Origin of the sequence: Rhizobium sp. BK008 (assembly GCF_014197345.1) — a bacterium.
Taxonomy (GTDB): Bacteria; Pseudomonadota; Alphaproteobacteria; order Rhizobiales; family Rhizobiaceae; genus Rhizobium; species Rhizobium anhuiense.
This window is the reverse complement of the sequence record NZ_JACIFK010000005.1, coordinates 1-57,284: the sequence shown is the minus strand read 5'-3', so window position 1 is coordinate 57,284 and position 57,284 is coordinate 1. Positions and strand designations below refer to the sequence as shown.

Below are 57,284 nucleotides of genomic sequence, written 5' to 3'. Positions count from 1 at the left end.
GCAAAGTCGTAACGCTGCCGCGGCGCGATGCGACGACCGAGGATGAGGATCGCTTCGCCGCCATCGATGCTTTTGCGGCGCCTGGAACGCCGCTCAACGAATCGCTGCGTGCGCTGAACAAGGCCGATCCCGCTTTCAGCCCGAAGGAGTTTCTGAACGGCGCCCGCATGGCTTACGAGATGATCGTCATGGCCTATGCCGATGGCGACCGGAAAACACTCAAGAACTTGCTGTCCCGTGAAGTCTATGACGGTTTCGATGCGGCAATCGGCGAACGCGAAGCCCGCGGTGAGAAGGTGAAGTCCACCTTCGTCGGCATCGACAAGGCCGAAATCACCCATGCGGAGACGAAGGGCAGCGAAGCGCAGATCACCGTGCGCATCATCAGCCAGCTCATTTCGGCCACCTACGACAAGGCGGATGTGCTGATCGAAGGCGACGCCGAAAACGTCGCCGAGGTCAACGACCTCTGGACCTTTGCCCGCGACACCCGCTCGCGCGACCCGAACTGGAAACTCGTGGCGACCGAATCGGAACATGAGTGACCACGCAGCGGACTTCGTCCTGCAGGCCATAAGCTTCGACACTCTGGAAGGCTGGAAGGATGATGATCCTTCCGGCCTTTTTGAAGTCATGCGACGCTGCCGGCGGCAAATCAGCGATGTCAAACCGTACCGCACCGGATCGCTTGGCCTGAGTTCGGAAGACCTGCTCCCGCTTCTGGTCGCCGCCGAAGATGTCAGTCCGTCATCTCCGGCATCGGCGCGCGCCTTTTTCGAGACGCACTGTCGACCCTTTCTGATCCGCCGCAAGGACGGCAATTCCGGCTTCGTCACCGCCTTCTACGAGCCTGACATCGAGGTGTCGGAGCGGCCGGACGAAATATTCCGTTTCCCTTTCTACAGGCGCCCGGATGATCTGATCGATCTCGACGACGCCAATCGCCCCGCCGAGCTCGACAGCGCCTATGCTTTCGGCCGTCTGCATGACGGCCGCATCGGTGCCTATCCGGACCGCCGCGCCATCGATCAGGGTTTTCTCGAAGGCCGAGGCCTCGAAATCGCCTGGGCGAAGTCGAAGGTCGATGTCTTCTTCGTGCATGTGCAGGGCGCTGCCCGCCTGCGTTATCGGGATGGCCATATCGGCCGCATCACCTATGCCGCGAAGGCCGGCCATGCTTTTTCGGCGATCGGCAAGTTGCTGATCGAGAGGGGCGAGATCGATCGGGCGGAGATTTCGATGCAGGCGATCCGCGCCTGGCTGGCGCGCAATCCCGAGCGCGTCGACGAGGTGCTGTGGCATAACCACTCTTATATTTTCTTCCGGGAAGCGCCCTCGCAGGCTTTCAGCCTGCGAACCGCCGATCCTGGGGCCGGTCCGATCGCCGCCGCCAAGGTGCCGCTTCTCGCCGGGCGCTCGCTTGCGGTCGACCGGATGATCCATACGTTCGGTTTTCCCTTTTTCATTCGCGCCGAAAGCCTCACCCATCTCGATCACGGTCGACCGTTCCGCCGGCTGATGCTGGCGCTCGACACCGGCTCGGCGATCGTCGGGCCGGCGCGCGGTGACATCTTCACCGGCTCGGGGGATATGGCTGGGGAAAGTGCCGGCACGGTCCGCAACGATGCCGATTTTGCCATCCTCATCCCCAATGCCGCCGCCGGAAGATTCGACTGATGGCCAGGGATCGCAAGCTCAGCGCAGATGAGAGGATCCTCTGGGGCAAGGTCGCCCGCAGCACGCGGCCGATGCCCGGCAAGGCGGGCGCGCTGACCGAACTCGACGCCTTTCTTGCCGAAGCCGAAGCGGCGGCCGAACGGGAACAGGAAAAACAGACACCCGCCGCGCCCATGCCGCTGCAGCCGACGCTACCATCGGCGGCGAAACCGTCGGCGGGGGTGCATCATCCGCTGGAAAAGCCGGTCAAACGCAAGATCGCCAAGGGCCGGCTGGCGCTCGAAGCGCGGATCGACCTGCATGGGCTGGTGCAGAGCGAGGCCCATTCCATCCTTCTCGACTTCCTGATCCGGGCGCATGAGCGCGGCATGCGCCATGTGCTTGTCATCACCGGCAAGGGCAGCTCGATGGGCAGCGAAGGCGCGCTGAAGCGGGCCGTGCCGCTCTGGTTCTCCAAGCCCGAATTCCGCTACCTGATCTCGTCATATGAACCTGCCGCGCAGCATCATGGCGGCGAGGGCGCGCTCTATATTCGCCTGTCGCGGCGGCATGGGGAAAGACCATGACACCCTTCGGAGAGGCGGTTCGCCGGCTGAGAGCGCGCAAGGGCGTCTCGCAGAAGGAGATGGCGCAAGCGCTGAACGTCTCTCCCGCCTATCTCTCGGCGCTCGAACATGGAAAGCGTGGCCTGCCGACATTCGACCTGCTGCAGCGCATCGCCGGCTATTTCAACATCATCTGGGATGAGGCCGAGGAACTGTTCCTGCTCGCCCGCTCATCCGACCCGCGTGTCGTCATCGACACGTCAGGCCTGCCTCCCGAATATACCGAATTTGCCAACCGGCTGGCGCGGCGGATTCGCAGCCTTGACAGTGCGGAGATAGGCCGGCTATCGGCTCTTCTCGAAAATGGCGGCAAAGGCGACGGAAAAGCGTCATAATCCCCTGTTTTATGCCCTGTTTTAGGGGCGTGCCATGGGAACTGAGTTCAAAAAACCTATATACAAGAGGGAAGAAAGCCGGTGATTCGCAAGGCGCGCCGCAGCTTTACGACAACAGGGAAAATCTCAACAGAATGAGCGATACATCCGCGACGGAAAACGGCGTAAGCACCGAATATGGCGCAGATTCCATCAAGGTTCTGAAGGGCCTCGATGCCGTGCGCAAGCGCCCCGGCATGTATATCGGCGATACCGACGATGGCTCCGGCCTTCATCACATGGTCTATGAAGTCGTCGACAACGCAATCGACGAAGCGCTTGCCGGTCATGCCGACATCGTCACCGTCACGCTCAATCCGGATGGCTCGGTGACGGTCACCGATAACGGCCGCGGCATCCCGACGGATATCCATACCGGCGAAGGCGTCTCGGCCGCCGAAGTCATCATGACGCAGCTCCATGCCGGCGGTAAGTTCGACCAGAATTCCTACAAGGTCTCCGGCGGCCTGCACGGCGTCGGCGTCTCCGTCGTCAATGCGCTTTCCGTCTGGCTGAAACTGAAGATCCGCCGCCAGGGCAAGATCCATGAAATGAGCTTCAGCCATGGCGTGGCCGATGCGCCGCTGAAGGTCACGGGCGAAGCACCGAATGAGACCGGCACCGAAGTGAGCTTCATGCCGAGCACCGACACCTTCACGATGACGGAGTTCGATTACGGCACGCTAGAGCATCGCCTTCGCGAACTCGCCTTCCTGAACTCAGGCGTGCGCATCCTGCTGACCGACAAGCGCCATTCCGATATCAAGCAGGAAGAACTGCGTTACGATGGCGGCCTCGAGGCCTTCGTCGCCTATCTCGACCGTGCCAAGAAGTCGCTCGTCGACAAACCGGTTGCCATCCGCGGCGAAAAGGACGGCATCACCGTCGAAGTGGCGATGTGGTGGAACGACAGCTATCACGAGAACGTGCTCTGCTTCACCAACAACATTCCCCAGCGCGATGGCGGCACGCATATGGCCGGTTTCCGCGCCGCGCTGACGCGCCAGGTGGTTTCCTATGCCGACAGTTCCGGCATCACCAAAAAGGAAAAGGTAACGCTGCAGGGCGAAGACTGCCGCGAAGGCCTGACGGCGGTTCTGTCGGTCAAGGTGCCCGATCCGAAATTCTCCTCGCAGACCAAGGATAAGCTCGTTTCCTCGGAAGTCCGTCCTGTTGTCGAAAGTCTGGTCAACGAGGCGCTGAGCACCTGGTTCGAAGAACATCCAAGCGAAGCCAAGATCCTCGTTGGCAAGGTCGTCGAGGCCGCCGCCGCCCGCGAAGCGGCCCGCAAGGCGCGCGAGTTGACCCGCCGCAAGGGCGCACTCGATATCGCTTCGCTGCCGGGCAAGCTCGCCGACTGCTCCGAGCGCGATCCGACAAAATCCGAAGTCTTCCTCGTCGAGGGCGATTCTGCCGGCGGTTCGGCCAAGCAGGGCCGTTCGCGCGAAAACCAGGCAATCCTGCCGCTGCGCGGCAAGATCCTGAATGTTGAACGTGCTCGTTTCGACAAGATGCTGTCGAGCCAGGAAATCGGCACGTTGATCACAGCACTTGGCACCGGCATCGGCAAGGACGAGTTCAATGTCGAAAAGCTGCGCTACCACAAGATCATCATCATGACGGATGCCGATGTCGACGGCGCCCATATCCGCACCCTGCTGCTGACCTTCTTCTTCCGCCAGATGCCGGAACTGATCGAACGCGGCCATCTCTACATCGCCCAGCCACCGCTCTATAAGGTCGCGCGCGGCAAATCGGTGCAGTATCTGAAGGATGAGAAGGCGCTCGAAGAATATTTGATCGGCCAGGGTCTGGAAGATGCCGCACTGCGGCTCGGCAGCGGCGAGGTCCGCACCGGTCAAGACCTGCGCGAGGTCATCCTGGATGCGCTGCGCATGCGCGCTTTGCTCGACAATCTCCACTCGCGCTACAATCGTTCCGTCGTCGAACAGGCTGCCATCGCCGGCGCGCTCAACGCCGACCTCGTCAGCGACCAGGCAAGGGCGCTGGCGCTGGCAAACGAAGTGGCAGGCCGCCTCGATATCATTGCCGAGGAAACCGAGCGCGGCTGGCAGGGCGATCTGACCAGCGATGGCGGCCTGCGCCTCGAACGCATGGTCCGCGGCGTCAAGGAAATCGTCGTGCTCGACATGGCGTTGATCGGCTCTTCGGATGCCCGTCACATCGACCAGCTGACCGCACGTCTCAAGGAAATCTATCAGACGCCGCCGTCGTTGCATCGGCGCGAAGGCGATGTCGAGATCTCAGGCCCGCGTGCCTTGCTCGACGCGGTCTTCGCCAGCGGCCGCAAGGGCCTGACCATGCAGCGCTACAAGGGCCTCGGCGAGATGAATGCCGAGCAGCTCTGGGAAACGACTCTCGATCCGAATGTCCGCTCGTTGCTGCAGGTCAAGGTCAACGACGCCACCGATGCCGACGGCCTCTTCGCCCGTCTGATGGGCGACGAAGTCGAGCCGCGGCGCGAATTCATCCAGGACAATGCGCTGAGCGTCGCTAACCTCGATATCTGATTGATATTTCAGGAATTAGAAGCCCCGCTATCCCTGGATGGCGGGGCTTTCGTTTATCCGGATATCTGCTTGGTCCCTGGCTTCGCCTCAGTTCGCAGCGAAGCGGCCGTTGAAGGCGACGTCGGAGAGCGGCTTGCGCTGGCTGGGGAATTCGCGCGCCTGATTGCGTTCGGAAAGAACGCTCTTGTCGGCGAGCTTGCCGACGGCGACGCCTGCCTCGACCCGGTACCCCTCGGGAATGGCGAAAGCCTGCCTGATCTCCTCGTGTTTGATGCCGCCCATGCCATGGGCGTAGAAACCGGAGAGCCGCGCCTGGATCGCCAGATGCCCCCAGGCCGCACCGGCATCGAAGGAATGGGTGTAGCTCGGCTTCTCCTCGCCGGAGCCGGCAACGCCGGTGAAGGCGCGCGACACGACGAAGATCAGGGCCGACGCATTCCTCGCCCATTCCTGGTTGGCGTCGACGAGCAATGCGACGAATTTCTCCCAATGCTCCGAACCTTTGAGCGCATAGATGAAGCGCCAGGGCTGATGGTTGGCTGAGGACGGAGCCCAATGGGCGGCTTCGAGCAGGCTGAGCAGCTGCGCTTCCTCGATGATTTCGCCGGTGAAGGCGCGGGGCGACCAGCGATCGAGAAACATCGGATCGATCGGATATTCGGATTCGCGGTGATTGCTCTTCGTCATGCTTGTTCCATGGTTCGGGGCAGAAAATTTGGATCGGGGGCCGGGCTCAGTTGGTCCAGACGATGTCGAGCTCCTCGCGGAAGGCGAAGCGCTTCAGGTGATCGTCGATGACATCATGCATTCTTTGCTGTTGCGCGGGATCGGCGACGGAAAGTGTCATGGTCAGCGCCGCATCGTCGGCAGAAAACGTCACCTCGGCCGTATCGCTGAACGGCACCCGGCCCTTCACGGGATCGAAATCGACGCTGAACTTGTGGCTCCAGTGTTTGCAAAGCTGCTGCAGGTAGCGGCTCGCATGTTCGGTCCGCACGACGGCCTTGGAGAGATGCATGTCGAACTCCACTTCATCTTGTATCGCGGAGTCATATTTCCTGCGTCCTCGGCTTGGCAAGCGCAGCATCGTCGCAGTTTGGGTGTACAGACTGTCTCCAGAAAAGCGCCCTCACGCCGGCGTCGAAGCAGGATAATGAACGGTCTCGTCAATCGATTGGAGAGTTGCGCATGCTGGTGAACGGAAAATGGACGGAAGACTGGCAGCCCGTCCAGGCCAAGGACGAGAAGGGCGGTTTCATCAGGCAGACCTCGAGTTTCCGCAATTGGGTGACCCCGGATGGCACCGCCGGGCCGACGGGCGAAGGCGGCTTTGAAGCCTGCGCCGGCCGTTATCATCTCTATGTCGCCTATATCTGCCCCTGGGCCTCGCGCACATTGATCGGCCGCAAACTCAAGGGCCTGGAAGACGTCATCTCCGTTTCCGTCGTCGAACCGCTGCTGAGCAAGCAGGGCTGGCGTTTCGGTGATTATCCCGGCGCGACACAGGATCACGTCAATGGCGTAACCTATATGCATGAAATCTATACCAGGGCAGCACCCGATTTCACCGGCCGGGCCACCGTGCCGGTTCTCTGGGACAAGCGGAAAAAGACCATCGTCAACAATGAATCCGCAGATATCCTGCGCATGCTGAACGGCGGCTTCGGCAACTTGGCAAAAAATCCGATCGATCTTTACCCGGCGGAGAGGCGCGCCGAGATCGATGCTTTCAACGATCGCATCTATCCGACCCTCAACAACGGCGTCTACCGCGCCGGCTTCGCCACCACCCAGATCGCCTACGAAGAAGCCTTCGCCGATGTCTTTTCCTGCCTCGACTGGGTCGATCCGCAATTCGAAGGCCGGCCTTTTCTTTTCGCCGAGCATCCGACGGAAAGCGATATTCGGCTTTTCGTGACGCTGGTGCGCTTCGACGTCGCCTATCACGGCATCTTCAAATGCAATCTGCGCCGTCTTTCCGACTATCCGAACCTGCGCGCCTTCTGCCGTCGCATGCTGGATTGGCCGGGCATCGCAGAAACGGTGAATCTCGATCACATCAAGCGCGGCTACTATTCGGTCGAAAGCCTCAATCCGACGAAAATCGTCCCTGCCGGCCCTGATCTGGCGGAAATTTTTTAAAGCGTCATGCCGAAAGAATGGGGCAATTTCGGCAGAAAATCATCCGAATCGCAGGAAAGCCGTACCGCTTCCTGGCAAAGCCGTAATGACACCGATGAATAATTCGTTCATAGGTGGTTGCAAATCCGTTTTCGATGAGGAGGAATTTCCATGAAGCTGATGCGTGTTGGCGAAGCAGGCAGTGAAAAACCCGCGCTTCTCGATGCCGATGGCAAGATCCGCGATCTCTCCGGTCATGTCGCCGATATCGGCGGAGAGGCGATCACGCCCTCAGGCCTTGCCAGGATTGGGGCGATCGATCCGAAGAGCCTTCCGGAGCTTTCCCCCGGCCGCATCGGCGCCTGCGTCGCCGGCACTGGCAAGTTCATCTGCATCGGCTTGAATTATTCGGATCACGCTGCCGAAACCGGTGCGACCGTGCCGCCCGAGCCGATCATCTTCATGAAAGCAACATCGGCGATCGTCGGGCCGAACGACGATGTCATCATTCCGCGCGGTTCGGAAAAGACCGATTGGGAAGTCGAGCTCGGCGTTGTCATCGGCAAAACTGCCAAATATGTAACGGAAGCCGAAGCGCTGGATTATGTCGCCGGCTATTGCGTCTCCAATGACGTTTCCGAGCGCGCTTTCCAGACCGAGCGGTCCGGTCAATGGACCAAGGGCAAATCCTGCGACACCTTTGGCCCGATCGGCCCCTGGCTCGTCACCAAGGATGAAATTCCGCAACCGCAGAACCTCGGCATGTGGCTGACGGTCAACGGCCAGAAGATGCAGAACGGCTCGTCGAAGACGATGGTTTACGGCGTTGCTTTCCTCGTCTCCTACCTCAGCCAGTTCATGTCGCTGCATCCCGGTGACGTGATCTCGACCGGCACGCCTCCGGGCGTCGGCATGGGCCTCAAGCCGCCGCGTTATCTCAAGGCCGGCGACGTGGTCGAACTCGGCATCGAAGGTCTCGGCACGCAGAAGCAGACCTTCGTAGCGGATCGTTAACGACGCTTCCTGCTGAGAAACTTAAGTTTTCAGGCTGATGATGATGCCGGAGATCAATTCTGCGGCATTTCTTGTGTGGGTCTGGCTCGTCCATGTTGCTGTGCAACAAAAAACTGTTAGTCTGCGTTACGTGCCCGCATGGCGAAAAGACTCGATGCCTTTCAATCGGCGTCATCTTTTCGATAGAGAAAGGTGGCGCCTTCCATGTTTTATCAGCTTTATGAATTGAACCATGCCGCCATGGCGCCGTTTCGCGCCGCGGCCGATATCATGCGGTTTGCTTATGCCAATCCGCTGAACCCGTTCGCCCACACGCCGTTCGGCCGGACGATGGCGGCAAGCCTCGAAATGTTCGAACGCACGACGCGGCGCTACGGCAAACCGGAATTCGGACTGAAGCAGACCACGATCGGTGATCAGACAGTCTCCGTCCGCGAAGAGATCATCTGGTCGCGACCTTTCTGCAATCTCCTGCATTTCGCCCGCAATGTTCCGCCGGCCCGCGGCAATGACCCGCGCATCCTGATCGTCGCGCCGATGTCCGGCCACTATGCCACGCTGCTACGCGGCACGGTCGAAGCGCTGCTGCCGAGTGCGGATGTCTACATCACCGACTGGATCGACGCCCGCATGGTGCCGATGACGGAAGGCACGTTCGATTTCGACGATTACGTCGATTATGTCATCGAGATGCTGCATTTCCTCGGCCATGACACGCATGTTATCGCCGTCTGTCAGCCTTCCGTCCCTGTGTTGGCAGCCGCTGCCGTGATGGAGGAAGCCAATGATCCGCTGTCGCCCTCGTCCATGACGCTGATGGGCGGCCCGATCGACACGCGCATCAACCCGACGGCGGTCAACAAGCTCGCGCAGGAGCGGTCGCTGCAGTGGTTCTCCGACAATGTCATCATGAACGTGCCCTGGCCGCAGCCGGGTTTCATGCGCCCGGTCTATCCAGGATTCCTGCAGCTTTCGGGCTTCATGTCGATGAACCTCGATCGACATCTCGTCGCGCACAAGGAATTCTTCATGCATCTCGTGAAGAACGACGGCGAGCCGGAAAAACATCGCGATTTCTACGACGAATATCTCGCCGTCATGGATCTGACCGCCGAATTCTATCTGCAGACGGTGGAGGAGGTCTTCATCAAGCATTCACTGCCGAAGGGTGAGTTGATGCATCGCGGCAAACGCGTCGACCCGGCGGCAATTCGCAAGGTGGCGCTTCTGACCGTCGAAGGTGAAAATGACGATATCTCGGGGGTCGGTCAGACAAAGGCGGCGCAGACCATCTGCGTGAACATTCCCGAAGATATGCGCATGCATTATCTCCAGCCGGATGTCGGTCATTATGGCGTTTTCAACGGTTCGCGTTTCCGCCGCGAGATTGCGCCGCGCATCATCAATTTCGTCCGCCAGCATTCCCGCTCTGCCGTTAAGCCTCCGGTCCCGCGTGTCATCAAGGGCGGTCGGACGGGCTGATTCAGCGATAGCTGAATTAGCAAAACGGATTCAAGGCCTTGTTCGATTTCGCGGGCAATCGTCTTGAAGGCACCTATTGCGGTAACCACATCGATTTCAGCGTTCGGTATCCTGCCGGGCGCGGAAAGCGAGGGATACCCGCACGATGAACCAGTCAGCATTGCTTCGACCGGATTGGACTCCGGCTACCATTGCCCTGATGATTCTCGGCTTCATGGTTTTCTGGCCTCTGGGTCTTGCCATGCTTGCCTACATCATCTTCGGCGACCGTCTGCGCGGCTTCAAGCGCGACGTCAACCAGGCGACCGATGGCTTCTTTGCCTCCTGCCGCCGCCCGCATGGACGGCACCGCCCGCACTTCTCGACCGGCAACGTCGCCTTCGACGACTGGCGCAAGGCCGAGATCGACCGGATCGAGGAAGAGCGCCGCAAGCTCGACGAAATGCGCGAGGAATTTGACGCTTACATGCGTGAACTCCGCCGCGCCAAGGATCAGGAAGAGTTCGACCGCTTCATGCGCGACCGCAAGAACGCCAAGCGCGATGACAACGGCCCGGTCGCTGAATATCAGACGCCGTGAACGCCTGAACCATCAATTGATGACCGGCATCTTCTGATGCCGGTTTTTCCATGTCTGCCTGCCTGGCAAATCGTTTAGATTCCGCGGCGAATCGGATAGAAAACAGCCATGTTTCCGCTTCTGAAGACAAGGCCGAAAGCGCGAAAGCCGGTTGCGCCCGAAACGCGGACGCTCGACGTCGCCGGCAGGCTGATGCCGTTGACCATCAAGCAGCATGACCGGGCGACGCGCATCACGCTACGTATCGAACCGGGTGGCCGGGCCTTGAAGATGACGGTGCCGAGGGGCCTCGCGACGCGTGAGGTCAATGCCTTCCTCGATCGCCACCAGGGCTGGTTGCTCACCAAGCTTGCCAAGTTTTCGACCGATACCGGCCTGCGCGACGGCGGCCAAATTCTGTTTCGCGGCGTTTCCCATCACATCCAGCATACCGGCGGCTTGCGCGGGCTGACGGAGGCGGTTTTGATAGACGGCAGGCCGGTGCTGCGCGTCAGCGGCATGCCGGAACATGTCGGACGGCGCATCGCGGCCTTTCTCAAGAAGGAAGCGCGCGCCGATCTCGCCAGACTGGCCACCATGCATGCCGGAGCGATCCGGGCGCCGATCCGCTCGATCTCGATGAAGGATACCCGCAGCCGCTGGGGCTCGTGCTCGTCGGAGGGAAATCTGAGCTTTTCCTGGCGCATCGTCATGGCGCCGCCCGCAGTGATCGATTATCTCGCCGCCCATGAGGTCGCCCATCTCAAGGAAATGAATCATGGGCCGCGGTTCTGGGCGCTTTGCAAGAAGCTTTGCCCAGGTATGGAGGAAGCGAAATCCTGGCTGAAGCGGCATGGTAGCCAGTTGCACGCCATCGATTTCGATTAGCCCAAAGCCGCGCTAAATACAGCTTTCCATGCAAATTGGCTCGACTCTTGCCGCATTTCGTGTCACTTCGCTGCCATGAAACCGGATATCAAGATCTGTGGCTTGAAGACGCCCGACGCTGTCGATCGCGCACTGAAACGCGGCGCGACCCATATCGGTTTTATCTTCTTCGAAAAAAGCCCGCGCTATATCGAGCCGGACCTGGCGGCAAAACTTGCCGAACCTGCACGTGGCAAGGCGAAAATCGTCGCCGTCGTCGTTGATCCGACCAATGACGAACTGGATGAGATCGTATCGCTGTTGAAGCCGGACATGCTGCAGCTCCACGGCAACGAGAGCCCCGAACATGTGCTGACCATAAAGGCGGTCTATGGTCTGCCTGTGATGAAGGCACTTCCGGTGCGCACGGCCGACGATCTGAAGCGCGTCGAGGCCTATATTGGCATCGCCGATCGTTTCCTCTTCGATGCCAAGCCGCCGAAGGGTTCCGAATTGCCGGGCGGCAATGGTGTTTCCTTTGATTGGAGCCTTCTCGCTTGGCTTGACGGCAGTGTCGACTACATGCTTTCCGGCGGGCTGAACAAGGACAACGTCGCGGATGCGCTATTCATCACCAAAGCACCGGGCATTGACGCTTCCTCAGGCGTCGAAACTGCGCCTGGCGTGAAGAGCGTCGCGAAGATCGATGAATTTTTTGACGCGGTCGAGAAGGCGAATGCGCCTGTCATGGCCTCAGGGAGTTGAGAGTGAACGAGACGCCTAAACCGAATTCCTTCCGTTCCGGCCCCGACGAAGACGGCCGTTTTGGTATTTATGGCGGTCGTTTCGTTGCCGAAACGTTGATGCCTTTGATCCTCGATCTGCAGGACGAGTGGAACAAGGCGAAGAATGATCCGGCATTCCAGGCCGAATTGAAGCATCTCGGCGCACATTATATCGGTCGCCCGAGCCCGCTCTATTTCGCCGAGCGGCTGACGGCCGAACTCGGCGGCGCAAAGATCTATTTCAAGCGCGAGGAGCTGAACCACACCGGCTCGCACAAGATCAACAACTGCATCGGCCAGATCCTGCTTGCCAAGCGCATGGGCAAGACCCGTATCATCGCCGAAACCGGTGCCGGCCAGCATGGCGTCGCCTCTGCGACCGTTGCCGCCCGCTTTGGCCTTCCCTGCGTCGTCTACATGGGCGCCACCGACGTCGAGCGTCAGGCGCCGAACGTATTCCGCATGAAGCTGCTCGGCGCGGAAGTCAAACCGGTGACGGCAGGCAGCGGGACGCTGAAGGACGCCATGAACGAGGCGCTCCGCGACTGGGTCACCAATGTCGAGGATACTTATTACCTGATCGGAACGGCAGCCGGTCCGCATCCCTATCCGGAGATGGTCCGCGATTTCCAGTCGGTGATCGGCACTGAAGCGAAAGAGCAGATCCTGGCGGCCGAAGGCCGTCTTCCGGATCTGGTCGTCGCTGCCGTCGGCGGCGGTTCGAATGCGATCGGCATCTTCCATCCCTTCCTCGACGATCCCTCCGTTAAGATCGTCGGCGTCGAAGCCGGCGGCAAGGGCCTGCAGGGCGACGAACATTGCGCGTCGATCACCGCCGGTTCACCGGGCGTGCTGCACGGCAACCGCACCTATCTGCTGCAGGATGGCGACGGCCAGATCAAGGAAGGCCACTCGATTTCGGCCGGGCTCGATTATCCCGGCATCGGCCCCGAACATTCCTGGCTGAACGACACCGGCCGCGTCGACTATGTGCCGATCATGGATCACGAAGCGCTCGAGGCTTTCCAGACGCTGACCCGCCTCGAAGGCATCATCCCGGCGCTCGAGCCCTCGCATGCGATTGCCGAGGTCATCAAGCGCGCACCGACGATGGGCAAGGACGAGATCATCCTGATGAACCTCTCCGGCCGTGGCGACAAGGACATCTTCACCGTCGGCAAGATTCTGGGAATGGGACTGTAAGACATGACCGCACGCATGGATAAACGCTTTGCCGAGCTGAAGGCCGAGGGCCGTCCGGCGCTTGTCACCTATTTCATGGGCGGCGATCCCGATTATGACACCTCGCTTGGCATCATGAAGGCGCTGCCGGAGGCCGGCTCCGACATCATCGAGCTCGGCATGCCCTTTTCCGATCCGATGGCTGACGGCCCGGCGATCCAGCTGGCCGGCCAGCGCGCCCTGAAAGGCGGCCAGACGCTGAAGAAGACGCTGCAGTTGGCGGCCGATTTCCGCAAAACCAACGATGCGACGCCGATCGTGATGATGGGTTACTACAACCCGATCTATATTTACGGCGTCGAGAAATTCCTCGACGACGCGCTCGCCGCCGGCATCGATGGCCTGATCGTCGTCGACCTGCCGCCCGAGATGGATGACGAGCTCTGCATTCCGGCGATCCGCAAGGGCATCAATTTCATTCGCCTGGCGACGCCGACGACGGATGAGAAGCGCCTGCCGAAGGTGCTGAAGAATACCTCCGGCTTCGTCTATTACGTCTCGATGAACGGCATCACCGGTTCGGCGCTGCCCGATCCGTCGCTGGTTTCGGGCGCTGTCGAGCGCATCAAGCAGCACACCAAGCTGCCCGTCTGCGTCGGCTTCGGCGTCAAGACGGCGGAACATGCAAAGGTTATCGGCGGTTCGGCCGACGGCGTTGTTGTCGGCACCGCGATCGTCAATCAGGTCGCGACCAGCTTGACGAATGACGGAAAGGCAACGGCGGACACGGTTCAGGCCGTTGCCACGCTGGTGCGCGGCCTTTCCACGGGAACACGTTCGGCGCGCCTTGTTGCTGCCGAATAGTTTGCCCACATTGGCACTCAGGCATGTCGCGCAAAACTGTGCAGCGGTTTTCCGTCGGGAATTGCGTACAAAAGGATAGAGCGGTTCGCCGCTTCCGTTAAAAGCTGAACCGCTCTGGTCAATCAGGAGTATTCGAGTTGAACTGGATCACCAACTATGTTCGCCCGCGGATCAATTCCATGCTGGGCCGTCGCGAAGTGCCGGAGAATCTCTGGATCAAGTGCCCGGAAACGGGCGAGATGGTCTTCCACAAGGATCTGGAAGGCAACAAATGGGTCATTCCGGCGTCCGGTTATCACATGAAGATGCCGGCCAAGGCCCGTCTGATTGATCTTTTCGACAATGGTGAGTTCGAATCGCTGCCGCAGCCGAAGGTCGTGCAAGACCCGCTGAAGTTCCGCGATTCGAAGAAATACAGCGATCGCTTGCGCGATAGCCGCCTCAAGACCGAGCAGGAAGATACGATTCTCGCCGGTGTCGGGAAGGTGCGGGGATTGAAGCTCGTGGCTGTCGTGCACGAATTCAATTTTATCGGCGGTTCGCTCGGCATTGCCGCCGGCGAGGCGATCGTTAAGGCTTTCGAGCGTGCGACGGCTGAAAAATGCCCACTGGTTATGTTCCCCGCTTCCGGCGGCGCGCGCATGCAGGAAGGCATCCTGTCGCTGATGCAGCTGCCGCGCACGACGGTTGCCGTCGACATGCTCAAGGAATCCGGCCAGCCCTATATCGTTGTGCTGACCAATCCGACCACAGGCGGCGTTACCGCCTCCTATGCCATGCTTGGCGATATTCATCTGGCCGAACCCGGCGCTGAAATCGGCTTTGCCGGCAAGCGCGTGATCGAGCAGACCCTGCGTGAAAAACTACCCGAAGGCTTCCAGACCTCCGAATACCTGCTGGAGCATGGTATGGTCGATATGGTCGTCAAACGTCACGATATTCCGGAAACGCTGGCGCGTCTCCTGAAGATCCTGACGAAGAAGCCGGTTTCGGCGGCGAACAACATGAATAGCGGCGCAATCGCTCTGGCGGCGAGCGCCTGATAACCGATAAGCAGGCGGGGTGCCGAATTGATACCCAGAGGCCAAACCGCGGTGAGTGAGGCAGCACAGGAGATCGACAAACTCATGGGATTGCATCCCAAGGGGTTCGATCTGTCTCTCGATCGCATCACCCGTCTTCTCGATGTGCTCGGCAATCCGCACAGGAAACTGCCGCCGGTGATCCATGTCGCCGGCACCAACGGCAAGGGGTCGGTTACCGCCTTCTCCCGCGCCCTGCTCGAAGCCGGCGGCTACAGCGCCCATGTCCACACCTCGCCGCATCTCGTCAATTGGCACGAGCGTTATCGCATCGGCGTCAAAGGCGGACGCGGACAGCTCGTGGATGATGCCGTCTTCGCCGAGGCCGTGCGTCGTGTGGCAGATGCCAATGCAGGACAGCACATCACCGTCTTCGAAATCCTGACGGCGGTCACCTTCATCCTGTTTTCCGAACATCCGGCCGATGCCGCGATCATCGAAGTCGGTCTCGGCGGCCGGTTCGACGCGACGAATGTCATTTCCGATCCGGCCGTCTCGGTGATCATGCCGATCTCGCTGGATCACCAGCCCTATCTTGGCGACAGAGTGGAGCTGATCGCGGTCGAAAAGGCCGGCATCATGAAGCCGGGATTTCCCGTTGTCATCGGTCATCAGGAATATGACGCAGCGCTCGACGTCCTGATGTCGACGGCCGAACGGCTGCATTGCCCGAGCGCCGTCTTCGGGCAGGATTTCATGGCGCATGAGGAATATGGCCGGCTCGTCTACCAGGACGAGTTCGGTCTTGCCGACCTGCCGCTGCCGCGCCTTCCCGGTCGCCACCAATATGCCAATGCCGCCGCCGCCATTCGTGCCGTCAAGGCGGCCGGTTTCACCGTCACCGAGACGATGATGGAAAAGGCGATGAGTTCGGTCGAATGGCCGGGCCGGCTCCAGCGTTTGAGCGAGGGCCGGCTGCTCTCGCATGCGCCTGTCGGCGCCGAAATCTGGATCGATGGCGGGCACAATCCCGGTGCCGGTGAAGTGATCGCCGAAGCCATGGCCAATTTCGAGGAGCGCCAGCCTCGGCCGCTTTTCCTGATCATCGGCATGATCAACACCAAGGATCCGGTCGGTTATTTCAGGGCCTTTGCCGGCTTGGTCGAGAAGGTTTTCTGCGTGCCGATCCGCGGCAGCGAAGCGATGATCGATCCGGTGATATTGTCGAATGCCGCCTATGATGCGGGCTTGGTTGCCGAACCGATGTCGACGGTCGGCGATGCGCTGGAAACCATCAAAGCCGTGCTTGATCCGGAAGCCTTGCCGCCGCGCATTCTGGTCGGCGGCTCGCTCTATCTCGTTGGCGATGTGCTTTCCGACAACGGCACGCCGCCGAAGTGAACCCTGCAAATTGAAAAAGCCCGGTCGAAACCGGGCTTTTCGTCAATGCGATATCATCAGGGCGATATCAATCAGGCAGCGTTCGAAATCCAGTTCGAAAGGGCGGTCTTCGGCTTGGCGCCGACAGAGATATCGGCAACTTCGCCGCCCTTGAAGATCGCAAGGGTCGGAATGGAGCGCACGCCGAACTGTGCGGCGAGTTCCGGGTTCTCATCGATATTGAGCTTGGCGACCTTGACCTTGCCTTCCAGCTCGACGGCGATTTCTTCGAGGCTCGGTGCAATCATCTTGCACGGGCCGCACCATTCAGCCCAGAAATCGACGACGACGGGTTCTGCGGATTCCAGAACTTCCGACTGGAAGTTATTGATATCGACTTTCACGGTAGCCATGGGCTGCTCCTTTACCGGATTGGATGTTGAACCACATGTGATGGTGCGGCGCCGAATTTTCAATGTCCGGTATTTCACTTTGTCTTGACTCCTGCAAGCGCCAAACCGAGCGCCTTTTCGCTCAGCGTGTAGAGCGAGGCGTTCTCGGTATAGACAAGCATGCAGTCGATCCGCTTATCAGGATAGAGCGGCGCCAGGATCTCGCGATAGATCGCGAGCTGCGCCTTGTGCGCGAAGGGGATGGCCTCTTCCGTTGCCGGCGGCACCCGGTTGGTCTTGTAGTCGAGAATGACGACGCGATCGGTAAGGACGGCAAGCCGGTCGATGCGGCCGGAGACGGCATAGCGCCGGCCTTCGAGCGTCAGCGTTCCCATGATCGAGACCTCGGGCTGGGCTTGCGCACCGAGGACGTCCTGCAGGCCCTGCTCGTCCAATATTTTCAGAACCGAATCGACAAGCTTGCGCCGTTCGCCTTCCGGCCAGAACCGAGCCGCCCGTTCGGCATAACGGCTCGCCGCATCGGGCTGTTCGGCAGGTGGAATGTCGGGAAGCGCCTGCAGCATGCGATGGATCAGTCTGCCCTTCTCCAGTGAACGATCGCTGCGCGGCTTCTCGGTAAACAGCGGCGAAACGACCAGCAACCCGCCCTCGTCTTCATCGATGATCGTGCCGGCGCCGGAGGGGCTGAGCGGCCGGGGCAGCGCAGCCTGCGGTGGCAAGGGCCGTAACAGGCCGTCCGGCAAACTCTCCTCGTTGTCACGCTCCTCGCTGCGGTTGACACGCTCGAAGCTTCGTTCCACCCGCGGCACGCGCCATTTGATGCCCGGCCATTCCCCATCGGGACCGGAGAATGTGGTCGCTTCCACAAGTGGATGATCGTCGCTCAGTGCCGTCGAGATCATCATATGCCAGGTGTCGTTGTTTACGCGCACGCCGCGATAGCCGCAGACGACCAGCCGGTCGGCGGCACGCGTCATGGCGACATAAAGCAACCGGCGATATTCTTCTTCCGCCAGCATCTGGATCCGCGCCGCATCGTCCTGCGTCAGCGAATTGGAAAGATCGGAGACAGGAACCCAGACCGGCATCGGCGGCTCGTCGGCGTCCGTCTCGATCAGGCGAAGCTTGGGCAGATGAGTATGGGTGAAGGCCTTCGAACCGCCGTCGACCAGGAAAACGATCGGTGCTTCAAGACCCTTGGACGCATGCACCGTCATGATTCGCACTTCGTTGCGCCCCTTGTCCTGCTCACGCTTCATTACGGGTGCTTCGAGTTCCAGCGTCGAGATGAAGGATTGCAGACCGGGAAGGCCGGAGCTCTCGTGGTCGAGCGTGAAGGTCAGGAATTCGTCGAGAATATCGCTGACCTCGGTGCCGAGACGGGCAAGGAATTGTCGTCGCCCGCCATGGCTGCCCAGCACACGGGCATAGAAATCATGAACCGACAGGCTTCTGGACTGCCGGAGGAACAATTCCAGCCTTTCGACGGCAACGCGGAAGCGTTCGGTGCCGTCGGCGGCGAAGCTTTTGAGATGGCTCCAGGCGCTCTCATTATCGCCGCGCAGGCCGGCAATCGCAAAGATGTCGTCCTCGGAAAGATCGAAAAGTGGGCTCTTGAGCACCGCGGCGAGCGAAAGATCGTCTTCCGGCAGAAGCAGGAAACGGCCGAGCGCCAGCAGATCCTGCACGGCGATATGGCTGGTCAGCACCAGTCTGTCGGCGCCGGCGACGGGAATGTCGCCGCGGCGCTTCAAGGCGCGCGTCAATGCATTGACGAAGGCGTCGCGCTTGCGCACCAGCACCAGGATGTCGCCGGCTTCGATCAGGCGCTCTTTGCCTTTGTCGACGATCGTCTCGCGGCCGACGAGCGTGCCGATCGAGTAGGCGATCCGCCGCGCGAGGATTGCGGCCGGCGCGCTTTCCGGCGTCGCGTCGAAGGGCGCCGTCCAGTCTTCCTCCTTCACCACCGCTTCCGGCGCGACCATCTCCCAGAGGTCGACGGCGCCGGGATGTCCGATGCGGCTGGAGCGGTGCACGACCGGCTCGCCGAGCGCGCTGAGGCCGCGCGCGTTCTCGGGTGTCTTGAAAATATGGTCGACGGCCTCGAGCACGTCGGCGGTCGAGCGGAACGACAGCGGCAGCCGGACAGAGGAAAAGCTCTGCCCGCTATCGGACACGCGCCGCCGCGTCCGGTCGCTCTCCTCGGAAAAACGCTCGGGCCGCGCCCCTTGGAAGGAATAGATCGACTGCTTTTCGTCGCCGACGGCAAACAGCGTGCGCACGATCGGCCGGGCGCTTTCGCCGGAGAAGAAATCTTCGGCGAGCGACTGGATGACGCTCCACTGGATCGGGCTGGTATCCTGCGCCTCGTCGACGAGGATATGATCGATACCCCGATCGAGCTTGTAGTGGACCCAGGGACCGACGCCGCTTTTCGTCAAAAGGTCGGCGGTGCGGGTGATCAGGTCCTCGAAATCAAGCTGGCTGCGCTGCTTCTTCAGCTCCTCGTAGTCGTGGTTCAGCCGGTCGGCGAGCACGAGTGCTGCATGCGTGGCGCCGTACATCCGCATCAGTTTCAGCCGGTCGCGGCTTGCTGCGACATGCGCGCGGGCAATGGCGATGGCGTCCGCCAACTGTGGTGCCTCGGCAAGCATGGCCTTTACGAAGAATTGCGAGTCCGCCTTGGGCTCGCCCTTCACGGTCAGAAAGATTTTTTCGAGAAACTCAGCGCGCCTTGCGTCGTCGCGCTCCCGCCCGGCGAGCCTGAGGCCGTAGGCAACCTCCTGCGCCTTCGCACCACCCTTCTGGTCGGCAAGCGAGAGATAGAGTTCCAGCGTTCGGCCCGAAAGCTCCGGCAAAGGCCAATATTGCGCCGCGATCCGGCTTTCCGTGTCGTCGGCGGCGAGGCCGAGCTTTTGGTGCAGGACCATCTCCATACCGCCCTGCTGTTCGGCCGTCGCGGTGAAACGACGAATGGCGTTGCGGTTGGCGACGATATCGCCGAGCAGGTTCTCCAGCCCGGATTCGTCGCCGAGATTGAGCACGTAGGCGAATGCGTCGGCAAGGGCGCTGTCTTTCTCCGGCGCCGTCGCCGTCAGCAGCGCCCGGCGCGCATCGGAAAGCAGGGACGCCGCCGCGCGATCGTCGAGAACCGAGAAATGCCCGGCAACGTTGGCCTCCAGCGGGAACTGATGCAGCAGCGCCTCGCAAAAGGCGTGGATCGTCTGGATCTTCAGCCCGCCGGGCGTCTCCAGCGCCTTTGCAAACAGCCGGCGCGCCTCGGCAAGCTTTAATCCATCAGGAGCCGTACCCTCGATCTGCATGATCCGCCGGCTAAGGTCGTCATCATCGAGCACCACCCAATCCGCCAGCCGCTCGAAGACCCGGTTCGACATTTCGGAGGCTGCAGCCTTGGTATAGGTGAGACATAAGATGGCCGAAGGCCGCGCACCGGCCAGCAGCAGCCGGATGACGCGCTGTGTCAGCACATGCGTCTTGCCGGAGCCGGCATTGGCCGAAACCCACGCCGAACGCAGCGGATCGGAGGCAATCGCCTGCTGGATGGTCGTCCAGCCGATCCAGGCGCCGGGATCGTCGTCGGTGGGAAGCGCGGTCACATCACTCATCGCCGCCGCCCTCTTCGGTTTCGGCCGTCGACCACTCGGAGACGCGGGCCAAATGATCGTAGTCGCCGCCGAAATCGAATTGCTGGGCCGGGATCAGCCGCGCGGTAAAACCTCTTTCGCTGGATTGCAGCAAACCCACGAATTTGACCAGCTGATCGATCGATTCGGCGGCGAGATCCATCGCGGATTTCGCCTTGTCGCTGCGGGTAGAGTTTTCGTTGTTGACCGTATCGACCTGGAAGCGGCTTCCGGGTCGCAGACGCACATAGAGCAGGTCTTGCGGCACGAGGCTGCCGGCATCGCGGAAGGCGCCGGCGCTCAAGGCCGCCGCTTCAAGCGCAAGCTGCGGATCGAGAAGCACGCGCGCCTGCGCCGGCGAGGGATTGTAGCCGGTCTTGTAGTCGATGATGTCGGCCGAGTGTGGTCCGGTTATGTCGATCCGGTCCGCGACGCCAGTGAGCCGGATATTGATCGGCTCCAGCTCCATGCCGCCCCGCACCTCCGTCAACGTTTTCAGGATGCCATGCCGCCGTCCGGCCTCCCATTCGAGGAAGGCGCGGGCCACCTCGCGAAAGCGCGGCCGCCACACGGCATCGATATGCGGCGGTAGCCGCTCCATGTCGAAAAGTTCGGAAAGGATGCGCTCCATGGCTGCTGCCGCATCCGGTGTCCCGGCAATATTAGCCTCGCGGATGAACCGGTCGACGATCTTGTGATAGAGCGTTCCGCGTTCGGCCGCACCCGGATCGCGGTTGAACGCGTCGACGGGGTCGAGACGCAGGATGCGGCGGGCATAGATGGCATAGGGGTCGCGGCGCAGCCGGCCGACTTCGCTGAAGGAATAGGATTTCGGCTGCAATGCCAGCGGCGGTTTCGGCGAGGGTCGCTGCGCCGGCGTCTGGCTATCTCCCCGATCGATGAGGCCGGCCCATTGCAGGAACCGGTTGCCCCGCCCTTTCAATTCCGCTTCGAACGCCTCTCCGCCGAGCGCCAGCAGCCGCTGCAGCCAGCGCGAGGCGACGGTCGGCGTCGAGCCCTGGCGCAGCGCGCGCGAATAGATCAGATGGCGCGTGCCGTTTGCCATCTCGAAATCATGCGCCAGCTGGCCGATGCGTCGTTCCGGCGGTTCGAGGCCGATCTCCGTCTTCATCATCCGTGGAATAAAGGGGTTATTGGCGGTCTGCCCCGGCCAGGTGCCCTCGTTCAGGCCGCCGAGGATCAGCGTATCGACGCTCTGCAGGCGGGCTTCCAACGTGCCGAAGATGAAGAGGCGGGGATGGCTGAGCGCCCGCGGCTTCACGGCATGACCGGCGGCAAGGGCGGCCATGATGTCGATCCATTGCGGTCCGTCGGCCTCCATCTGGCCGTCCGTGTCGATCACCTCGCTGAGCAGGGCGGCGAGTGCATCTCCCGCTTCACCAGACCAGAGATCGGCGAGATTGCCTTGCGGATCGACCGCGACCGCTTCGAGCGAACGGCCGGTGCGCTCCGCCCATTCGGACAATGTGAAGCTCAGAGTTCTCCCGCGATCTTCCGGCCGGTGTCGCATCAGTGCCGACGCCAGTGGCTCGGTCGCCTGCGTGACCCGCCGGGCAAGGTCGTTTGCGGCGTCGGCTGCATCAGGCGAAAGCGCTTTGCGCCATTGCGGCGCGTGCCTGTCCAGCGCCTGTTCGGCAAGTTGGTGGGTGAGCAACGGCTCGAGCGTGCTGATATCCACCTCGGCCACGCCGCCGCGCAGCGCCAGCAGCTCGAGCGCCTCAGTAGCGGAAATCAATGCGTCACGTTCCAGGCCGAAGCGGGCAAGCGGATGTTTGAGCAAAGAGACGATCGCCACCGGATCGCCCGGTCGCAGCGCTGCCTCGAGCAGCAATTGCAGCAAGGTGCCCTGCGGCATGGCCGCAAGCGGTGTACCCGCCGAATCGTCGGCGAGGATGCCGAAGCGGGAAAGCTCGGCCATGACCCGCCGCGCGAGATTGCGGTCCGGCGTGATGAGTGCTGCCCGGCTCTCGCCGTCCTGTCCCGGCCTCTCCAGTGCAAGCCGGAGCGCGATGGCAATCGCGGTTGCTTCTTCGCGTTCGTTGGCGGCTTCGATCAGCGAAACATCGGCGAAGGCTGAAGACAGGGCGCCCTCGGGCAGGCCGCTCTTCCACGCCCCCCAATCACTGGTCGCCTCCGATGGGGCGAGGGCCCGAGACAGGATTTCGGCGCGCCGGTCAAGATCGCCCTCCGGTCCGTCGAGGGGCGTTACGTCGGCACGCGCCAGCTTCAGCCGCTTGAGCAGCGACGACAGGCCATACTGCGGATGGCTGCGACTTGCCGGATTGGCATGTTGGCCGGGCGCCGGTTCCGGCGCGACCATCTGCCAGTGGTTCTCGGGCATGACGAGATCGAGGCCCGGGAGCACGATGACGCCTTCGGGCAGATTGGCGACGGCGGCGATGAGATCGGCGGTGGCGGGAACGGAACCCGTCGAACCGGCGATGATGATCGGCCCAGCGGGTTTCGTCGCCGAAAGCCGGCTTGCTTCGGCCCGGAGAATGGCGTTTCTGTGCCGCGCCGGCGAGGATTTGCCGAGTTCCGAAAGCCGCTCCGGCCAGAAAGCACTGGCGATCTGCAGGAATTCTGCCGTCAGCTGCCACCAGGCGGCATAGTCGCCGGTGTCGAGTTTCGACAACTCCGACCAGTCGAGATCCTCGGTTTCGATCGAATCGATCAGTTCCGCCAGGTTGCGGGCGAGCCAGATCGCATCCGCCGGGCTTGCGGGTGCGACGAGCGGCGAGTCCGAATGAATGTGGCGGACGATCTCAGGCAGCTTGTTTCGCCAGGCGAGGATCAGGCGCGCCAGTTCCAGAAGACGGGCGGTATTCGACAGTGGTTGGGTGAGATCGATCGTAGCCGGCAGTGCCTCGTCGAAATAACCGCTGTCGTCATCGGTTTCGCCGAGCGGACGGATGACCGGCAGAATCGCCGAGCGGCCGCCGAGCAGATCGACGAATTCAGAGCGCAGAACACGCACGGCGCGCCGTGTCGGCAGGTAGATCGTTACCTTGGCCAGCGATAGCGGATCATCGGCCTCGTGCCGGAAGAGTGGCGTCAGCCGGCCGTCGCAAAGCGTCGTCGCCAGCGTTTTCAGGAAGGAGAGACCCGCCGGGATCGTCAGGATGCGTGGCTGGTGCCGCTCCGCCATGGCTTAAGCGAACGCCCGCAATCGTCGGATCGTTTGCTCCGCCTCGCCGATCGCCTCCGGCGTTCCCACAGTCAGCCAATGGCCTTCGAGCACCATGCCGAAAAGTCGTCCGCGCGCGATCGCCTTGTCGAAATAGATATTGAGGTTGAAGGCATCCTTCGGCGCATCGTCGAACAGCGATGGGTTCATGGCGATGGCGCCGGCATAGACGACGGGATTGGATGGATCGTCGCGATAACGCGCCAGCCGGCCATCGGCCGCCAGACTGAAGTCGTTCTTGCCGTTGTGACCCGTCGTATCTTCAATCCCAACGCAAAGCAGCGCCATATCCATGCGGTCGGCATCGAAGAATCCGGCTAAGCGTTGCAGGTTCGTCGGCCGCCCCGGCTGTTCGCCGATCCAGAAGAGATCGGCATTCATGACGAAAATATTGTCGCGGGTAAGCAGGTTGAGCCCCTTCGCCAGCCCGCCGCCGGAATTCATCAGCGCGTCACGCTCGTCGGAAATGACGATGTCGAGGCCGCGATAATTCCCGAGATGATCGAGCATCTGTTCGGCGTGGTGGTGAACATTGACGACGGCGCGTTCGACGCCGGCCGCCACCAGCGAATCCAGCGCGTAGTCGATCATCGGCTTGCCGTCGATCTTCACCAGCGGCTTCGGGATCGTGTCGGTGATCGGGCGCATGCGGGTTCCGAGACCCGCGGCCAGTACCATGGCTTGTCTGATGGTCATCCTGATCCGGAACTTATGATTCGCTCTGGCCTATTCCAGCCCTTGCGCACCAATCGCGCAAGGGGGCAAGCGTTTCATGCTCGAGCGCGACATTCAGATAGGCGAGCGTGCGCGGCATGTGTTTCAGATAACCCGGCTTGCCGTCGCGCTGCAACAGCCGCACCCAGAGGCCGGCAAGCTTGCAATTGCGTTGCGCCGACATGATCGCCCAGGCCTTCATGAATCCGGTTTCGTCGAAACCGCCCTGTGCGTGGCGAAGCGTCAGATAATCAGCCATCAATTGCCGGAAGAGATCCGGCTCGATCGTCACACGCGCATCCTGGACGATCGAGGCGAGATCATAGGCCGTGGGGCCGATCATGGCGTCCTGGAAATCGATGAGGCCGATCCGTTGGATGCCCTTCGCCTGCGGTCGCCAGATGATATTCGGCGAGTGGAAGTCGCGCAGTAGCAGATTGTTCTCGGCCGATGCAAGCTCATCGATGAGCCTATCCCAGATCGCCAGATAATCCGCCCGCTCTTCTTCCGTTGCCGGTGCTCCCTGACGCTTCCAGGGCAGGTGCCAGTCGAGCACCAGCCGCACCTCCATCTTCATCGCCGTGCGGTCGAAATCAGGGATATGATGGACATGCGCCTTTCCAACAGGGATGTCCTGCGGAAATTTCAGGGCGTGCAGTTTGGCAAGGCAGGCAACGCTTTCGCGATAGCGTTCGACAATAGGCTGGCCCCGGGCATCCAGAACGCCGTCGCTGCCGAGATCTTCGATCAGCAGGATACCCTTGTTATAATCCACCTTGTAGATCTCGGGCGCCGCAAAGCCGTCCTTGCGCAGCACATCGGCGATCGCCACGAAGGGATAGGCGTTTTCGGCGAGATGCGCGACTTTGGGATAGGGTTTGCCGTCGAGAACCGGCGGTCCTTCGGCAAGCGGCGGCCAGTCCATCAGGATGACGCGCTGGTTTTCGGCCTTCGGATAGATCGCCTCATAGGCACGTAGCGAGGCATCGCCGGTCAGGAAGCGACGCCTCGCTTCGGGATAACCAGCATCGTCAAGGAAATCGCGAATCGACAGGACACGACGGATGCGTGAATTTTGTGCACCGGTAGCTCTGATTGTCGCCCGGCGGCCATTACCTTCATGTTCCAGCGTCAGCGCGATGCGCTCCGCAGGCAGTTCGCTCTCGGCCATCTCAGGCCATTCGACGAGACAGATGCCGTTTTGCAGAGCCTCGTCGAAGCCCAGTTCCATCAGTTCGGCCGGATCGCCAAGCCGGTAGAGATCGAAGTGAGAAACGGGGATGCGCAGGTCGTAGGATTGCACCAGCGTGAAGGTCGGGCTCGGGACTTCGAGCTCCTCGTCATCGGCGATGGCGCGCAGGATCGCGCGGGCGAGCGAGGATTTCCCCGCGCCGAGATCGCCGGAAAGAGCAAGGCAGTCACCGGCTTTCAGGGCCAGCGCCAAATCTTCGCCGAGGCGGAGGGTGGCCGCCTCGTCTTCCAGAAAAAGCGAGATTGCATCGCCGGTCGTCATTCGGCGGCGGCGGAATGCGGTACATCGACCGAGGGAATACGGCAGACGACGGTCGTACCATTGCCGGGTTCGCTGTCGATCGTCACGTCGCCATGATGCAGGCTGACGAAGCTGTCGACGATCGAAAGGCCGAGGCCGGCGCCGCCGCGTTTGCCGCTTTTCGCTCCCGTCGCGAAACGGTCGAAGACGGTGGCGATCATGTCAGGCGAGATGCCCGGGCCGCGATCGCTGACGGAGAAGACGAAATCCGTGCCGTCGCGATGGCATTCCAGCGAGATCGAGCTGCCTTCGGGCGAGAAATTCGCCGCATTGGAAAGCAGCTTCAGCAGGATCTGTTTCAGCCGCTGCGGATCGGCAACGATCGAGCCGAGATAGGCGGGTGCGGTGATTTCGAGTGCGACGCCGCTTTCCTGGAGACGATCGGCGATCTGCATCGACACGTCGTCGAGCAGATCGTTGAGATCAATATCCGCATAGTTGAGGCGCATGATGCCGGCATCGACGGTCGCAAGGTCAAGAATATCGTTGACCAGCGTCAAGAGAACGGAGGACGAGGTCGAGATGTGGTCGATATATTCGGCCTGCCGTTCGGTCAGCGGGCCGACGCCCGGCGTGCGCAGGAGATCGGTGAAGCCGATGATGTTGGTCAACGGCGAACGCAGCTCGTAGGACACGTGCTGGACGAAGTCGTTCTTCAACTCGTCGGCCTTGCGCAATGCTTCGTTCTTCTCGGTCAGCGCGCGCTCGGCTCGCACGCTGTCGGTCATGTTGACGAAGGTCAGCATGGTCTGGGCGTTCGGCAGCGGGATGACGGCGTAGTCGAGCACGAGGCCGGAGAAGAGCTCCAGCGTCCCCTGGCCCGAGCGGCGTTCGTCGTCGAAGCTGGTGATCAGTTCGGCGAAGGCCTTCCAGCCATCCGGCCGGTCATAAGACGGCGCGCAGGCCTCGCCGAGCGCACGGATATGGGTGCCGGGCTTGGCTTCGGTTTCCGTGATCCCCCAGAGCGCGCGGAAGGCAGGGTTCGAAAGGCGGATGCGTCCGTCAGGGCCAAACACCGCCACACCTTCGGAAAGATGGTCGATCGTTTCGCCCTGCACCTTGACCAGCGTGTTGTAGCGCGTTTCGAGATCGACCTGTTCGGTCAGGTTTTCGAACACCCAGGTGGCGCCGCCCTGCGGATGGGCGGTCGCGAAGACGCGCAGCGTCTGCCCGTTCGGCAGGTGCCAGAGATCGGATTGCGTGTCGAGCGCGCGATAGACGGAAAGCGCGGTTTCCTTCCAGCTTTTCCAGTTGAGCTGGTCCGGCAGTTTCTTCGCTGCCCGCAGCCGCTCGAGCAACTCGCTGTTGTCAGGCCGGCCTTCGAGGAAGGCGATATCGAGCTGCCAGAGCGCCACGAAGGCCTGGTTGTAGAATTGCAGGCGGCGGTCGCCGTCGAAAATGGCAACGGGAGTGGCAAGATGATCGAGCGTCTCGGCATGGCTTTTCAGCGTCCGCTCCAATTCGGCGCGCACGGCCTCTATGTCGGACACATCGATCGCGATGCCGGCCGAGCCGCCGGGAACCCTGACGTCGACGACGTCGAAGAATGTGCGGTTGCCGCGCACGACCGTCGAGATCGTGTCGTGGAAGGGCGATTCCGGCGTCGTCGTCGCGCGAATGCGTTCGCGCGCCACGGTCGTCAGCATCTCGCGGCCTTCATTGATCGCCTGCTGCGGCGAGCGCGCTTCGACCGCCTCGCCATAAGCCTGGTTGACCCAGGTGAGGCGCCCCACCGGGTCGCGCTGCCAAGCCGGCATGTCGATCGCGTCGAGCATGGTCTGGAAGGCCGAGATCGAGGTCATCAGCCGGTCGCGCTCGATCCTGAGCTCTGCGAGTTCGGCGCGCAAATTGTTAAGCGCCACGAAACGGACGAAGGCACGCCCGCCGGAAACCCGGCCCTGCGCCTCGAGGATTTCGTCGCGGATGGTTTCGACCACCATGTCGAAGCTCTGTGCCTCGTCGCGCAGCCGATCGATCGCCTTTTCCAGTTCGGAGGCCGAACGTGACTTCAGCCACAGGCCGAAGGCCAGGAATTCGCCGTCCTGCGGCGCGCCGGTCTCGGGCGGAAGCTGGCCGAGCAGTTCAGGGCGGGCATTGCCGTCCCAGATGACGATCCGCCGATTCTTGTCGGCGATCAGAGCCTGGTATTGGGAAATGCGCTGCTGGGCGTCAGAGAGTGCCGAGCGGATTTCCCGGCTCTCGTTTTCCAGATTGCCGCGCTGGCGCACGAGCCACAGCGTCGAAAGCAGTGCCGCCGATATGACGCCGATGACGACGGAAACGCCGACGACTTGCGAGGATGTGAAGAGGTGGGCCGAGGCCGCCGCCTGCTGCTCCGTCTGTGCCAGAACCGGCCGCGCCAACGCGGCAAGCGCGGTACCGGCCGCGCAGGTTTTCAGGAAGCGCGCCAATGGTCCATGCTCTTGCTTTGCGGCCTCGTGTGCCGTTGCAGATTTATATCCTTGGCCTGCCATGAGCGGGCGGCGACCGGCGCAAGCGCCATCATCCGCCTGACCGGGCAGGCTGCTTTTCATTTCCGACATCCGCGGTATGTCTCCGTCCTTCAATGTGCCGCATTACGACAAGACATCCCATTTTCGCAGCGGTCGGACGGGGTCCGGCGCCACGAATCAAGTCTTAAAACAATACTTCGGAAGGGAATCGGCGGGAAGGGAGCGTCCAAAAAATAAGCCGCGACATTTGTCAATGCCGCGGCTTCTACATCTTGTGGATATTAACGGTCGGATCAATATCTGTAGTGGTCGGACTTGAACGGGCCCTTCGGCGAGACGCCGATATAGGCAGCCTGTTCCTCGGAAAGCTCGGTCAGCTTCACGCCGAGCTTGTCGAGATGCAGGCGCGCGACCTTTTCATCGAGATGCTTAGGCAGGATATAGACCTTGTTGGAATACTGGTCGGGCTTGGTGAAGAGCTCGATCTGCGCCAGCGTCTGGTTGGTGAAGGAAGCCGACATCACGAAGGACGGATGGCCGGTGGCGTTGCCGAGATTGAGCAGGCGGCCTTCGGAAAGAAGGATGATCCGGTTGCCCTTGGGGAATTCGATCAGGTCGACCTGCGGCTTGACGTTGGTCCACTTGAGATTGCGCAGCGCAGCGACTTCGATTTCGTTGTCGAAGTGACCGATGTTGCCGACGATCGCCATATCCTTCATCTGACGCATATGGTCGATGCGGATGACATCCTTATTGCCCGTGGTGGTGATGAAGATATCGGCCGAGGAAACGACGTCCTCGAGCAGGACGACTTCATAACCATCCATGGCGGCCTGCAGGGCGCAGATCGGATCGGCTTCGGTCACCTTGACGCGGGCGCCGGCACCGGAAAGCGATGCGGCAGAACCCTTGCCGACGTCGCCGTAACCGCAGACGACGGCAACCTTGCCGGCCATCATCACGTCGGTGCCGCGGCGGATACCATCGACCAGCGATTCCTTGCAGCCATACTTGTTGTCGAACTTCGACTTGGTGACGGAGTCGTTGACGTTGATGGCCGGGAAGGGCAGCAGGCCCTTCTGGCTGAGCTGGTAAAGGCGATTGACGCCCGTCGTGGTTTCTTCGGTAACGCCCTTGATGGCATCACGCTGCTTGGTGAACCAGCCCGGCGAAGCGGCAAGGCGCTTCTTGATCTGCGCGAAGAGGATTTCCTCTTCTTCGGAATGCGGATGGGACAGCACGTCCTCGCCGGCTTCGGCGCGGGCGCCGAGCAGGATATACATAGTGGCGTCGCCGCCGTCATCGAGGATCATGTTGGAAAGGCCGCCATCGGCCCACTGGAAGATCTTGTCGGTATACACCCAGTAGTCTTCGAGCGACTCGCCCTTGATGGCGAAGACCGGAACACCGGCAGCGGCGATCGCGGCAGCGGCATGATCCTGCGTCGAGAAGATGTTGCACGAGGCCCAGCGGACTTCGGCGCCGAGCGCGACCAGCGTTTCGATGAGCACGGCCGTCTGGATGGTCATATGCAGCGAGCCGGTGATGCGCGCGCCCTTCAGCGGCTTTGCCTGGCCGAATTCGGTGCGGCAGGACATCAGCCCCGGCATTTCGGTTTCGGCGATCGTAATTTCCTTGCGGCCGAAGTCCGCAAGCCCGATATCGGCGACGACATAATCTTTTTCAGTGCTCATAGAGGTCTCCAGGCTGAAAAACGTCTCAAAATTGGCGCAGGCGCGAAGATGACCGCGCGACGGATGGGCCGCGTGCTCATGCATGTCGCCTGGAAGTGCAGCGGTTCCGGGACAACGACAGGCATAACGACGAAGAGCTAAAGTGCATTGCATGAACCAAGTTCGATGCGAACGCGCGTTAGCGCACGGCATGTCGCCGTTTAGCAGGCTTCGTCTGAGATGGCAATAAGGATATAAAGAAGTCTTTATATGTTTATATGAGCTCGGCCGGAGCTCACATTTCTTCGCCGAACCTGTTCTGGATCAGCTGATCCAGCGCCTCCAGGGCTTCCTCGGCCTGACTGCCGCTCGCCGAGACGACGACGCTAGAGCCGGGGCTGGCCGCAAGCATCATCAGGCCCATGATGGAAGTGCCGCCAACCGTCATTCCATCTTTGGAAACGGTGATGGCTGCATCGAAGGTTTCGACCATCTGCACGAATTTGGCGGAGGCGCGCGCGTGAAGACCGCGCTTGTTGATGATCAGGAGTTCCCGGGAGAGCGATGTCATGAAGGCCCGTTATTTTCCGCTGAGCACACGGCTCGCGACATTGATATATTTCCGCCCGGCTTCGGAAGCCTCCACCAGGGCCTTCTCCATGTTGTTCTCGCCGCGTACGCCGGCAAGCTTGATCAGCATCGGCAGGTTGACGCCGGCAATGACTTCGGTATGGCCGCTGCTCATCACTGATATGGCGAGATTGGACGGCGTGCCGCCGAACATATCAGTCAGGATGACGACGCCATGGCCGTCATCGGCACCGGAAACGGCTTCCAGAATGTCTTGCCGTCTCTGGTCCATGTCGTCTTCGGGGCCAATGCAGACCGTCTCGATGAATTTCTGAGGACCGACGACGTGCTCGACAGCATGACGAAACTCTTCAGCCAGCTTGCCATGAGTGACAAGCACAAGTCCGATCATGATATTACTGCTCCCATATACGCAATCGGTGGCCCCAATATCGCAATGCAGCAATTACGTCCACCGGTGGGGGCACATCTTGGCTATGAAAAGCCGAAGTGCAAGATAAAAATGCGAATATATAAGGCAGATTGACCAATCCGGAAGGCTTCAATGCCCGATATCGGGTGCTTTCGCCATCAGGATCGCAAGCGGTGCGGAAACACCTGTGAGCAACCGCAATGCGGGAAGCGAAAATCCGGCCGCAAGGCTGACGGTTTCGCCTTCGGGGGGCAGGCGGTATTCACCGGAAGCGGTGGCCGGAAGCACGGCATAATGCATGGCTGCGCTCGGAATATGATCCTGCTGAACGATGCCGGTGCCGCGAAGCTCGATCAGCCCGGCGATCGACGGTGGACATGTGGCGATGACCGTGCCGGCCTCTCCCGACAAAAGCACCTGGTCGTCGGCGACCAGTGCCGTGAAAAGCCCGAGCCGGCGCGCCTCGGTCATGCAGGTGAAGGCCAGCATCGATTTGCCCCAGCCGGAAGGGCCGCTGAACAAGAGCCCCGTTCTGCCGACGACGATCGCCGTCGCATGAATGTTCAGAGCGTCGGTCATGCGGCGGCGTCGACGGGCAAAGAGAGGATGAAGCGCGCGCCGAGCACATGTCCGCCTTCGGAATCGGTAATGTTTTCGGCTCTCAGCGAACCGCCATGGGCTTCGGCGATCTGGCGGCTGATCGAAAGGCCGAGGCCCGAATTCTGGCCGAAGCCTTCCGATTCCGGACGGTCCGTATAGAAACGCTCGAAGATACGGTCGATATTTTCCGCCTGGATGCCGGGACCATTGTCTTCGATCGTCGTGACGCAGCGCGAACGTGTCCGCACCAGCCGCACGATAATCTTGCCGCCCTTTTCCGGAACGAAAGAGCGGGCGTTCTCGATCAGGTTGGCGATGATCTGGCCGATGCGCAGATCGTGGCCGTTGACCACGAAGCGGGTCTTGACGTTCGGCTTGCGTTCGATCGCATATTCGATCTCCACCTGCTTCTTGCTGCTCCGGACCTGGCGCGAAACCTCGATCAGGTCGCGCAGCAGCACCTCCATGTCGACGGAGCCGGCATCGACGCGGGCGAGTTCGGCATCGAGGCGGGAGGCGTCGGAGATATCGCTGATCAGCCGGTCGAGACGGCGGACGTCGTGCTGGATGACATCCATCAGCCGCTTCTTGGAATCGTCGGAGCGGGCGAGCGGCAGCGTTTCGACAGCGCTGCGCAGCGATGTCAGCGGATTCTTGAGCTCGTGGCTGACATCGGCCGCGAAACTCTCGATCGCATCGATGCGGTCGTAGAGCGCCGTCGTCATTTCGCGCAAGGCGATGGAAAGATTGCCGATTTCATCCTGGCGGGCGGAGAAGTCGGGGATCTCCTCACGCGCCTTGGCGCCGCGGCGCACACGGATGGCGGCGGCCGAAAGGCGGCGCAGCGGATTGGCGATCGTCGAGGACAACACCAGCGAAAGCAGCACGTTGACGAGCGTCGCGACGCCGAAGACGCGCATGATGGCAAGCCGCTCGGCATGAACGATATTGTCGATGTCGCCCGCCTGTGTCGACAGCAGCAGCACGCCGAGCACGGCGCGGAAGCGCTGGATCGGCACGGCGACGGAAACGATGAGCTCGCCTTTTTCGGTCGTGCGCACGACCGCCCCGCGCACGCCGGTCAGCGCGTTCATCACCTCGGGATAGATCGAGCCGTCGCCACCCGGCGCCTCTTTGTAGACCGGCAGATTGCCGGGCTGCAACGCCTTGTTGAACAGGGTCGCGAACCACTCGCTCCAGGTCTGTTTCTCCTCTTCGACCGGCGGCAGATCGAAGCGCAGCACCTGCCCGCGCGAATAGAGATGGCGCGAATCGAGCAGCAGATTGGCGTCGGCATCGAAGATGCGGGCGCGCGTGCGCGTCGGAGAGATCAGCCGGCGCAGCACCGGGGCAACCTTCTCGGGGTCGATTGGGAATTCCAGGTCCTCGTCGTTCGGCACCGGGGTGATGCTCTGACCGGCCTGCAGCTCGAGCAGCTTCTGCGGATCGATGGTGATCGAGTTGGTATCGACCGACGCGGAAGCCGAAACGGCGCCGGCGATGATCTCGCCCTGCGTCAACAGGCTCTCGACGCGGGCGTCGATCAATCCCTCGCGAAACTGGTTGAGGTAGAGAATGCCGCCGACGAGCACCAGCAGCGCGGCCAGATTGAAGAACAGGATACGCCGCGTCAGGCTCGAAAACACGGCATTGCCGAAGATGCGGCGGATCAGCGTGAAGGGGTGCGACCAACGGCGGCCTCGGACGCGACGGGTGCTCACGCCCTCCGCATCGTCCAGATCCCTTTCCTGCACCAACTGTGCCAATGACAGGCCCTTTCGAAGGGCGGGGCCGGATGGAGCCGGCCCGCTGCCCTCAACAATTCCAACAGCGCCGCGCGTCTTTTCAGACGCGCAAAAGGCGCTGCAACAGTTTGAACCGCTGCATATTTTATTCTTGGATCGGCTCCAAGGAATTATGCAGTCGCGCCGCGCCGTTTAGGCTCAGGCTGCTTCGCGGAAGCGGTATCCCACTCCGTAGAGTGTTTCAATCATATCAAAGTCGGTGTCGACCATCTTGAATTTCTTGCGCAGCCGCTTGATGTGGCTGTCGATGGTCCGGTCGTCGACATAGACCTGTTCGTCATAGGCCGCGTCCATCAGCGCGTCGCGGCTTTTGACGACGCCGGGGCGCTGCGCCAGCGAATGCAGAATCAGGAATTCGGTCACCGTCAGCGTCACGGCCTCACCCTTCCAGGTGCAGGTATGGCGTTCCTGGTCCATGACCAGCTGGCCGCGCTCCAGTGAGCGGGCCTGCTGCACCGCGCCGGCCTTCGGCGCGCCGGCGGGGCTGGTGCCGGCGGCAGCGGCTTCACGGCTGGAGGCGCGGCGCAGGACGGCGCGCACGCGCTCGACCAGCAGGCGCTGCGAAAATGGCTTGGTGATGAAATCGTCGGCGCCCATCTTCAGGCCGAACAGCTCGTCGATCTCCTCATCCTTGGAAGTGAGGAAGATGACGGGAATATCCGACTTCTGCCGCAGGCGGCGCAGCAGTTCCATGCCGTCCATGCGCGGCATCTTGATGTCGAAGATCGCCAGCTGTGGCGGTCGCGCCAAAAGGCCGTCGAGCGCCGAGGCACCGTCCGTATAGGTCTCGACCTTGTATCCTTCGGCCTCCAGTGCGATCGACACAGAGGTAAGGATGTTGCGGTCGTCATCAACGAGCGCGATTGTCGGCATGGTGTTGGTCTCCGTCATCAGTGCGCAATCTCCCGGATTTTGCTCTCCCCAGGCGGTCTCAGTGACCGGATGCGCTTATGGAGGATAAAGGTGGAACAAATTGTGGCAAAGATAAAGGGGAAGATTGTCGTAAAATTCGCCGGCAATCTTAAGTGGTGCGGCAAAATGTTTAAACGCGGCTCCTTAAAACGATTTAAAATGTAGGCCATAAATTTAAATCGATTAAATATTTGATATTACTGCACTTTCTCAATTTCTACATCTTGTGTTTTAAAATTTCTGCCCGTATTTTCGCGCTTAGTTTTAACGGCAACGAGCCTGAGCGAAGGGAACTAGCCATGGAAATGTTCGGAGTTCATAACCCGGCAACAGAGCTGGCAACGGTTGGATTGGGCGGCGCAGCCAGCGCTCGCTACAACTTTTCCGCCGCCGCGCTCTATGAAGAAGCGATCCGCCGGGGCGAAGCCGAACTGACCGCTCAAGGTGCACTGCGGGCTATCACCGGCCAGCACACCGGCCGTTCGCCGCGCGACAAGTTCGTTGTTCGCGATGCCAATACCGATGGCGAGATCTGGTGGGACAACAACAAGCCGCTCTCGCCGGAACATTTCGCCCTGTTGCGCGACGATATGCTGGCGCATGCCGCGGGCAAGGAACTCTTCGTCCAGGACCTCGTCGGCGGTGCCGAGGAAGGCCACGCCCTGCCGACCCGCGTCGTCACCGAATTCGCCTGGCATTCGCTGTTCATCCGCAATCTGCTGATCCGCCCCGACGCTGCAGCGCTCCCCACCTTCGTGCCGAAGCTGACGATCATCGATCTGCCGAGCTTCAAGGCCGATCCGGCCCGCCACGGCTGCCGTTCGGAAACGGTGATCGCCTGCGATCTCACCAACGGTCTCGTCCTCATCGGCGGCACGTCCTATGCCGGCGAAATGAAGAAATCGGTCTTCACCGTGCTCAACTACCTGCTGCCGGCCAAGGGCGTGATGCCGATGCACTGCTCGGCCAATGTCGGCCCGGACGGTGACGCGGCGGTCTTCTTCGGCCTTTCCGGCACGGGCAAGACGACGCTTTCGGCCGATCCGGCCCGGACGCTGATCGGCGACGACGAACACGGCTGGAGCGAGAATGGTATCTTCAACTTCGAAGGCGGCTGCTACGCCAAGACCATCCGCCTCTCGGCCGAGGCCGAGCCGGAAATCTATGCGACGACGCAGCGTTTCGGCACTGTACTGGAAAACGTCGTGCTCAACGAAAGCCGCGAGCCGAATTTCGACGACGGGTCGCTGACCGAGAATACCCGTTGCGCCTATCCGATGGATTTCATCCCGAACGCCTCGGAAACGGGCCGCGCCGGGCACCCGAAGACGATCATCATGCTGACCGCCGATGCCTTCGGCGTGATGCCGCCGATCGCCCGATTGACGCCCGACCAGGCGATGTATCACTTCCTCTCCGGCTACACCGCCAAGGTGGCCGGCACCGAAAAGGGTGTCGTCGAGCCGGAAGCGACCTTCTCGACCTGTTTCGGCGCCCCGTTCATGCCGCGGCATCCGGCCGAATACGGCAATCTGCTCAAGGAGCTGATCAGCCGTCATGGTGTGCAATGCTGGCTCGTCAATACCGGCTGGACTGGCGGCGCCTATGGCACCGGCAAGCGCATGCCGATCAAGGCGACACGTGCGCTTCTCGCTGCCGCTCTGGCCGGTGAACTCGGCAATGTCGAATTCCGTGCGGATCCGAATTTTGGCTTCGCCGTTCCGGTCTCGGTCAACGGCGTCGATGGCAGCATTCTCGATCCACGCTCGACCTGGGCCGACAAGGCAGCCTATGACGCGCAGGCCGAAAAGCTGGTCTCGATGTTCATTGCCAACTTCGCCAAGTTCGAAAACCACGTCGACGGCGGCGTCCGCGATGCAGCCCCCGGCGTGAAGGTCGCCGCCGAATAAGGCGCGCAAGCAATTCCAGCAAAAGTGTGCAGCGGTTTTGCGTCCGGAATTGCGCTAAACAGACTCCCTGACTCACGTGAAACCCGGCATCGCAGGATTGCCGGGTTTTCCTTGATGCCGGCCGATATTTTCAATTCATCGTCGATGTGAGATAGAACGCCGCATGGCCAGCGACGCGCTCTATATCGATGACAGGATCACCATCGCGGGATGGGAGCTGACGGAACAATTCGTTCTGGCGGGTGGTCCCGGCGGGCAGAATGTCAACAAGGTCTCGACGGCGGTCCAGCTGTTCTTCAACATTCCGAATTCGCCGTCCCTCAATGATCGCGTGAAAACCAACGCGATCAAGCTTTCCGGCCGGCGTCTGTCGAAGGACGGCGTGCTGATGATCGAGGCGAGCCGCTTTCGCAGCCAGGACCGCAACCGCGAGGACGCGCGCGACCGGTTGAAGGAACTGATATTGGAGGCCGCCAAGCCGCCGCCGCCGCCGCGCAAGAAGACCAAACCGACCAAGGGTTCGGTCGAACGCCGCCTGAAGGAAAAATCCGGCCGCTCGGAAGTCAAGAAAATGCGCGGCCGCCCCGGCGGTAGTGAATGACATGCCGGTACTCCTGACCGGCATCCGCCATCTCCCCGGCTATCTCGACCGCGCGCGTCAGGAGGCATTGGTCGAGGTAATCCGCGCTGTCGTCGCCGAAGCGCCGCTTTACGTGCCCGCCATGCCCGGCACCGGCAAACCGATGTCGGTGCGCATGACCAATTGCGGGCCGCTCGGCTGGGTGACGGACAAGGAGCGCGGCTATCGTTACCAGCCGATGCATCCGGCGACCGGCAGGCCCTGGCCTGATATGCCGCAGCAACTGCTCGATATCTGGAATGACGTTGCCGGTTACGACAAACCGCCCGAAGCCTGCCTCGTCAATTTCTATTCCGACGACGCGCGCATGGGCCTGCATCAGGATAAGGACGAACAGGATCTCAAGGCCCCGGTTGTCTCGCTTTCGCTCGGCAACAGCTGCCTCTTTCGCGTCGGCGGTCTCAGCCGCAATGACCGTACCCTATCTTTCAAGCTTTCGAGCGGTGATCTGGTCGTGCTCGGCGGCGAGGGGAGACTGTGTTTCCATGGCGTCGACCGCATTCACCCGGCGACGTCGACGCTCCTGAAAAATGGCGGCCGCATCAATCTGACGCTGCGCCGCGTCAATCCCTGAAGCTGATATTCGGAATAGAATCGTCTGCTATAGTTTTCGCAGCGCGACCTGTTCGATCAGATGATCCTTGCCCTTTTTCAGGATGAGATCGGCGCGCGGACGCGTCGGCAGAATGTTCTGGCGCAGGTTCTTCAGGTTGATATTCGCCCAGAGATCCTCGGCGATATTAAGCGCTTCCGCGTCGCTGATCGAGGCGTAGCGATGGAAATAGGAATTCGGATCGCGGAAGGCTGTCTCGCGCAGCCGCATGAAGCGCGTCACATACCAATTGTGGATCTGATCTTCCGCGGCATCAATATAGATCGAGAAGTCGAAGAAGTCGGAGACCATCGGTACGATCTTGCCGCCGGCAGGCAGATCGCGCGATTGCAGCACGTTGATGCCCTCGAAGATCAGGATGTCGGGCCGGTCGACGATCTTGTATTCGTCCGGCAGCACGTCGTAGACGAGGTGCGAATAGCTGGGCGCCTTCACATCCGGCTGCCCCGCCTTGATTGCCGAGAGGAAGCGCAGGATCGCCGCTGTGTCGTAGCTTTCCGGAAAGCCCTTGCGCTGCATCAGCTTTTCCCGCTGCAGCACGGCGTTCGGATGGAGGAAGCCGTCGGTGGTGACGAGATCGACCTTCGGGCTGGAAGGCCAGCGCCCCAGAAGCTCCTTGAGGATACGGGCCGTGGTTGATTTGCCCACCGCGACCGAGCCGGCGATGCCGATGACGAAGGGCGTCTTCGTCACATCGGACAGGCTGAGGAAGCGGTTGCGCTGTTCAAATAGCATCTGCGAGGATTCGACATGCGCCGAAAGCAACCGCGACAGTGACAGATAGATGCGCCGGACCTCGTCGAGATCGATCGGATCGCCCATCGAACGCAGCCGTTTGACCTCGTCGCCAGTCAGCGTCAACGGCGTGTCGGCGCGGAATTTCGCCCATTGTTCGGAAGAGAAGAAGTGGTAGGGCGAATAGGATTCCGACTGGAAGTGATCCAACGTTTCCGGCACCCCGATAATCTCAGTCGCGATACTCATGAACTCTGCCGGCTGGCCTTTTCCTTGAGGCCGGACTGCGCGGTTCTGCGCTCGAGTTCGGCCATGACATTCTCTAACGGTATTTCAGCAATCTTCAATACGACCAATAGGTGATAGAGCACATCGGCGGCCTCATAGGTCAGATTGTCGCGGTCGCCGGTCACCGCCGCCATCACGGCTTCGATCGCTTCTTCGCCGAGCTTCTTTGCCGCTTTCGGCTGGCCGGCGGCCACGAGCTTGGCTGTCCAGGATTGCTCCGGCGAGGCTTTCGACCGCTCTGCGACAATGCTTTCGAGATCGGAAAGGGAAAATCCGCTCATAGGTCCGCTTTCAAGGTTCAGTCGAGACGCATGTCGATGCCGCACTTCGACATATAGTGCTTCGCCTCGCTGACGGAATAGGTGCCGAAATGGAAGATCGACGCGGCGAGCACGGCATTGGCATGGCCCTCCTTCACCCCGGCGACCAGATCGTCGAGATCGCCGACTCCGCCCGACGCGATCACCGGCACACGCACCGCATCGGCGATCGCCCGCGTCAGTTCCAGATCGTAGCCGACCTTGGTGCCGTCGCGATCCATCGAGGTGACCAGCAACTCGCCGGCGCCGCGCGCCACCATCTTCTGGGCGAATTCGACGGCATCGATGCCGGTCGCGTTGCGGCCGCCATGCGTATAGATTTCCCAGGCGCTGAGATTGTCGCCGCCGACCGCCTGCGTGCGCCGGCGCTTGGCGTCGATCGAAACGACGATGCACTGGTCGCCGAACTTGTCGGCGGCTTCAGCGACGAAGTCGGGATTGCTGACGGCTGCCGAATTGATCGACACCTTGTCGGCGCCGCACAGCAAAAGCTTGCGGATATCGGCGATAGCACGCACGCCGCCACCGACCGTCAGCGGCATGAAGCATTGGTCGGCCGTGCGCGACACGACATCGAAGATCGTCTCGCGATTGTCCGAGGAGGCGGTGATGTCGAGGAAGCAGAGTTCGTCGGCGCCGGCCGCATCATAGGCCTTCGCCGCTTCGACGGGATCGCCGGCATCGACGAGGTTGAGGAAGTTGACACCCTTGACGACGCGGCCGTCCTTGACGTCGAGGCAGGGGATGACACGGGCCTTGAGGGTCATTTACGCGGTCTCCTTCGCCCGGGCCGCTTTGATCAGCGCCAGCGCTTCCTTGGGATCGATACGGCCGTCATAAAGGGCACGGCCCGAGATCGCCCCTTCCAGCTTGCGTGCATCGGGTTCCAGCATGCGTCTGACATCGTCGAGCGAGGCAAGGCCGCCCGAGGCGATGACGGGAATGGAGACGGCATCGGCAAGCTCCAGCGTCGAGCTCCAGTTGATACCGGTCAGGATGCCGTCGCGGTCGATATCGGTATAGATGATCGCGCTAACGCCGGCGCCCTCGAATTTCCTGGCGAGCTCGACGATGCCGAGTTCGGAGGCCTCCGCCCAACCCTCGACGGCCACTTTGCCGCCCTTGGCGTCGATGCCGACGGCGACATGACCAGGAAATTTCCGGCAGGCTTCGATGACCAAAGCCGGATTTCTGACCGCGACGGTGCCAAGAATGACGCGCCGCAGCCCGCGCGACAGCCAGGCCTCGATATGATCGAGTGTGCGGATGCCGCCGCCGAGCTGCACCGGATTGTCAGTTGCCTTCAGGATCGCCTCGACGGCATCGCCATTAGCCGAATGTCCCGCGAAAGCGCCGTCGAGATCGACCACATGCAGCCATTCGAAACCCTGGTCTTCGAAGGATCTCGCCTGGGCGGCCGGATCGGTGTTGTAGACCGTCGCCTGTTGCATGTCGCCGAGCTTCAGGCGGACGCATTGGCCGCCCTTCAGGTCGATCGCGGGAAAAAGGATCATGTCGTCTTACGTCCGTAGAGTGGTCGGTACCATCAGCGCATTCCACGCATCTACGATATCCGAGCGGAAAAAGACAGCGGCAATGGTGGCCGCGCCGAAAAGCAAAAGAAGGAGCAGGATGACGGCAAAGCCGGCCCGGACCTGGCGCCAGAAGCCGAGGCGCCTCTTCATCGATTTCTCGATTTCGCGCACCCGGTGCAGTGCTTCGCTGTTGACGGCGGTGAGCCGGATTTCAGCCTCCATCGCCTCCACATAGGTCTCGGCATAACTCGACAGGATCTGCGAGGCGCGATCGCGCAGCGTGTTGCGCAGGTCGGTGGAGAGATAGTTGCTGCTGACGGCGGCAAGCTCGGCCTCGTTGGGCGAACGGCCGGCGTTGCGCTTGCGATGGCTGAGGACGAAATCGCGCTTCTGCCGCTCGTAGAGTGCATAGGCAAGCAGGCCGATCAGGTCATCCTCGCCCTCGATATAGAATTCCAGCACCGCTTCAGTGACGTCGCCGGCGTTGATGCCGTTGGCGCGCAGCAGCGAATTCTCGTTGCCGGCAAGAAATTCATGGATCATCGGTCCAGCCTTTCTTTCAACACCTTGGCCGCATTGGAGAGCGCTTTCTTATGGATGGTTTCGTCGACACGACGAATGATCGTTCCGTCGGGAAGCCGAATATCCGAGAAGGGCGGCAGGCCTTCCCTGGAGGGTCTCAGCGTGTAGAACACCTTGCCTGATTTCCGCGAAGTCGGCATCGAGCGCACTCCTGTTCCGCCGTTTCCATAAAGGGGAAATAAGGCGGCGGTATTACGGGTTCCAGCGCAGGAAATTGGCGATCAGCGCCAGGCCGAGCTTCTGGCTCTTTTCCGGGTGAAACTGCGCCCCGACCATGTTGTCGCGCCCGACCAAAGCGGTCATCGGGCCGCCATAGTCGACGGTCGCGATGACATCCTCAGCGTTTTCGGCGGCAAGATGGTAGGAATGCACGAAATAGGCGTGCAGCCCCTGCGAGCCGGTGGGAATGCCGTCGAAGAGCGGATGTTCGCGTTTCAGATCGAGCGTGTTCCAGCCGATCTGCGGGATCTTGAGCGTAGGATCGTCAGGAGTCATTTCGATGACGTCACCGGGAATCCAGTTAAAACCATGCGTCACGGTCTTCTCGAGGCCGCGCGAGGACATGAGCTGCATGCCGACGCAAATGCCGAGGAACGGCCGTGCCTTCTTCTCGACAGCCTCGATCAGCACCTCGGCCATCCCAGGCACGGCATCGAGGCCGCGCCGGCAATCGGCATAGGCGCCGACGCCGGGAAGCACGATGCGATCGGCCGCGGCAACATCCTCCGCCTTGTCGGTGAGATTGATATGCGCATCGATACCCGCCTCACGGGCCGCTCGCTCGAAAGCCTTGGTCGCCGAGCGCAGATTGCCGGAGCCGTAGTCGATAATCGCGACGCGCATCGTCAGCGTCCTCCATCAAAACCAAAGAGACCAAGCGATGTGGCTTGGCCGTGCGGGCTGTTCGAACGGGCCTTGTTGTCCCAGTCCGGTGCCGCGGTGTCGTCACTCGCCGCGACGCCCGTCCTGTCTGCGAAATAGACCTGCTCGGCAATGCCGATCGTATCGGCTGCAATGAGCGCGTCTTCGTTCCAGCCCTTGGCGGCAAGGCTGCGAATACGGAAGTTCTGGCCCTCGAGACCGACCAGCATATTCACGCCAAGCATGATTGCCGCTCCCGCCGGTCCGAGGCCCGGTTCGTCCGTCAGCGCCCCGCCAATCCCCTGCAGCAGAAAGGCTGCGGCCGCATGCAGCCACAGCCGATGCGCCAGCAGCCAAGCCCATGGAAACAGGAAGCCGAGCAGCGTGAAGCCGTCACGGATGGTTCGCGTCTCGTTGACCGTGGCGCTCGAGCCGCCAGGCGGTGTCAGGAAAATATAGCTGGATGTCATTGTCGCCGCTCCCTTGAGGGGCTCAGACGAGCGTACCCTTGGTCGAAGGGACGCGGCCCGCCTGTCTCGGATCGATCTCTGTCGCCGTGCGCAATGCGCGGGCAACGGCCTTGAAGCATGTCTCGGCAATATGGTGGTTGTTGGCGCCATAATGGTTGAGAATATGCAAGGTGATGCCGGCATTTTGGGCGAGCGCCTGGAAGAATTCGCGAACGAGTTCGGTGTCGAACGTGCCGATTTTCGGCGCGCTGAAGGCGACGTTCCAGACGAGGAACGGCCGGCCGGACAGATCGACCGCGGCCTTGGTCATCGTCTCGTCCATGGCGAGATCGATCGAAGCGTAACGGGTGATGCCGCGCCGGTCGCCGAGCGCCTTTGAGATCGCCTGGCCGATGGCGATGCCCGTATCCTCGACCGTGTGGTGGTCGTCGATATGCAGGTCGCCCTTGGCTTCGATCTCCATGTCGATGAGGGAGTGTCGCGAAAGCTGGTCGAGCATATGGTCGAAGAAGCCGACGCCTGTCGAAATCGACGATTTGCCGGTGCCGTCGAGATTGACGGAAACGGAAATCGAGGTTTCGTTGGTCTTGCGGGAAACGCTGCCCGTGCGGCTTGTTACGGTCTCGGCCATATGGCCCTCCATCGGGAATAAGGCCGTTCTTTATCAGGCGCATCTGGAAATATCCAGAAGCCGGGGACGAGAAAAGCCGGCCCATTTGCAATCGGCTCCGGCCCACTTACATAGGGCTCAACAGGGCCGGTAACGGCTTGGCCCGGATGACTTTAGGCCTGACTGCCCTGAAGTCGGAATCCGGATCGAAATCAACGAATGGCGTAACGCCCGTGTCATGGGCAGACAGGTGTTTTATGACAACAATCATTACAGTTCGAAAAGGCGGCAAGGTGGTGATGGCAGGCGACGGCCAGGTGAGCCTCGGCCAGACCGTCATGAAGGGCAATGCCCGCAAGGTGCGCCGCATCGGCAAGGGCGAGGTGATCGCCGGTTTCGCCGGCGCCACGGCCGATGCCTTTACCCTGCTCGAAAGGCTTGAAAAGAAGCTCGAGCAATATCCCGGCCAATTGATGCGTGCCGCCGTTGAGCTCGCCAAGGACTGGCGCACCGACAAATACCTGCGTAATCTCGAAGCCATGATGCTCGTCGCCGACAAGTCGATCACGCTGGCGATCACCGGCAACGGTGACGTCTTGGAGCCTGAGCATGGCACGACGGCGATCGGTTCTGGCGGCAATTTTGCTTTCGCGGCTGCCCGCGCTCTCATGGATACTGACAAATCGGCTGAAGAGATCGCTCGCCGCGCCCTCGATATCGCTGCCGACATCTGCGTCTATACAAACCACAACATCGTGGTGGAATCCTTGGATGTCGAAGGCTGAACCGCATGCCTTCTAGGCGCTTGGCCTAGACCAGACAGCCTTCGAGGACTTGGCGAAACAACGACGAATTACGGCCGGGCGCCGCTGAAGGCCCCGGACCGCCAGGAGAATGACACCCAATGACGACTTTTTCCCCCCGCGAGATCGTTTCCGAGCTCGACCGTTACATCATCGGCCAGCATGACGCCAAACGCGCCGTCGCGATCGCGCTGCGCAACCGCTGGCGCCGCCAGCAGCTCGACCCGAGCCTGCGCGACGAAGTCATGCCGAAGAACATCCTGATGATCGGCCCGACCGGTGTCGGCAAGACCGAGATCTCGCGCCGCCTGGCAAAACTCGCCGGCGCACCCTTCATCAAGGTGGAAGCCACCAAGTTCACCGAAGTCGGCTATGTCGGCCGCGATGTCGAGCAGATCATCCGCGATCTGGTCGAGGTCGGCATCGGTCTGGTGCGCGAGAAGAAGCGGGCCGAGGTGCAGGCCAAGGCGCATGTGAGCGCCGAGGAGCGTGTTCTCGATGCGCTGGTCGGCACGACAGCGTCGCCCGCCACCCGCGAAAACTTCCGCAAGAAGCTCAGGGACGGCGAGCTCGACGACAAGGAAATCGATATCGAGGTGGCCGATGCCGGTACCGGCATGGGCGGCTTTGAAATTCCCGGCATGCCGGGCGCCAATATCGGCGTTTTGAACCTGTCGGAAATGTTCGGCAAGGCGATGGGCGGCCGCACCAAGAAAGTCCGCACGACGGTCAAGGCCTCCTACAGCGATCTGATCCGCGACGAATCCGACAAGCTGATCGACAATGAGGTGATCCAGCGCGAGGCCGTTCGCTCCACCGAGAATGACGGTATCGTCTTCCTCGACGAAATCGACAAGATCGCCGCCCGCGACGGCGGCATGGGCGCGGGCGTTTCGCGCGAAGGCGTCCAGCGCGACCTCCTGCCGCTCGTCGAAGGCACGACCGTCTCGACCAAATACGGGCCCGTCAAGACCGACCATATCCTCTTCATTGCCTCTGGCGCCTTCCATGTCTCCAAGCCCTCGGATCTCCTGCCGGAATTACAGGGCCGCCTGCCGATCCGTGTCGAATTGCGTCCGCTGAACAAGGATGATTTCCGCCGGATCCTGACAGAGACCGAAGCGAGCCTCATCCGCCAGTACCGCGCGCTGATGGAAACGGAAAGCCTGAGCCTCGAATTCACCGACGACGCGATCGACGCGCTTGCCGATGTCGCCGTGCACTTGAATTCCTCCGTCGAGAATATCGGTGCCCGCCGCCTGCAGACGGTAATGGAGCGGGTCCTGGACGATATTTCCTACAACGCGCCGGATCGGGGCGGGACGGCCGTGACGATCGATGCCGCCTACGTCCGCGAACATGTCGGTGATCTCGCGCAGAATACCGATCTCTCGCGCTTCATTCTGTGATATCGGCGCACCGGTTCATGTCTTTACCGATGTGAATACCGGATTGTGACGAACTCGACCCTCGACAGCGGGCCTTTTCCTTTTTAGTGAAGGCCCGTTTTGTTTTCCGCTCCGGCTTTATTCGGCCAAGATTCTGGTCCAGTCAGCCGCATCGCAAACAGGACGATGAACGGACGGGATAGCGGATCGTGCGACGCCTTTTGACAAGCCTTTTGATTGCCGTTGCCATGGTGAATTCGGCGCCCGCCTTCGCCATGCAGACGGTGCCGGCCGGCAATCGTCACGCCGAGCAGCCCGATATTCCCGGCGCTTCGGTCAGGCGCACCAAGGGCACCAAGAGCAGCTTCGACCTGAAATATGAAAAGGTCCACGAGCTTCTGGCGACCGATCGCGAGCTGATGGGCAAGATTCGCAAGGTCTCCAGCGCTTACGGCATCAATCCCATCCATGTCGTCGGCGCGATCGTCGGCGAGCACACCTACAATGTCGACGCCTACGACCGGCTGCAGGCCTATTATGTTAAGGCCGCCTCCTATGCCGGGGAAAGCTTCCGCTTCGCCTATGACGGCGAAAGCGTCGATGAATTCGTGGCGCGGCCGCAATTTGCCGAATGCAATGGCAAGAGTGATTCCTATACGCTTTGGTCCTGCCGCGAAGATGTCTGGGAAAGCGATTTCCGCGGCAAGTCGGTGGGCGGCAAGAGCTTCCCCAACAACCGCTTCAGCGCGGTGTTCTTCCAGCCCTTCTATGCCGGTCAGACCTTCGGACTCGGCCAGGTCAATCCGCTGACGGCGCTGATGCTCTCCGATCTCGTCTCCCGCGTCTCGGGTTATCCGAAGCTGAACGAGAAGAATGCCGGCGCCGTCTACAAGGCCATCATGGATCCCGATATCTCGCTCGCCTTCGTCGCGGCCTCGATCCGCAGGTCGATCGACGATTACAAGGAGATTGCCGGCATGGATATTTCGGGCAATCCAGGCCTGACCGCGACGCTTTATAATGTCGGCAATTCGCGCCAGCGCGCCGCAGCCCTTGCTGCGAAAAACCGTGGCGCCGGCACGACCGCCTGGCCGGAGGAGAATTATTACGGCTGGCTGATCAACGACAAGCTGGACGAACTCAAGGGCCTGCTCTAGCTTCAAGCCTGACGGGAAGCGTAGATCTTCCCCGAAAGGCTTTTCCGATGGACATGCGTCCTGACCCCTTCGTTCCGCCAGCACCGTTGCCGCGTACCGTGCCGCCGAGCCGGCTGGAAATCATCCGCATTATCCTGCGCAATCCGCTCGAACTCTGGGGCGAACCGTCCTACACGCTGCCCTGGATCCGCACCGATTTCTTCGGCCAGAGGACGCTGATCGTCAATGATCCCGGCCTCATCAAACATGTGCTGGTCGACAATGCCAATAATTACCGCATGTCGGATGTGCGCCAGCTCGTCCTGCGTCCGATCCTCCGCGACGGACTTCTGACCGCCGAAGGTCCCGTCTGGAAAAGATCGCGCAAGGCGGTTGCGCCTGTTTTCACCCCCCGCCATGCCCAAGGCTTCGCCGGGCAGATGTTACGCCAATCCGAAGACTATGCCTGCAAATATGAAAGCGCAGGCGAGGCAGGCACAATTTTCGATATCAGCACCGACATGACCGAGCTGACCTTCGCGATTCTCGCTGATACATTGTTCTCCGGTGAAATCGTCACCTCGAGCGGCCATTTCGCCGATGACGTCAACGAACTCCTGCATCGCATGGGCCGCGTCGATCCGATGGATCTGATGCGCGCTCCGTCCTGGGTTCCACGTGTGACACGCATTGGCGGCCAGAAAGTGCTGGAGAAATTCCGCGCTATCGTGCGCAACACGATGGATATGCGGCTCGCAAAGATGAAGGCTGACCGCAGCGCTGTGCCCGAAGATTTCCTGACCCTGCTCTTGGAGCAGACCGGCCCCGAGGGGCTGACGAAGGAGGAGATCGAAGACAATATTCTGACTTTCATCGGCGCCGGCCATGAGACGACAGCCCGGGCTTTGGCGTGGACGCTGTATTGCGTATCGAACAGCCCGCATATCCGCGAGGCGATGGAAGCAGAAATCGACGCGGTGCTCGCCACCGGGGCCGAACCTGTGGAATGGCTGGATCTAATGCCGCAGACGCGCGCCGCCTTCGAGGAAACTTTGCGCCTCTATCCGCCGGCGCCATCCATCAATCGTGCCGCCATATCGGATGATTCCTGGACAAGCGCCAAGGGCGAGCGGATAGAGATCGAGGCCGGTGTCACGGTGCTCATCATGCCCTGGACGTTGCATCGCCACGAACGTCATTGGGATAGGCCGCGCGCCTATATGCCCGAACGCTTCCTGCCGGAAAATCGCGGCTCCATCGGTCGCTTCCAGTTCCTGCCTTTCGGCGCCGGTCCACGTGTCTGCATCGGCGCAACCTTTGCGCTTCAGGAGGCGGTGATCGCCCTTGCCGTTCTGATGCATCGCTATCGTTTCGATTCCACCGATCAGACCAACCCTTGGCCGGTGCAAAAGCTGACGACGCAGCCGCAGAATGGATTGCCGATGCGCGTAACCCCGCGCATAATTTCCGCGAAAGCATAAATCTTTCGAATTATTGCGGAATTGACTGTGAATGAAAGCCGGGCAAAGTGGCAGCATTCAAAGTCGTTGCCAGGGAGAATGCCGCATGAGCCGCGTTGATAAGAACGGTCTTGCCGTCGAAACCGTCCTTCATGATTTCCTCGTCAGCGAGGTGCTGCCGGGCTTGGCGGTCGATGCGGACAAGTTCTTTGCCGATTTTTCGGCGATCGTTCACGATCTCGCTCCGAAGAATCGTGCGCTGTTGGCAAAACGCGACGAGCTACAGGTCAAGATCGATGACTGGTATCGCCGGCATGGCGCGCCGACGGATATGGACGACTACCAGTCCTTCCTCCGCGAAATCGGCTATCTCCTGCCTGAGGGATCGGACTTCCAGGTTTCGACCCAAAATGTCGATCCGGAGATCGCCTCGATTGCCGGACCGCAGCTCGTCGTTCCCGTCATGAATGCCCGCTATGCCCTGAACGCTGCCAATGCTCGCTGGGGCTCGCTCTATGATGCGCTCTACGGCACGGACGCCATTGCCGAGAACGACGGCGCCGAAAAAGGCAAGGGTTACAATCCGAAGCGCGGCGAGAAGGTCATCGCCTGGGTGCGCGATTTCCTCGATACGTCAGCGCCGCTGCAGGATTTGCGCTGGAAGGATGTCGGGAGTTTCGCCATCAAGGATGGAGTGCTCGCTGTCAGATCGATCGATGGCGAGCAGGCCACGCTGACGGACGCCCGCCATTTTGCCGGCTATCGCGGCGACGCCGCCGCTCCGACGCATATTCTCCTGAAGAACAACGGCATTCACATCGAGATCGTCATCGATGCGGCGACGACGATCGGAAAAGTCGATCCGGCGCATATTTCCGATGTCTGGCTGGAATCGGCAATCACGACGATCATGGACTGCGAGGATTCGATTGCGGCTGTCGATGCCGAGGACAAGGTCACCGTCTATCGCAACTGGCTCGGCCTGATGAAGGGCGATCTGCAGGAAGAGGTGGCAAAGGGCGGAACCAGCTTCATCCGCAAGCTCAATCCGGATCTGCAATATGCCGGTCCGGACGGAACCTCCTTCGAGCTGCATCGCCGCTCGCTGATGCTGGTGCGCAATGTCGGCCACCTCATGACCAACCCGGCGATCCTCGACCGCGACGGCAATGAAGTGCCCGAGGGCATCATGGATGCCGTCATCACCGGCTTGATCGCGCTTTACGATATCGGCCCGGCCGGCCGGAAGAAGAATTCCCGCGCCGGCTCCATGTATGTGGTCAAGCCGAAGATGCATGGACCTGAAGAGGTGGCCTTCGCCGTCGAGATCTTCTCGAGGGTCGAAGATGCGCTTGGTTTGGCGCGCAACACCATCAAGATGGGCATTATGGATGAGGAGCGCCGCACGACCGTCAATCTCAAGGAATGCATCCGTGCCGCCCGCGAGCGCGTCGTCTTCATCAATACCGGCTTCCTCGATCGGACCGGCGACGAGATCCACACCTCGATGGAAGCCGGCCCGATGATTCGCAAGGGCGACATGCGCCAGGCGGCCTGGATTTCCGCCTACGAGAACTGGAATGTCGACATCGGGCTCGAATGCGGCCTTGCCGGCCACGCCCAGATCGGTAAGGGGATGTGGGCGATGCCGGATCTGATGGCGGCGATGCTCGAACAGAAGATCGCCCATCCGAAGGCCGGCGCCAACACCGCCTGGGTACCGTCGCCGACGGCTGCAACCCTGCATGCCACCCATTATCACCGGGTCAATGTCGCCCGCATTCAGCAAGGACTGAAGGATCGCGCCCGCGCCAAGCTCTCCGACATTCTCTCCGTGCCGGTTGCGGTGCGGCCGAACTGGACCCCGGAGGAAATCCAGCGCGAGCTCGACAACAATGCCCAGGGCATCCTCGGCTACGTCGTGCGCTGGGTCGATCAGGGTGTCGGTTGCTCGAAGGTGCCCGACATCAACAATGTCGGCCTGATGGAGGATCGCGCCACATTGCGCATCTCGGCTCAGCACATGGCGAACTGGCTGCATCACAAGGTCGTCACGGAAGCGCAGATCGTCGAGACGATGAAGCGCATGGCCGCTGTTGTCGACCGGCAGAACGAATCGGATCCGGCCTATCAGCCGATGGCCGGCAATTTCGACGATTCGATCGCCTTCCAGGCCGCCCTCGATCTCGTCCTGAAGGGCAGGGAGCAGCCGAACGGCTACACCGAGCCGGTGCTTCACCGCCGCCGCCTCGAGCTGAAGGCGAAGCAGGCTGCGTGATAGGAAGATACGAAAAGGCCGCCGGAACGACAGTCCCAGCGGCCCTTTTTTTACCGAATTCGATATCTAGCTTACTGAATGACGACGACCTTTGATGTGCCCTTGCCGGGACGAACGCGGCTGTAGAGGTCGATAACATCCTGGTTCATCAGGCGAATGCAGCCCGAGGAAGCGGCGGTGCCGATCGAAGCCCATTCCGGCGTGCCGTGCAGGCGGAAGAGCGTGTCCTTGCCGTCCTCGTTGAAGAGATACATGGCGCGTGCGCCGAGCGGATTGCTGAGACCCGGGCCCATGCCGTCTTCGACATATTTGGCGACGTCGGGCCGGCGGACAGCCATTTCCTTCGGCGGGTGCCAGGTCGGCCATTCCTGCTTCCAGGCGACGTAGGCGGTGCCGGCCCATGCGAAGCCCTGCTTGCCGACGCCGATGCCGTAGCGCATCGCCTTGCCGTTGGCCAGGATGTAATAGAGGAAGCGCTCGCGCGTGTTGACGATGATCGTGCCGGGGCGCTCTGTGGTCTCGTAGTTGACGACCTGGCGGCGGAACTGCGGCTTGACCCGGCTGATCGGGATCGCCGGCAGCGAGTATCCGGCATCCTTCGTCACGCCGTAGGCGTCATCGAAGATCTGGGCCGTCTGTACTGTCGGGCCTGCGCCCTTGTCGTCGACGGACGCGCTGTCTGAGCTCGTGGAGCAACCGGCCAGAGCGAGCGTTGTCAGCAGGCCAAATACAGGGAATGCATTGCGGATGCGCATGGATGACTCTTGAAGTTTTGGGGCAAGGAGAACGGTCTCTCGACCATCGTTGATTATGGTTTATTTTCGATTAACTTGCGCTTTGCAAGGCTACTGCAGCGCGACAAATCCGTCTGCGGCGCAAATTAGAAGCGCATGGTTTTTTTGCAACAACACGCCAGCCCCTGCGGTGGTTATCCATGACGATTTTGAGTGTTTACAATAACAATCCGTTAATCGATGGCCGGCAATCGGACAGGGCCATGATGGTGCGGCGGGGAACGCAGATATTGCTGCATGAAATGCGCCATGCCGTGCTGCCCGAACTGCCGCTCGCCAGCGGCCGCCGCGCCGATCTGATCACGCTTTCGGAGAAGGGCGAGGTCTGGATCATCGAAATCAAGACATCGATTGAGGATTTCCGGGTGGATCGCAAATGGCCGGAATACAGGCTGCATTGCGACCGCCTGTTCTTTGCGACTCACCAGGATGTGCCGCTAGACATATTTCCCGAGGAATGCGGTCTGTTCCTGTCGGATGGTTATGGCGCCCATATGATTCGCGAGGCGCCGGAACACCGCATGGCGCCGGCCACGCGCAAATCCGTCACGCTCAATTTCTCGCGTGCCGCCGCCCAAAGGCTGATGATGGCCGAATGGGCGAATGGAAAACCGTTCACCGTGGACGATGTCTGATGCTGCGCCTGCTTATTTTGGCGCGCGCTTGGCAAGGATGCGCTGCAGTGTGCGCCGGTGCATGTTGAGCCGGCGCGCCGTTTCGGAAACATTGCGCTCGCACATTTCATAGACCCGCTGGATGTGCTCCCAGCGCACCCGGTCGGCCGACATCGGATTCTCGGGAAGTTCCGCCTTTTCGCCCGGCCGCTGCGTCAGCGCCGAAAACACGTCGTCGGCATCCGCAGGCTTTGCCAGATAATCGACGGCGCCGAGCTTCACGGCCGTGACCGCCGTTGCGATATTGCCGTAGCCGGTCAGCACGATGATCCTGGTGTCGTCACGCCGCTGGCGGATCGCCTCGATGACGTCGAGCCCATTGCCATCGCCGAGCCGCAGGTCGACCACCGCATATTTCGGCGGCCTGCCTCTCGATTTGGCAACGCCCTCCGCCACTGATTCGGCCGTCTCCACCTGGAAGCCGCGCGTCTCCATCGCCCGTGCCAGGCGGCGCAGGAACGGCCCGTCGTCGTCGACGATCAGCAGGCTGGCGTCGGGACCGATATGATCCTCATCCGACGCGGCGAAATTGTCATGGTTCTGTTCTGTCATCGTTTCGGTCCCGGCGGTTGAACGCCCGATCTGCGTCAGCCGCTCTATCCTGTTTATGCCGACAAAGTCATTTTGTCGAATTTGCGTCGATCAGCATACGTGGCCATTCGATTCGGATACGCGCGCCCGCACTTTCCGGATCGCGGTTCTCGAAAATCAGCGACGCGCCCGAGCGCTCCAGCAGCGTCTTGGCAATGAAAAGCCCGAGCCCCAGGCCGCCGGCCGTATCCTCTTTCTGCCGCTTGGTCACATAGGGCTCGCCGATCCGCGTCAGAATATCGGGCGCATAACCGTTCCCATCGTCTTCAATGACGATCAGCACTTTGTCGTGATTGTGCTCGATGGTGACGGTCACTTTCTCGCGGGCATAATCGACGGCGTTTTCGATCAGGTTGCCGAGCCCGTACATGATGCCGGCATTGCGGTCGGTCACCGGCTCGCCCTTGCGTGGGCTCTTTTCGATGAGTTCCAATCTGATGCCGAATTCCCGGTGCGGCGCGACGATCTCCTCGATCATCGAGGAAAGCGGCAGGCGGCGCATATGCGCTTCGCCCTCGGAGGAAAGTGTGGTCAGCCGCCGCAGGATATCGCGGCAGCGTTCGCTCTGGCTGCGCAGCAGCATCACGTCCTCGCGGAAACGATCGTCGTCCTTGAGTTCCCGCTCCATTTCCTTGGCGACGACGCTGATCGTCGCCAGCGGCGTGCCGAGCTCATGGGCGGCGGCGGCCGCCAGCCCATCGAGTTGCGAAAGGTGCTTTTCTCGCTGCAGCACCAGTTCGGTCGCAGCCAGCGCATCGGCAAGCTGGCTCGCTTCCATCGAGACCCGATAGGCATAGAAGGCGGCGAATGCCATTGTCGAGGCGATCGAGCACCAGACGCCGAACTGCATGACATTGTGCACGTTGATCTCGACCCCGTCGAACCAGGGCAGCGGAAAGGGCGAAAAGGCAAGCACCGTGATGCAGACCATCGCAAAGCCGATCAGCGCGGTGCTGTAGCGGATCGGCTGCGAGGCAAAGGAGATGATGACGGGCACGCAGACGAGCGCGGCGAAGGGATTGGCCAGGCCGCCGGTGATGAAGAGCAGCGCGCAGAGCTGCAATAGGTCGAAGCCGAGCAGAGCGAAGGCGGCCGGCGCTTCCAGTCGGTGGGTCGGCGGATAACGGATCGTCAGGTAGAAATTCACCCAGGCAAGGGCAGCGATCAGCGAAGAGCTGGCAATCAGCGGCAAGGGAAATTTCAGCCAGAAGGCAACGATGAACACCGTCAGCGCCTGTCCGCCGACGGCAAGCCAGCGCAGCCGCACCAGCGTCTGCAGGCGCAGCCTGCGGCTATTATGCCGGTCTTCCAGCGTATAGCCTTCCGTCTTGTCGATCATGCCAGGCTTGTCGATCATGCCGCGGGCTCCTTGAATGGGCCTCATGTACCACGCGGTTTTGCCCGTGTCGTCGGCAACGCATCTTCCGGCCGCTCCGGCCAGGGATGACGGGGATAGCGGCCGCGCATATCCGCACGCACATCCTTCCACGAGCCGGCCCAGAAGCCCGGCAGGTCGCGCGTGGTCTGGATCGGCCGGTGCGCCGGCGACGTGAGTTCGAGCAGCAGCGGCAGGCGGCCGCCGGCAATGGCCGGGTGCTGCTTCAGCCCGAACAGCTCCTGCACGCGGATCGTCAGCACCGGCTCCTCGCCCTCATATTGGATCGGATGCCTTTGGCCGGTCGGCGCTTCGAAATGGGTCGGAGCCAGCCGGCTGAGGTCGCGTTGCAATTCATGCGGTACCAGGGACATCAGGCCGTTCGAAAGCCCGGCTGCGGAAATCTCGGAAAGGCCGCGGGCCTCCATTTGGAAGGGTGCGAACCAGTCGTCCAGCCGGGAAAGCAGGGCGTCATCGCTGACATCGGGCCAAGGTTCGCCGATTGTCCTGTGGAGGAAGCCGATCCGCTCGCGAAGCTGAATGGCTTCCTTCGAGAAGGCAAGTTGATCGAGCCCCAGCTCGCGCACCCCATCCACCAGCGCCTGGGTGACGGCTGCACCGGAGGGGCGCGGCAAGGGCGTCTCGTCGAAGATAATCGCGCCGAGCCGGGTTGCTCGCCGCGCCCGTATTTGCCGGCTTTGCCGATCGAAGAATATTTGATCGCCGGATTTGATCTCGCCGGGCAACTCGGCTTCGATGTCGCCGCGTGTCACTTCGGCTGCCGCCAGAACCCGCGCCTGCGCCGCTCGTCCGGTGAGATCGGCAATCACCAGCATCTGGCTGCCCGCCAGCCTCTCGGTTTCCGGCAGCTCCGCTCCGCGCCCGTTCGCCATCACGAATCGGCCGCGTCCGCCGCGCTGAAGTGCGATTCGGTCCGGGAATGCGTGCAACAAAAGCTGGCCCGCAAGCGCCGGCGCCGTTGCCGCACCGCTGTCGAGGCCGCTCGCCAGCCGTCCCGCCAGCCGGCGCGAGGCCTCTGCTCTCTCGCCACGCTCAGCCTTGAAGCGCCGCAGCCGTTCCTCGATATCGACGCTCGTTCCGCCAAGCCCCTGTTCGGTGAGAAGCACGGCGATCATCGCCGCATCCCGGGCATATCCGGCTTCCCCCGCCGAGACGACCATGGCGGCAAGCCGCGGTGGCAGTGCCAGATCGCGCATCACCTTGCCGCGCGCCGTCAGCGCTCCGTCCTTGTCGAGCGCGCCGAGCTGGCCGAGCAGAACCCGCGCTTCCCTCAGCGTCGTTTCCGGCGGCTGATCGACGAAGGCAAGGGATGCCGGATCTTGAACGCCCCAATGCGCGAGGTCGAGCACCAGCCCCGAGAGATCGCTGGAAAGGATCTGCGGCGGTGTGAAGGCCGGCAGTGCCGCCGTCTGTCCCTGGTGCCACAGCCTGACGGCGATACCCGGTTCCGTTCGTCCGGCACGACCCGCCCGCTGATCGGCGGAAGCCCGCGATACGCGCACCGTCTCCAGCCGCGTGATCCCGGTCGACGCCTCGAACACCGGCAGACGCTGCAGCCCGCTGTCGATAACGATCCTGACGCCGTCGATGGTGATCGAGGTTTCGGCGATCGATGTCGCAAGCACGATCTTACGCGTCCCCTGGGATGCCGGTCGAATAGCCGCATCCTGCTCCTTCTGGCTGAGATTGCCGTAAAGCGGCGCAATCAGCGTTTCGGCTCCGAATCGTCCCTGCAGGCGTTCCACCGTCCGCGTGATTTCCGCCTGGCCGGGCAGGAAGGCGAGGATCGATCCGGCCTCGTTGGCATGCGCATCGAGTATCGCCCGAGTGACGGCATCCTCGACGCGTTCGCCGCCCGGCCGATCCTGGTAGCGGATATCGATCGGAAAGCTGCGCCCCAGGCTTTCGATGACGGGCGGATGGTCGAGCAGGGCGGCCACACGTTCGACATCGAGGGTCGCCGACATGACGAGGATGCGCAGATCCTCACGCAGCGCCGATTGGACGTCGAGCGCCAGAGCGAGTCCGAAGTCTGCATCCAGCGAACGCTCATGGAATTCGTCGAAGATCACCGTCGAGACACCGGTCAGTTCCGGGTCGTCGAGGATCATCCGGGCGAAAACCCCTTCGGTCACCACCTCGATCCGTGTCGCTGCCGATATCCTGTTGTCGAGGCGCATGCGGTAGCCGACCGTCCCGCCGACCTGTTCGCCGATCAGCGATGCCATCCGGCTTGCCGCTGCCCGCGCCGCCAGACGTCGCGGCTCCAGCAGGATGATTTTGCCGTCACCGCGCCAGGCCTGGTCGAGCAGGTAAAGCGGCACCAGCGTCGTCTTGCCGGCGCCCGGTGGTGCGGAAAGAACGGCGCGTCTCCGCTCGGCCAAGGCGGTACCGACGGCCGGCAGGATATGTGAAACCGGAAGGTCCGGCAATGATGCACTGATTGTCACTTACGGCCCGTCACGGTCTCATAGGCAAGAATCGCCCCGGCGAGATCTTCCAAAGCTGCGCCGACCGACTTGAACAGCGTGATCTCAGCGTCGTGGCTTCGTCCGCCATGGGCGCCGCTGACGAGTTCCGCAAGCTCGGCCTTGATGTTGCCTTCCTTCAGCACACCGCTTTTCAGCGGCTGGACGATGTCGCCCGCCTCGCTGATGGCACCGGCGCGGGTATCGACATAGACTGAAGCACGGCGGATGGCCTCGTCGTCGCTTTCGCGCATGTTCGGTTTGAAGGCGCCGACGAGATCGAGATGGGCGCCGGGCTTCAGCCATTCGCCTGATATCAGCGGCTCGCTGGAAAGCGTGGCGCAGGAAATGATATCGGCCGTCCGCGCCGCGGTTTGCGCATCCGCGACCGCCTCGGCATCGAGGCCGAGCGCTCGTGCTTCGGCGGCGATCTTTTCCGCCGCTTGGCCGTTGCGGCCCCAGACCCGATAGCGCTTGATCGGTCGGGTCGTGCCGTGCGCAAACATCAGGTTGAGCGACAGACGGCCGGTTCCGCAGACCAGCATCTCCTCCGCGTCGGGACGGGAGAGATGACGGGCCGCCAGAGCCGATGCCGCCGCCGTCCGCCGCGCGGTCAGTTCGCCGCCGTCGATTGCGGCAAGCATCTCGCCGGTAGCGCCGGAGGAAAGAAGATAGGTTCCGAAGATCGCCGGCAGGCCCCGCCGCACATTGCCTGGGAAGACCGAGACCGTCTTCACCCCGGCATAGCGCCCGGGAACCCAGGCCGGCATGAGGAGCAGCGTCGCGCTCTCCTCATTCGGCACATCCATTTCATGGTGATGGCGCACCGGCATCACGCATTCGCTCTGGAACATCCGGGCGATCGCCTCGATCAGCTCCGGCCAGGGCAGGGCCGCGCGCGTTTGTTCTTCATCGAGGACAAGCATTCTTCACTCCGCCGTATCGTTCTTCATCGCCAACCTAGCGAGTGAGGCGCGTCATAGGCAAGCACCCTGGAATTCCGCGTCGGGCACCCCATATATGGCTTGTCTCCCCGGCCGAAGCCTTTCTTTCAGGATTCGGCAAAACGAATCTCAAAAACCACCCAATCGGGCGGGAGATTTGCTTGTTTTTGAAGGCTACCCCTAAAAGCCCTTCATTTTCAACCTGTTACAAAAATGTCAAAAAACTTTGGCTAGGTGTGTTGACTTGGAAAAGGGGTTAGTTCTATAAGCCCCCTCACTGAACGAGGGCGGCGGCGCTGCTGGCGACGAAGTCTTTCGTTCTAAAGAACCTCAAGCGGATTGGCGGAT

General features: G+C 61.4%; 52 protein-coding genes and 1 pseudogene (1 of these 53 running past the window's edge). 25 read left to right on the top strand and 28 right to left on the bottom strand.

Annotated features, from left to right (window positions below; genetic code table 11):
* The 5 genes from FHT69_RS20650 to gyrB form a co-directional block, all read left to right on the top strand.
* Positions 1-545: the 3' portion of a Tim44/TimA family putative adaptor protein gene (locus FHT69_RS20650; protein WP_047615912.1), read on the top strand. Its footprint begins 160 nt before the window's first position; 545 of the gene's 705 nt are visible here — the last part of the coding sequence; its start codon lies beyond the left edge, outside the window; the stop codon is at positions 543-545.
* Positions 538-1,677, top strand: a complete 1,140-nt coding sequence (locus FHT69_RS20645; RefSeq protein ID WP_063473887.1) for a murein transglycosylase A — start codon at positions 538-540, stop codon at positions 1,675-1,677. The genes FHT69_RS20650 and FHT69_RS20645 overlap by 8 nt, the downstream gene beginning before the upstream one ends.
* Complete coding sequence (locus FHT69_RS20640; protein ID WP_047615916.1) at positions 1,677-2,243, top strand: Smr/MutS family protein; 567 nt, start codon at positions 1,677-1,679, stop codon at positions 2,241-2,243. The genes FHT69_RS20645 and FHT69_RS20640 overlap by 1 nt, the downstream gene beginning before the upstream one ends.
* Positions 2,240-2,617, top strand: coding sequence for a helix-turn-helix domain-containing protein (locus FHT69_RS20635; protein WP_047615918.1), 378 nt, complete (start codon positions 2,240-2,242; stop codon positions 2,615-2,617). Before FHT69_RS20640 ends, FHT69_RS20635 begins: the two co-directional genes overlap by 4 nt.
* Positions 2,618-2,751: 134 nt before the next feature.
* Complete coding sequence (gene gyrB / locus FHT69_RS20630; RefSeq protein ID WP_047615921.1) at positions 2,752-5,187, top strand: DNA topoisomerase (ATP-hydrolyzing) subunit B; 2,436 nt, start codon at positions 2,752-2,754, stop codon at positions 5,185-5,187.
* 87 nt (positions 5,188-5,274) lie between these two features.
* Here gyrB and FHT69_RS20625 read toward each other — a convergent pair whose 3' ends face one another.
* Positions 5,275-5,874, bottom strand: a complete 600-nt coding sequence (locus FHT69_RS20625; protein ID WP_047615924.1) for a nitroreductase family protein — start codon at positions 5,872-5,874, stop codon at positions 5,275-5,277.
* Between the two features lie 46 nt (positions 5,875-5,920).
* Positions 5,921-6,205 (bottom strand): DUF2218 domain-containing protein, encoded by a 285-nt coding sequence (locus tag FHT69_RS20620; RefSeq protein ID WP_047616089.1) that lies wholly within the window; start codon positions 6,203-6,205, stop codon positions 5,921-5,923.
* A gap of 170 nt (positions 6,206-6,375) precedes the next feature.
* Between FHT69_RS20620 and FHT69_RS20615 the strand changes: the two genes are divergently transcribed.
* From FHT69_RS20615 to FHT69_RS20570, 10 genes are all read left to right on the top strand, one after another.
* On the top strand, positions 6,376-7,329 hold the full coding sequence (locus FHT69_RS20615) for a glutathione S-transferase family protein (RefSeq protein WP_183905887.1): 954 nt from the start codon (positions 6,376-6,378) through the stop codon (positions 7,327-7,329).
* A 150-nt stretch (positions 7,330-7,479) separates the two neighbouring features.
* Entirely contained in the window at positions 7,480-8,322 is an 843-nt protein-coding gene (locus FHT69_RS20610) for a fumarylacetoacetate hydrolase family protein (RefSeq protein ID WP_183905886.1), read from the top strand.
* Between the two features lie 204 nt (positions 8,323-8,526).
* Positions 8,527-9,804 (top strand): polyhydroxyalkanoate depolymerase, encoded by a 1,278-nt coding sequence (locus FHT69_RS20605; RefSeq protein ID WP_047615931.1) that lies wholly within the window; start codon positions 8,527-8,529, stop codon positions 9,802-9,804.
* A 145-nt stretch (positions 9,805-9,949) separates the two neighbouring features.
* The gene (locus tag FHT69_RS20600) at positions 9,950-10,384 is read left to right on the top strand and encodes a DUF2852 domain-containing protein (protein WP_063473889.1); all 435 of its coding nucleotides are present in this window, start codon (positions 9,950-9,952) and stop codon (positions 10,382-10,384) included.
* 108 nt (positions 10,385-10,492) lie between these two features.
* On the top strand, positions 10,493-11,251 hold the full coding sequence (locus FHT69_RS20595) for a M48 family metallopeptidase (protein WP_183905885.1): 759 nt from the start codon (positions 10,493-10,495) through the stop codon (positions 11,249-11,251).
* 75 nt (positions 11,252-11,326) lie between these two features.
* Positions 11,327-11,995 carry a phosphoribosylanthranilate isomerase gene (locus FHT69_RS20590; RefSeq protein WP_063473891.1) on the top strand — a complete coding sequence of 223 codons (669 nt, stop codon included), beginning with the start codon at positions 11,327-11,329 and terminating at the stop codon, positions 11,993-11,995.
* A gap of 2 nt (positions 11,996-11,997) precedes the next feature.
* The gene (gene trpB / locus FHT69_RS20585; protein WP_047615941.1) at positions 11,998-13,218 is read left to right on the top strand and encodes a tryptophan synthase subunit beta; all 1,221 of its coding nucleotides are present in this window, start codon (positions 11,998-12,000) and stop codon (positions 13,216-13,218) included.
* A gap of 3 nt (positions 13,219-13,221) precedes the next feature.
* Positions 13,222-14,061, top strand: a complete 840-nt coding sequence (trpA, locus tag FHT69_RS20580) for a tryptophan synthase subunit alpha (RefSeq protein ID WP_047615944.1) — start codon at positions 13,222-13,224, stop codon at positions 14,059-14,061.
* 137 nt (positions 14,062-14,198) lie between these two features.
* A complete protein-coding gene (gene accD / locus FHT69_RS20575) occupies positions 14,199-15,104 on the top strand; it encodes an acetyl-CoA carboxylase, carboxyltransferase subunit beta (RefSeq protein ID WP_047615946.1) in 906 nt (301 codons plus the stop codon).
* A gap of 27 nt (positions 15,105-15,131) precedes the next feature.
* Positions 15,132-16,484, top strand: coding sequence for a bifunctional folylpolyglutamate synthase/dihydrofolate synthase (locus tag FHT69_RS20570; protein ID WP_174824490.1), 1,353 nt, complete (start codon positions 15,132-15,134; stop codon positions 16,482-16,484).
* A gap of 71 nt (positions 16,485-16,555) precedes the next feature.
* Here the strand turns inward: FHT69_RS20570 and trxA are convergent, their stop codons facing one another.
* The 12 genes from trxA to FHT69_RS20510 form a co-directional block, all read right to left on the bottom strand.
* A complete protein-coding gene (gene trxA / locus FHT69_RS20565; RefSeq protein ID WP_063473894.1) occupies positions 16,556-16,876 on the bottom strand; it encodes a thioredoxin in 321 nt (106 codons plus the stop codon).
* Between the two features lie 74 nt (positions 16,877-16,950).
* Positions 16,951-20,502, bottom strand: coding sequence for a double-strand break repair helicase AddA (gene addA, locus FHT69_RS20560; protein WP_183905884.1), 3,552 nt, complete (start codon positions 20,500-20,502; stop codon positions 16,951-16,953).
* On the bottom strand, positions 20,495-23,689 hold the full coding sequence (gene addB / locus FHT69_RS20555; RefSeq protein ID WP_183905883.1) for a double-strand break repair protein AddB: 3,195 nt from the start codon (positions 23,687-23,689) through the stop codon (positions 20,495-20,497). The genes addA and addB overlap by 8 nt, the downstream gene beginning before the upstream one ends.
* Before the next feature lie 3 nt (positions 23,690-23,692).
* The gene (locus FHT69_RS20550) at positions 23,693-24,424 is read right to left on the bottom strand and encodes a nucleotidyltransferase family protein (RefSeq protein ID WP_063473897.1); all 732 of its coding nucleotides are present in this window, start codon (positions 24,422-24,424) and stop codon (positions 23,693-23,695) included.
* 13 nt (positions 24,425-24,437) lie between these two features.
* The gene (gene tsaE / locus FHT69_RS20545) at positions 24,438-25,955 is read right to left on the bottom strand and encodes a tRNA (adenosine(37)-N6)-threonylcarbamoyltransferase complex ATPase subunit type 1 TsaE (RefSeq protein WP_063473898.1); all 1,518 of its coding nucleotides are present in this window, start codon (positions 25,953-25,955) and stop codon (positions 24,438-24,440) included.
* Positions 25,952-28,537: a PAS domain-containing sensor histidine kinase gene (locus tag FHT69_RS20540; protein WP_063473899.1), complete on the bottom strand. Its 2,586-nt coding sequence runs from the start codon at positions 28,535-28,537 to the stop codon at positions 25,952-25,954. The genes tsaE and FHT69_RS20540 overlap by 4 nt, the downstream gene beginning before the upstream one ends.
* Before the next feature lie 203 nt (positions 28,538-28,740).
* Positions 28,741-30,141, bottom strand: coding sequence for an adenosylhomocysteinase (ahcY, locus tag FHT69_RS20535; RefSeq protein ID WP_047616091.1), 1,401 nt, complete (start codon positions 30,139-30,141; stop codon positions 28,741-28,743).
* Positions 30,142-30,415: 274 nt separating this feature from the next.
* A complete protein-coding gene (locus tag FHT69_RS20530; protein WP_003544133.1) occupies positions 30,416-30,691 on the bottom strand; it encodes an HPr family phosphocarrier protein in 276 nt (91 codons plus the stop codon).
* A 9-nt stretch (positions 30,692-30,700) separates the two neighbouring features.
* Positions 30,701-31,102, bottom strand: a complete 402-nt coding sequence (locus FHT69_RS20525; protein WP_003544139.1) for a PTS sugar transporter subunit IIA — start codon at positions 31,100-31,102, stop codon at positions 30,701-30,703.
* 150 nt (positions 31,103-31,252) lie between these two features.
* On the bottom strand, positions 31,253-31,702 hold the full coding sequence (locus FHT69_RS20520) for an HPr kinase/phosphorylase (protein WP_047615973.1): 450 nt from the start codon (positions 31,700-31,702) through the stop codon (positions 31,253-31,255).
* Entirely contained in the window at positions 31,699-33,489 is a 1,791-nt protein-coding gene (locus FHT69_RS20515; RefSeq protein WP_048338405.1) for a sensor histidine kinase, read from the bottom strand. Before FHT69_RS20515 ends, FHT69_RS20520 begins: the two co-directional genes overlap by 4 nt.
* 177 nt (positions 33,490-33,666) lie before the next feature.
* Positions 33,667-34,401: a response regulator transcription factor gene (locus tag FHT69_RS20510; protein ID WP_188947094.1), complete on the bottom strand. Its 735-nt coding sequence runs from the start codon at positions 34,399-34,401 to the stop codon at positions 33,667-33,669.
* A gap of 338 nt (positions 34,402-34,739) precedes the next feature.
* Here FHT69_RS20510 and FHT69_RS20505 point away from each other — a divergent pair, with 338 nt between their 5' ends.
* The 3 genes from FHT69_RS20505 to FHT69_RS20495 all read left to right on the top strand — a co-directional run bounded on the left by FHT69_RS20505 (position 34,740) and on the right by FHT69_RS20495 (position 37,564).
* Entirely contained in the window at positions 34,740-36,350 is a 1,611-nt protein-coding gene (locus FHT69_RS20505; RefSeq protein WP_097544617.1) for a phosphoenolpyruvate carboxykinase, read from the top strand.
* Positions 36,351-36,513: 163 nt separating this feature from the next.
* Entirely contained in the window at positions 36,514-36,951 is a 438-nt protein-coding gene (gene arfB, locus FHT69_RS20500; RefSeq protein ID WP_047615978.1) for an alternative ribosome rescue aminoacyl-tRNA hydrolase ArfB, read from the top strand.
* Position 36,952: 1 nt separating this feature from the next.
* Positions 36,953-37,564, top strand: a complete 612-nt coding sequence (locus FHT69_RS20495; protein WP_097544619.1) for an alpha-ketoglutarate-dependent dioxygenase AlkB family protein — start codon at positions 36,953-36,955, stop codon at positions 37,562-37,564.
* Positions 37,565-37,591: 27 nt separating this feature from the next.
* Here FHT69_RS20495 and coaA read toward each other — a convergent pair whose 3' ends face one another.
* Genes coaA through hisB form a run of 9 tightly spaced genes read right to left on the bottom strand, consistent with a single transcriptional unit; the run spans position 37,592 to position 43,025 of the window.
* The gene (gene coaA, locus FHT69_RS20490) at positions 37,592-38,587 is read right to left on the bottom strand and encodes a type I pantothenate kinase (RefSeq protein WP_047615979.1); all 996 of its coding nucleotides are present in this window, start codon (positions 38,585-38,587) and stop codon (positions 37,592-37,594) included.
* Positions 38,584-38,907: a phosphoribosyl-ATP diphosphatase gene (locus tag FHT69_RS20485; RefSeq protein ID WP_017962659.1), complete on the bottom strand. Its 324-nt coding sequence runs from the start codon at positions 38,905-38,907 to the stop codon at positions 38,584-38,586. Before FHT69_RS20485 ends, coaA begins: the two co-directional genes overlap by 4 nt.
* A gap of 17 nt (positions 38,908-38,924) precedes the next feature.
* Positions 38,925-39,713, bottom strand: a complete 789-nt coding sequence (hisF, locus tag FHT69_RS20480) for an imidazole glycerol phosphate synthase subunit HisF (protein ID WP_047615982.1) — start codon at positions 39,711-39,713, stop codon at positions 38,925-38,927.
* Positions 39,714-40,460, bottom strand: a complete 747-nt coding sequence (gene hisA / locus FHT69_RS20475; protein WP_047615984.1) for a 1-(5-phosphoribosyl)-5-[(5-phosphoribosylamino)methylideneamino]imidazole-4-carboxamide isomerase — start codon at positions 40,458-40,460, stop codon at positions 39,714-39,716.
* Between the two features lie 6 nt (positions 40,461-40,466).
* A complete protein-coding gene (locus FHT69_RS20470) occupies positions 40,467-41,024 on the bottom strand; it encodes a hypothetical protein (protein ID WP_127431163.1) in 558 nt (185 codons plus the stop codon).
* Positions 41,021-41,203 carry a hypothetical protein gene (locus tag FHT69_RS20465; protein ID WP_063473904.1) on the bottom strand — a complete coding sequence of 61 codons (183 nt, stop codon included), beginning with the start codon at positions 41,201-41,203 and terminating at the stop codon, positions 41,021-41,023. Before FHT69_RS20465 ends, FHT69_RS20470 begins: the two co-directional genes overlap by 4 nt.
* 52 nt (positions 41,204-41,255) lie before the next feature.
* Positions 41,256-41,906 carry an imidazole glycerol phosphate synthase subunit HisH gene (hisH, locus tag FHT69_RS20460; RefSeq protein ID WP_047615989.1) on the bottom strand — a complete coding sequence of 217 codons (651 nt, stop codon included), beginning with the start codon at positions 41,904-41,906 and terminating at the stop codon, positions 41,256-41,258.
* 2 nt (positions 41,907-41,908) lie between these two features.
* The gene (locus FHT69_RS20455) at positions 41,909-42,394 is read right to left on the bottom strand and encodes a DUF2628 domain-containing protein (RefSeq protein WP_183905882.1); all 486 of its coding nucleotides are present in this window, start codon (positions 42,392-42,394) and stop codon (positions 41,909-41,911) included.
* Positions 42,395-42,416: 22 nt separating this feature from the next.
* Positions 42,417-43,025, bottom strand: a complete 609-nt coding sequence (hisB, locus tag FHT69_RS20450) for an imidazoleglycerol-phosphate dehydratase HisB (RefSeq protein ID WP_047616097.1) — start codon at positions 43,023-43,025, stop codon at positions 42,417-42,419.
* Positions 43,026-43,261: 236 nt separating this feature from the next.
* Between hisB and hslV the strand changes: the two genes are divergently transcribed.
* From hslV to FHT69_RS20425, 6 genes and pseudogenes are all read left to right on the top strand, one after another.
* The gene (gene hslV / locus FHT69_RS20445; RefSeq protein ID WP_004677140.1) at positions 43,262-43,789 is read left to right on the top strand and encodes an ATP-dependent protease subunit HslV; all 528 of its coding nucleotides are present in this window, start codon (positions 43,262-43,264) and stop codon (positions 43,787-43,789) included.
* Positions 43,790-43,831: 42 nt separating this feature from the next.
* Positions 43,832-43,912, top strand: a pseudogene (locus FHT69_RS34690) (GNAT family N-acetyltransferase); the annotation flags it as partial.
* Positions 43,909-45,216, top strand: a complete 1,308-nt coding sequence (hslU, locus tag FHT69_RS20440) for an ATP-dependent protease ATPase subunit HslU (protein ID WP_183905881.1) — start codon at positions 43,909-43,911, stop codon at positions 45,214-45,216. The pseudogene FHT69_RS34690 and the gene hslU, both read left to right, overlap by 4 nt.
* Positions 45,217-45,404: 188 nt before the next feature.
* Entirely contained in the window at positions 45,405-46,352 is a 948-nt protein-coding gene (locus FHT69_RS20435) for a DUF1402 family protein (protein ID WP_183905880.1), read from the top strand.
* A 47-nt stretch (positions 46,353-46,399) separates the two neighbouring features.
* Positions 46,400-47,812: a cytochrome P450 gene (locus tag FHT69_RS20430; RefSeq protein WP_048338399.1), complete on the top strand. Its 1,413-nt coding sequence runs from the start codon at positions 46,400-46,402 to the stop codon at positions 47,810-47,812.
* A gap of 85 nt (positions 47,813-47,897) precedes the next feature.
* The gene (locus tag FHT69_RS20425; protein WP_183905879.1) at positions 47,898-50,069 is read left to right on the top strand and encodes a malate synthase G; all 2,172 of its coding nucleotides are present in this window, start codon (positions 47,898-47,900) and stop codon (positions 50,067-50,069) included.
* A 71-nt stretch (positions 50,070-50,140) separates the two neighbouring features.
* Here the strand turns inward: FHT69_RS20425 and FHT69_RS20420 are convergent, their stop codons facing one another.
* Entirely contained in the window at positions 50,141-50,824 is a 684-nt protein-coding gene (locus FHT69_RS20420; RefSeq protein ID WP_029733130.1) for a L,D-transpeptidase, read from the bottom strand.
* A gap of 179 nt (positions 50,825-51,003) precedes the next feature.
* Between FHT69_RS20420 and FHT69_RS20415 the strand changes: the two genes are divergently transcribed.
* Positions 51,004-51,498, top strand: coding sequence for an MmcB family DNA repair protein (locus tag FHT69_RS20415; protein ID WP_010029986.1), 495 nt, complete (start codon positions 51,004-51,006; stop codon positions 51,496-51,498).
* Between the two features lie 12 nt (positions 51,499-51,510).
* Here FHT69_RS20415 and FHT69_RS20410 read toward each other — a convergent pair whose 3' ends face one another.
* The 4 genes from FHT69_RS20410 to FHT69_RS20395 all read right to left on the bottom strand — a co-directional run bounded on the left by FHT69_RS20410 (position 51,511) and on the right by FHT69_RS20395 (position 56,918).
* Positions 51,511-52,089 carry an ActR/PrrA/RegA family redox response regulator transcription factor gene (locus tag FHT69_RS20410; protein WP_011649881.1) on the bottom strand — a complete coding sequence of 193 codons (579 nt, stop codon included), beginning with the start codon at positions 52,087-52,089 and terminating at the stop codon, positions 51,511-51,513.
* 67 nt (positions 52,090-52,156) lie between these two features.
* Positions 52,157-53,485, bottom strand: coding sequence for an ActS/PrrB/RegB family redox-sensitive histidine kinase (locus FHT69_RS20405; protein ID WP_029733129.1), 1,329 nt, complete (start codon positions 53,483-53,485; stop codon positions 52,157-52,159).
* Positions 53,486-53,508: 23 nt separating this feature from the next.
* Positions 53,509-55,974 carry an ATP-dependent helicase HrpB gene (hrpB, locus tag FHT69_RS20400; protein ID WP_029733127.1) on the bottom strand — a complete coding sequence of 822 codons (2,466 nt, stop codon included), beginning with the start codon at positions 55,972-55,974 and terminating at the stop codon, positions 53,509-53,511.
* Positions 55,971-56,918, bottom strand: coding sequence for an ornithine cyclodeaminase family protein (locus FHT69_RS20395; RefSeq protein WP_029733126.1), 948 nt, complete (start codon positions 56,916-56,918; stop codon positions 55,971-55,973). Before FHT69_RS20395 ends, hrpB begins: the two co-directional genes overlap by 4 nt.
* Positions 56,919-57,284: the final 366 nt, after the last annotated feature.

What these genes read in the sequence shown, in the direction of transcription:
- FHT69_RS20645 (WP_063473887.1), top strand. Translation starts at nt 538, where the DNA reads ATGAGTGACCACGCAGCGGACTTCGTCCTGCAGGCCATAAGCTTCGAC.
- FHT69_RS20640 (WP_047615916.1), top strand. Translation starts at nt 1,677, where the DNA reads ATGGCCAGGGATCGCAAGCTCAGCGCAGATGAGAGGATCCTCTGGGGC.
- FHT69_RS20635 (WP_047615918.1), top strand. Translation starts at nt 2,240, where the DNA reads ATGACACCCTTCGGAGAGGCGGTTCGCCGGCTGAGAGCGCGCAAGGGC.
- gyrB (WP_047615921.1), top strand. Translation starts at nt 2,752, where the DNA reads ATGAGCGATACATCCGCGACGGAAAACGGCGTAAGCACCGAATATGGC.
- FHT69_RS20625 (WP_047615924.1), bottom strand. Translation starts at nt 5,874, where the DNA reads ATGACGAAGAGCAATCACCGCGAATCCGAATATCCGATCGATCCGATG.
- FHT69_RS20620 (WP_047616089.1), bottom strand. Translation starts at nt 6,205, where the DNA reads ATGCATCTCTCCAAGGCCGTCGTGCGGACCGAACATGCGAGCCGCTAC.
- FHT69_RS20615 (WP_183905887.1), top strand. Translation starts at nt 6,376, where the DNA reads ATGCTGGTGAACGGAAAATGGACGGAAGACTGGCAGCCCGTCCAGGCC.
- FHT69_RS20610 (WP_183905886.1), top strand. Translation starts at nt 7,480, where the DNA reads ATGAAGCTGATGCGTGTTGGCGAAGCAGGCAGTGAAAAACCCGCGCTT.
- FHT69_RS20605 (WP_047615931.1), top strand. Translation starts at nt 8,527, where the DNA reads ATGTTTTATCAGCTTTATGAATTGAACCATGCCGCCATGGCGCCGTTT.
- FHT69_RS20600 (WP_063473889.1), top strand. Translation starts at nt 9,950, where the DNA reads ATGAACCAGTCAGCATTGCTTCGACCGGATTGGACTCCGGCTACCATT.
- FHT69_RS20595 (WP_183905885.1), top strand. Translation starts at nt 10,493, where the DNA reads ATGTTTCCGCTTCTGAAGACAAGGCCGAAAGCGCGAAAGCCGGTTGCG.
- FHT69_RS20590 (WP_063473891.1), top strand. Translation starts at nt 11,327, where the DNA reads ATGAAACCGGATATCAAGATCTGTGGCTTGAAGACGCCCGACGCTGTC.
- trpA (WP_047615944.1), top strand. Translation starts at nt 13,222, where the DNA reads ATGACCGCACGCATGGATAAACGCTTTGCCGAGCTGAAGGCCGAGGGC.
- trxA (WP_063473894.1), bottom strand. Translation starts at nt 16,876, where the DNA reads ATGGCTACCGTGAAAGTCGATATCAATAACTTCCAGTCGGAAGTTCTG.
- addA (WP_183905884.1), bottom strand. Translation starts at nt 20,502, where the DNA reads ATGAGTGATGTGACCGCGCTTCCCACCGACGACGATCCCGGCGCCTGG.
- addB (WP_183905883.1), bottom strand. Translation starts at nt 23,689, where the DNA reads ATGGCGGAGCGGCACCAGCCACGCATCCTGACGATCCCGGCGGGTCTC.
- FHT69_RS20550 (WP_063473897.1), bottom strand. Translation starts at nt 24,424, where the DNA reads ATGACCATCAGACAAGCCATGGTACTGGCCGCGGGTCTCGGAACCCGC.
- tsaE (WP_063473898.1), bottom strand. Translation starts at nt 25,955, where the DNA reads ATGACGACCGGCGATGCAATCTCGCTTTTTCTGGAAGACGAGGCGGCC.
- FHT69_RS20540 (WP_063473899.1), bottom strand. Translation starts at nt 28,537, where the DNA reads ATGTCGGAAATGAAAAGCAGCCTGCCCGGTCAGGCGGATGATGGCGCT.
- ahcY (WP_047616091.1), bottom strand. Translation starts at nt 30,141, where the DNA reads ATGAGCACTGAAAAAGATTATGTCGTCGCCGATATCGGGCTTGCGGAC.
- FHT69_RS20530 (WP_003544133.1), bottom strand. Translation starts at nt 30,691, where the DNA reads ATGACATCGCTCTCCCGGGAACTCCTGATCATCAACAAGCGCGGTCTT.
- FHT69_RS20525 (WP_003544139.1), bottom strand. Translation starts at nt 31,102, where the DNA reads ATGATCGGACTTGTGCTTGTCACTCATGGCAAGCTGGCTGAAGAGTTT.
- FHT69_RS20520 (WP_047615973.1), bottom strand. Translation starts at nt 31,702, where the DNA reads ATGACCGACGCTCTGAACATTCATGCGACGGCGATCGTCGTCGGCAGA.
- FHT69_RS20510 (WP_188947094.1), bottom strand. Translation starts at nt 34,401, where the DNA reads ATGCCGACAATCGCGCTCGTTGATGACGACCGCAACATCCTTACCTCT.
- FHT69_RS20505 (WP_097544617.1), top strand. Translation starts at nt 34,740, where the DNA reads ATGGAAATGTTCGGAGTTCATAACCCGGCAACAGAGCTGGCAACGGTT.
- arfB (WP_047615978.1), top strand. Translation starts at nt 36,514, where the DNA reads ATGGCCAGCGACGCGCTCTATATCGATGACAGGATCACCATCGCGGGA.
- FHT69_RS20495 (WP_097544619.1), top strand. Translation starts at nt 36,953, where the DNA reads ATGCCGGTACTCCTGACCGGCATCCGCCATCTCCCCGGCTATCTCGAC.
- coaA (WP_047615979.1), bottom strand. Translation starts at nt 38,587, where the DNA reads ATGAGTATCGCGACTGAGATTATCGGGGTGCCGGAAACGTTGGATCAC.
- FHT69_RS20485 (WP_017962659.1), bottom strand. Translation starts at nt 38,907, where the DNA reads ATGAGCGGATTTTCCCTTTCCGATCTCGAAAGCATTGTCGCAGAGCGG.
- hisF (WP_047615982.1), bottom strand. Translation starts at nt 39,713, where the DNA reads ATGACCCTCAAGGCCCGTGTCATCCCCTGCCTCGACGTCAAGGACGGC.
- hisA (WP_047615984.1), bottom strand. Translation starts at nt 40,460, where the DNA reads ATGATCCTTTTTCCCGCGATCGACCTGAAGGGCGGCCAATGCGTCCGC.
- FHT69_RS20470 (WP_127431163.1), bottom strand. Translation starts at nt 41,024, where the DNA reads ATGATCCATGAATTTCTTGCCGGCAACGAGAATTCGCTGCTGCGCGCC.
- FHT69_RS20465 (WP_063473904.1), bottom strand. Translation starts at nt 41,203, where the DNA reads ATGCCGACTTCGCGGAAATCAGGCAAGGTGTTCTACACGCTGAGACCC.
- hisH (WP_047615989.1), bottom strand. Translation starts at nt 41,906, where the DNA reads ATGCGCGTCGCGATTATCGACTACGGCTCCGGCAATCTGCGCTCGGCG.
- FHT69_RS20455 (WP_183905882.1), bottom strand. Translation starts at nt 42,394, where the DNA reads ATGACATCCAGCTATATTTTCCTGACACCGCCTGGCGGCTCGAGCGCC.
- hisB (WP_047616097.1), bottom strand. Translation starts at nt 43,025, where the DNA reads ATGGCCGAGACCGTAACAAGCCGCACGGGCAGCGTTTCCCGCAAGACC.
- hslV (WP_004677140.1), top strand. Translation starts at nt 43,262, where the DNA reads ATGACAACAATCATTACAGTTCGAAAAGGCGGCAAGGTGGTGATGGCA.
- hslU (WP_183905881.1), top strand. Translation starts at nt 43,909, where the DNA reads ATGACGACTTTTTCCCCCCGCGAGATCGTTTCCGAGCTCGACCGTTAC.
- FHT69_RS20430 (WP_048338399.1), top strand. Translation starts at nt 46,400, where the DNA reads ATGGACATGCGTCCTGACCCCTTCGTTCCGCCAGCACCGTTGCCGCGT.
- FHT69_RS20425 (WP_183905879.1), top strand. Translation starts at nt 47,898, where the DNA reads ATGAGCCGCGTTGATAAGAACGGTCTTGCCGTCGAAACCGTCCTTCAT.
- FHT69_RS20420 (WP_029733130.1), bottom strand. Translation starts at nt 50,824, where the DNA reads ATGCGCATCCGCAATGCATTCCCTGTATTTGGCCTGCTGACAACGCTC.
- FHT69_RS20415 (WP_010029986.1), top strand. Translation starts at nt 51,004, where the DNA reads ATGACGATTTTGAGTGTTTACAATAACAATCCGTTAATCGATGGCCGG.
- FHT69_RS20410 (WP_011649881.1), bottom strand. Translation starts at nt 52,089, where the DNA reads ATGACAGAACAGAACCATGACAATTTCGCCGCGTCGGATGAGGATCAT.
- FHT69_RS20405 (WP_029733129.1), bottom strand. Translation starts at nt 53,485, where the DNA reads ATGATCGACAAGCCTGGCATGATCGACAAGACGGAAGGCTATACGCTG.
- FHT69_RS20395 (WP_029733126.1), bottom strand. Translation starts at nt 56,918, where the DNA reads ATGCTTGTCCTCGATGAAGAACAAACGCGCGCGGCCCTGCCCTGGCCG.